Origin of the sequence: Nonomuraea sp. NPDC050394 (assembly GCF_044459065.1) — a bacterium.
GTDB lineage: Bacteria > Actinomycetota > Actinomycetes > Streptosporangiales > Streptosporangiaceae > Nonomuraea.
This window is the reverse complement of record NZ_JBITIO010000018.1, coordinates 1-55364: the sequence shown is the minus strand read 5'-3', so window position 1 is coordinate 55364 and position 55364 is coordinate 1. Positions and strand designations below refer to the sequence as shown.

General features: G+C 72.2%; 52 protein-coding genes (1 of these 52 running past the window's edge). 32 read left to right on the top strand and 20 right to left on the bottom strand.

Annotated features, from left to right (window positions below):
• Together ACIBKY_RS45905 and ACIBKY_RS45900 are read left to right on the top strand one after the other, a co-directional pair.
• Positions 1–701: the 3' portion of a sensor histidine kinase gene (locus ACIBKY_RS45905; protein WP_397107389.1), read on the top strand. The gene continues 493 nt to the left of window position 1, outside the view; the window shows 701 of its 1194 coding nt (coding positions 494–1194); its start codon lies beyond the left edge, outside the window; its stop codon occupies positions 699–701.
• The gene (locus ACIBKY_RS45900) at positions 698–1336 is read left to right on the top strand and encodes a response regulator (protein WP_397107387.1); all 639 of its coding nucleotides are present in this window, start codon (positions 698–700) and stop codon (positions 1334–1336) included. The genes ACIBKY_RS45905 and ACIBKY_RS45900 overlap by 4 nt, the downstream gene beginning before the upstream one ends.
• A gap of 4 nt (positions 1337–1340) precedes the next feature.
• Here ACIBKY_RS45900 and ACIBKY_RS45895 read toward each other — a convergent pair whose 3' ends face one another.
• Together ACIBKY_RS45895 and ACIBKY_RS45890 are read right to left on the bottom strand one after the other, a co-directional pair.
• On the bottom strand, positions 1341–2195 hold the full coding sequence (locus ACIBKY_RS45895; RefSeq protein ID WP_397107385.1) for a DUF2268 domain-containing protein: 855 nt from the start codon (positions 2193–2195) through the stop codon (positions 1341–1343).
• Between the two features lie 45 nt (positions 2196–2240).
• Positions 2241–2990: a hypothetical protein gene (locus ACIBKY_RS45890; RefSeq protein ID WP_397107383.1), complete on the bottom strand. Its 750-nt coding sequence runs from the start codon at positions 2988–2990 to the stop codon at positions 2241–2243.
• Positions 2991–3093: 103 nt separating this feature from the next.
• On the opposite strand from ACIBKY_RS45890, the gene ACIBKY_RS45885 reads away from it, so the two are divergent.
• The 7 genes from ACIBKY_RS45885 to ACIBKY_RS45855 are packed head-to-tail and all read left to right on the top strand — an operon-like array spanning position 3094 to position 9347.
• Positions 3094–4095 carry an AAA family ATPase gene (locus ACIBKY_RS45885; RefSeq protein WP_397107381.1) on the top strand — a complete coding sequence of 334 codons (1002 nt, stop codon included), beginning with the start codon at positions 3094–3096 and terminating at the stop codon, positions 4093–4095.
• Complete coding sequence (locus ACIBKY_RS45880) at positions 4092–5054, top strand: DUF58 domain-containing protein (RefSeq protein ID WP_397107379.1); 963 nt, start codon at positions 4092–4094, stop codon at positions 5052–5054. Before ACIBKY_RS45885 ends, ACIBKY_RS45880 begins: the two co-directional genes overlap by 4 nt.
• A complete protein-coding gene (locus tag ACIBKY_RS45875) occupies positions 5051–5998 on the top strand; it encodes a VWA domain-containing protein (protein WP_397107377.1) in 948 nt (315 codons plus the stop codon). Before ACIBKY_RS45880 ends, ACIBKY_RS45875 begins: the two co-directional genes overlap by 4 nt.
• 11 nt (positions 5999–6009) lie before the next feature.
• Positions 6010–6600 (top strand): class I SAM-dependent methyltransferase, encoded by a 591-nt coding sequence (locus tag ACIBKY_RS45870; RefSeq protein WP_397107375.1) that lies wholly within the window; start codon positions 6010–6012, stop codon positions 6598–6600.
• Entirely contained in the window at positions 6597–7136 is a 540-nt protein-coding gene (locus tag ACIBKY_RS45865; RefSeq protein ID WP_397107373.1) for a TrmH family RNA methyltransferase, read from the top strand. The genes ACIBKY_RS45870 and ACIBKY_RS45865 overlap by 4 nt, the downstream gene beginning before the upstream one ends.
• A gap of 35 nt (positions 7137–7171) precedes the next feature.
• Entirely contained in the window at positions 7172–7972 is an 801-nt protein-coding gene (locus ACIBKY_RS45860; RefSeq protein ID WP_397107371.1) for a glycerophosphodiester phosphodiesterase, read from the top strand.
• Positions 7973–7979: 7 nt separating this feature from the next.
• On the top strand, positions 7980–9347 hold the full coding sequence (locus ACIBKY_RS45855) for an MFS transporter (protein WP_397107369.1): 1368 nt from the start codon (positions 7980–7982) through the stop codon (positions 9345–9347).
• Here the strand turns inward: ACIBKY_RS45855 and ACIBKY_RS45850 are convergent.
• Positions 9344–9823 (bottom strand): winged helix-turn-helix transcriptional regulator, encoded by a 480-nt coding sequence (locus tag ACIBKY_RS45850; protein WP_397107367.1) that lies wholly within the window; start codon positions 9821–9823, stop codon positions 9344–9346. The two genes, ACIBKY_RS45855 and ACIBKY_RS45850, sit on opposite strands and share 4 nt — an antisense overlap.
• Positions 9824–9856: 33 nt before the next feature.
• On the opposite strand from ACIBKY_RS45850, the gene ACIBKY_RS45845 reads away from it, so the two are divergent.
• Positions 9857–10366 (top strand): nuclear transport factor 2 family protein, encoded by a 510-nt coding sequence (locus ACIBKY_RS45845; RefSeq protein WP_397107365.1) that lies wholly within the window; start codon positions 9857–9859, stop codon positions 10364–10366.
• Here ACIBKY_RS45845 and ACIBKY_RS45840 read toward each other — a convergent pair.
• Complete coding sequence (locus ACIBKY_RS45840; RefSeq protein WP_397107363.1) at positions 10353–11699, bottom strand: FAD-binding oxidoreductase; 1347 nt, start codon at positions 11697–11699, stop codon at positions 10353–10355. The genes ACIBKY_RS45845 and ACIBKY_RS45840 overlap by 14 nt on opposite strands.
• Before the next feature lie 105 nt (positions 11700–11804).
• On the opposite strand from ACIBKY_RS45840, the gene ACIBKY_RS45835 reads away from it, so the two are divergent.
• The gene (locus ACIBKY_RS45835; protein ID WP_397107361.1) at positions 11805–14900 is read left to right on the top strand and encodes an AfsR/SARP family transcriptional regulator; all 3096 of its coding nucleotides are present in this window, start codon (positions 11805–11807) and stop codon (positions 14898–14900) included.
• A 91-nt stretch (positions 14901–14991) separates the two neighbouring features.
• Here ACIBKY_RS45835 and ACIBKY_RS45830 read toward each other — a convergent pair whose 3' ends face one another.
• Complete coding sequence (locus ACIBKY_RS45830; protein WP_397107359.1) at positions 14992–16416, bottom strand: OmpA family protein; 1425 nt, start codon at positions 16414–16416, stop codon at positions 14992–14994.
• 193 nt (positions 16417–16609) lie between these two features.
• On the opposite strand from ACIBKY_RS45830, the gene ACIBKY_RS45825 reads away from it, so the two are divergent.
• Positions 16610–17167 carry a hypothetical protein gene (locus ACIBKY_RS45825; RefSeq protein WP_397107357.1) on the top strand — a complete coding sequence of 186 codons (558 nt, stop codon included), beginning with the start codon at positions 16610–16612 and terminating at the stop codon, positions 17165–17167.
• Between the two features lie 141 nt (positions 17168–17308).
• Entirely contained in the window at positions 17309–17653 is a 345-nt protein-coding gene (locus ACIBKY_RS45820; protein ID WP_184968423.1) for an RNA polymerase-binding protein RbpA, read from the top strand.
• A gap of 69 nt (positions 17654–17722) precedes the next feature.
• On the opposite strand, the gene ACIBKY_RS45815 is transcribed toward ACIBKY_RS45820, so the two are convergent.
• From ACIBKY_RS45815 to ACIBKY_RS45800, 4 genes are all read right to left on the bottom strand, one after another.
• On the bottom strand, positions 17723–18223 hold the full coding sequence (locus ACIBKY_RS45815; protein ID WP_397107355.1) for an FxsA family protein: 501 nt from the start codon (positions 18221–18223) through the stop codon (positions 17723–17725).
• A gap of 84 nt (positions 18224–18307) precedes the next feature.
• The gene (locus tag ACIBKY_RS45810; RefSeq protein ID WP_397107353.1) at positions 18308–19048 is read right to left on the bottom strand and encodes a polyprenol monophosphomannose synthase; all 741 of its coding nucleotides are present in this window, start codon (positions 19046–19048) and stop codon (positions 18308–18310) included.
• 9 nt (positions 19049–19057) lie between these two features.
• Entirely contained in the window at positions 19058–20689 is a 1632-nt protein-coding gene (lnt, locus tag ACIBKY_RS45805) for an apolipoprotein N-acyltransferase (protein ID WP_397107351.1), read from the bottom strand.
• A 546-nt stretch (positions 20690–21235) separates the two neighbouring features.
• Positions 21236–23380: a HelD family protein gene (locus ACIBKY_RS45800; protein ID WP_397107661.1), complete on the bottom strand. Its 2145-nt coding sequence runs from the start codon at positions 23378–23380 to the stop codon at positions 21236–21238.
• A 484-nt stretch (positions 23381–23864) separates the two neighbouring features.
• On the opposite strand from ACIBKY_RS45800, the gene ACIBKY_RS45795 reads away from it, so the two are divergent.
• From ACIBKY_RS45795 to ACIBKY_RS45765, 7 genes are all read left to right on the top strand, one after another.
• Entirely contained in the window at positions 23865–25064 is a 1200-nt protein-coding gene (locus tag ACIBKY_RS45795) for an ROK family protein (RefSeq protein WP_397107349.1), read from the top strand.
• Between the two features lie 13 nt (positions 25065–25077).
• Positions 25078–26421, top strand: a complete 1344-nt coding sequence (locus ACIBKY_RS45790) for an extracellular solute-binding protein (RefSeq protein WP_397107347.1) — start codon at positions 25078–25080, stop codon at positions 26419–26421.
• Between the two features lies 1 nt (position 26422).
• Positions 26423–27367 carry a carbohydrate ABC transporter permease gene (locus tag ACIBKY_RS45785; RefSeq protein WP_397107345.1) on the top strand — a complete coding sequence of 315 codons (945 nt, stop codon included), beginning with the start codon at positions 26423–26425 and terminating at the stop codon, positions 27365–27367.
• Positions 27364–28251 (top strand): carbohydrate ABC transporter permease, encoded by an 888-nt coding sequence (locus tag ACIBKY_RS45780; RefSeq protein WP_397107343.1) that lies wholly within the window; start codon positions 27364–27366, stop codon positions 28249–28251. Before ACIBKY_RS45785 ends, ACIBKY_RS45780 begins: the two co-directional genes overlap by 4 nt.
• A complete protein-coding gene (locus ACIBKY_RS45775; RefSeq protein ID WP_397107341.1) occupies positions 28137–29204 on the top strand; it encodes an N-acetylglucosamine kinase in 1068 nt (355 codons plus the stop codon). The genes ACIBKY_RS45780 and ACIBKY_RS45775 overlap by 115 nt, the downstream gene beginning before the upstream one ends.
• A gap of 69 nt (positions 29205–29273) precedes the next feature.
• Positions 29274–29615 carry a hypothetical protein gene (locus ACIBKY_RS45770; RefSeq protein ID WP_397107339.1) on the top strand — a complete coding sequence of 114 codons (342 nt, stop codon included), beginning with the start codon at positions 29274–29276 and terminating at the stop codon, positions 29613–29615.
• A 62-nt stretch (positions 29616–29677) separates the two neighbouring features.
• The gene (locus ACIBKY_RS45765) at positions 29678–29908 is read left to right on the top strand and encodes a hypothetical protein (RefSeq protein WP_379624504.1); all 231 of its coding nucleotides are present in this window, start codon (positions 29678–29680) and stop codon (positions 29906–29908) included.
• A 43-nt stretch (positions 29909–29951) separates the two neighbouring features.
• Here the strand turns inward: ACIBKY_RS45765 and ACIBKY_RS45760 are convergent, their stop codons facing one another.
• From ACIBKY_RS45760 to ACIBKY_RS45740, 5 genes are all read right to left on the bottom strand, one after another.
• Positions 29952–30416, bottom strand: coding sequence for an Lrp/AsnC family transcriptional regulator (locus ACIBKY_RS45760; protein WP_397107337.1), 465 nt, complete (start codon positions 30414–30416; stop codon positions 29952–29954).
• A gap of 23 nt (positions 30417–30439) precedes the next feature.
• Positions 30440–31033: an ATP/GTP-binding protein gene (locus ACIBKY_RS45755; protein WP_379624508.1), complete on the bottom strand. Its 594-nt coding sequence runs from the start codon at positions 31031–31033 to the stop codon at positions 30440–30442.
• 217 nt (positions 31034–31250) lie between these two features.
• The gene (locus ACIBKY_RS45750; protein WP_397107335.1) at positions 31251–32111 is read right to left on the bottom strand and encodes a terpene synthase family protein; all 861 of its coding nucleotides are present in this window, start codon (positions 32109–32111) and stop codon (positions 31251–31253) included.
• A gap of 723 nt (positions 32112–32834) precedes the next feature.
• Positions 32835–33728: a 5'-3' exonuclease H3TH domain-containing protein gene (locus ACIBKY_RS45745; RefSeq protein ID WP_397107660.1), complete on the bottom strand. Its 894-nt coding sequence runs from the start codon at positions 33726–33728 to the stop codon at positions 32835–32837.
• Positions 33729–34233: 505 nt separating this feature from the next.
• The gene (locus ACIBKY_RS45740) at positions 34234–35433 is read right to left on the bottom strand and encodes a PP2C family protein-serine/threonine phosphatase (protein WP_397107333.1); all 1200 of its coding nucleotides are present in this window, start codon (positions 35431–35433) and stop codon (positions 34234–34236) included.
• Positions 35434–35631: 198 nt separating this feature from the next.
• Between ACIBKY_RS45740 and ACIBKY_RS45735 the strand changes: the two genes are divergently transcribed.
• Complete coding sequence (locus ACIBKY_RS45735) at positions 35632–36741, top strand: M24 family metallopeptidase (RefSeq protein WP_397107331.1); 1110 nt, start codon at positions 35632–35634, stop codon at positions 36739–36741.
• 111 nt (positions 36742–36852) lie between these two features.
• Here the strand turns inward: ACIBKY_RS45735 and hpaE are convergent, their stop codons facing one another.
• From hpaE to ACIBKY_RS45720, 3 genes are read right to left on the bottom strand one after another with little or no spacing between them, the layout of a single operon-like run.
• Positions 36853–38319 (bottom strand): 5-carboxymethyl-2-hydroxymuconate semialdehyde dehydrogenase, encoded by a 1467-nt coding sequence (hpaE, locus tag ACIBKY_RS45730; RefSeq protein WP_397107329.1) that lies wholly within the window; start codon positions 38317–38319, stop codon positions 36853–36855.
• On the bottom strand, positions 38316–39230 hold the full coding sequence (gene dapA, locus ACIBKY_RS45725) for a 4-hydroxy-tetrahydrodipicolinate synthase (RefSeq protein ID WP_397107327.1): 915 nt from the start codon (positions 39228–39230) through the stop codon (positions 38316–38318). Before dapA ends, hpaE begins: the two co-directional genes overlap by 4 nt.
• Positions 39227–40645 (bottom strand): fumarylacetoacetate hydrolase family protein, encoded by a 1419-nt coding sequence (locus ACIBKY_RS45720; protein ID WP_397107325.1) that lies wholly within the window; start codon positions 40643–40645, stop codon positions 39227–39229. The genes dapA and ACIBKY_RS45720 overlap by 4 nt, the downstream gene beginning before the upstream one ends.
• Before the next feature lie 170 nt (positions 40646–40815).
• Here ACIBKY_RS45720 and hpaD point away from each other — a divergent pair, with 170 nt between their 5' ends.
• The 3 genes from hpaD to ACIBKY_RS45705 all read left to right on the top strand — a co-directional run bounded on the left by hpaD (position 40816) and on the right by ACIBKY_RS45705 (position 43234).
• Positions 40816–41676: a 3,4-dihydroxyphenylacetate 2,3-dioxygenase gene (gene hpaD, locus ACIBKY_RS45715; protein ID WP_397107323.1), complete on the top strand. Its 861-nt coding sequence runs from the start codon at positions 40816–40818 to the stop codon at positions 41674–41676.
• A 26-nt stretch (positions 41677–41702) separates the two neighbouring features.
• On the top strand, positions 41703–42422 hold the full coding sequence (locus tag ACIBKY_RS45710) for an alpha/beta fold hydrolase (protein WP_397107321.1): 720 nt from the start codon (positions 41703–41705) through the stop codon (positions 42420–42422).
• A 125-nt stretch (positions 42423–42547) separates the two neighbouring features.
• The gene (locus ACIBKY_RS45705) at positions 42548–43234 is read left to right on the top strand and encodes a GntR family transcriptional regulator (RefSeq protein ID WP_397107319.1); all 687 of its coding nucleotides are present in this window, start codon (positions 42548–42550) and stop codon (positions 43232–43234) included.
• 56 nt (positions 43235–43290) lie between these two features.
• Here the strand turns inward: ACIBKY_RS45705 and ACIBKY_RS45700 are convergent, their stop codons facing one another.
• Together ACIBKY_RS45700 and ACIBKY_RS45695 are read right to left on the bottom strand one after the other, a co-directional pair.
• Positions 43291–44115: an SDR family NAD(P)-dependent oxidoreductase gene (locus ACIBKY_RS45700; RefSeq protein ID WP_397107317.1), complete on the bottom strand. Its 825-nt coding sequence runs from the start codon at positions 44113–44115 to the stop codon at positions 43291–43293.
• Complete coding sequence (locus ACIBKY_RS45695; RefSeq protein WP_397107315.1) at positions 44112–45104, bottom strand: methyltransferase dimerization domain-containing protein; 993 nt, start codon at positions 45102–45104, stop codon at positions 44112–44114. Before ACIBKY_RS45695 ends, ACIBKY_RS45700 begins: the two co-directional genes overlap by 4 nt.
• Before the next feature lie 95 nt (positions 45105–45199).
• Here ACIBKY_RS45695 and ACIBKY_RS45690 point away from each other — a divergent pair, with 95 nt between their 5' ends.
• Positions 45200–46177, top strand: coding sequence for an aldo/keto reductase (locus ACIBKY_RS45690; RefSeq protein ID WP_397107313.1), 978 nt, complete (start codon positions 45200–45202; stop codon positions 46175–46177).
• On the opposite strand, the gene ACIBKY_RS45685 is transcribed toward ACIBKY_RS45690, so the two are convergent.
• Entirely contained in the window at positions 46174–47502 is a 1329-nt protein-coding gene (locus ACIBKY_RS45685) for an amidohydrolase (protein ID WP_397107311.1), read from the bottom strand. The two genes, ACIBKY_RS45690 and ACIBKY_RS45685, sit on opposite strands and share 4 nt — an antisense overlap.
• A gap of 113 nt (positions 47503–47615) precedes the next feature.
• Between ACIBKY_RS45685 and ACIBKY_RS45680 the strand changes: the two genes are divergently transcribed.
• The 7 genes from ACIBKY_RS45680 to ACIBKY_RS45650 are packed head-to-tail and all read left to right on the top strand — an operon-like array spanning position 47616 to position 55265.
• Positions 47616–48563, top strand: coding sequence for an alpha/beta hydrolase (locus tag ACIBKY_RS45680; protein WP_397107309.1), 948 nt, complete (start codon positions 47616–47618; stop codon positions 48561–48563).
• Positions 48560–49405, top strand: a complete 846-nt coding sequence (locus ACIBKY_RS45675; protein WP_397107307.1) for an ATP-binding cassette domain-containing protein — start codon at positions 48560–48562, stop codon at positions 49403–49405. The genes ACIBKY_RS45680 and ACIBKY_RS45675 overlap by 4 nt, the downstream gene beginning before the upstream one ends.
• Positions 49402–51120: an ATP-binding cassette domain-containing protein gene (locus ACIBKY_RS45670; RefSeq protein WP_397107305.1), complete on the top strand. Its 1719-nt coding sequence runs from the start codon at positions 49402–49404 to the stop codon at positions 51118–51120. The genes ACIBKY_RS45675 and ACIBKY_RS45670 overlap by 4 nt, the downstream gene beginning before the upstream one ends.
• Positions 51121–51144: 24 nt before the next feature.
• Positions 51145–52296 carry an ABC transporter substrate-binding protein gene (locus ACIBKY_RS45665; protein ID WP_397107303.1) on the top strand — a complete coding sequence of 384 codons (1152 nt, stop codon included), beginning with the start codon at positions 51145–51147 and terminating at the stop codon, positions 52294–52296.
• A 3-nt stretch (positions 52297–52299) separates the two neighbouring features.
• Positions 52300–53172 carry a branched-chain amino acid ABC transporter permease gene (locus tag ACIBKY_RS45660; protein WP_397107301.1) on the top strand — a complete coding sequence of 291 codons (873 nt, stop codon included), beginning with the start codon at positions 52300–52302 and terminating at the stop codon, positions 53170–53172.
• Positions 53173–53187: 15 nt separating this feature from the next.
• The gene (locus ACIBKY_RS45655; RefSeq protein ID WP_397107299.1) at positions 53188–54297 is read left to right on the top strand and encodes a zinc-binding dehydrogenase; all 1110 of its coding nucleotides are present in this window, start codon (positions 53188–53190) and stop codon (positions 54295–54297) included.
• 11 nt (positions 54298–54308) lie between these two features.
• Positions 54309–55265, top strand: coding sequence for an aldo/keto reductase (locus ACIBKY_RS45650; RefSeq protein ID WP_397107297.1), 957 nt, complete (start codon positions 54309–54311; stop codon positions 55263–55265).
• Positions 55266–55364 lie beyond the last annotated feature (99 nt).

Here is a 55364-nt window from a genome sequence, read left to right as displayed (position 1 = left end):
TCGCGGTGGCGGGGACCGGGGCGCTGCTGGCCAGGCTGGCCCCCGTGCTGCTCGGCCCCACCCCGGACGAGCGGCTGGCCGCCGTCGAGGAGCAGGCGCGTGGCCTGGCCGAACGCAACCGCCTCGCCCGCGAGCTGCACGACTCCGTCGGCCACGCGCTCAGCGTCGTCACCCTCCAGGCCGCCGCCGCCGGCCGCGTCCTGGACCGTGACCCCGACACCGCCCGCGCCGCGCTGGCCGCCATCGAGCATTCGGCGCGCTCGGCCCTCGACGACCTCGACCACGTGCTCGGCGTCCTGCGCGAGGACCGCGGCGGCCGCGGCGGCACCGAGCCACAGGCCACGCTGGCCGACCTCGACGCGCTGGTGCGCGCCTCGGGCGCCGAGGTGCGCGCGGAGGTGGGCGATCTGAGCGGGGTGCCCGCCGTGGTGTCGCGCGAGGCGTACCGCATCGTGCAGGAAGCGCTCACCAACGCCATCAAACACGGCCATGGTCCGGTACGGCTGGCGGCGGCCGTCCAGGGAGACGATCTGAAACTCGAGGTCAGCAACCCCGCGGCGGCCCGGGAGGGACGCGGCGGCGGGCGGGGCGTGGCCGGGATGCGCGAGCGCGTCCGGCTGCTGCGCGGCGAGCTGGAGGCCGGGCCCGCCGAGGGCGGCTGGCAGGTCGCGGTACGGCTGCCGCTACGGTCGAGCCCATGACAGTCAGGATCGTGATCGCCGACGACGAGGACCTCATCCGCGCGGGCCTGCGCGTCATCCTCGGCTCCGAGCCCGATCTCAGCGTCGTGGGCGAGGCGGCCGACGGGGCCGCGGTGATCCCGGTCGTGCGGCGGGAGCGGCCCGATGTGGTGCTCATGGACGTGCGGATGCCCGCCGTGGACGGCATCCAGGCCACCCGGCAGCTCGTGGCGATGGAGGAGCCGCCGAAGGTGCTGGTGGTGACCACGTTCGAGAACGACGACTATGTCTACGACGCGCTGCGGGCCGGCGCCGACGGTTTCCTGCTCAAGCGGACCAGGCCGGAGGAACTGGTGAGCGCGATCAGGACGGTGGCCAGGGGCGAGTCGCTGCTGTTCCCAGCGGCGATCAGGGGGCTGGCGGGCGGCCGTCCCCGGGTGCCGGTGCCGGGGATCGAGCGGCTGACCGGGCGCGAGGGCGACGTGCTGCGGCTGATGGCCAAGGGGCTGTCCAACGGCGAGATCGCCGCCGAGCTGGTGGTGAGCGCCGAGACGGTCAAGACGCATGTCGGCAACGTGCTGACCAAGCTCGGCGCCCGCGACCGCACCCAGGCCGTCATCGCCGCCTACGAGTCGGGGTTCGTCAGCCCGGCCTGAGGCGTCACCTGCTCGCGCGCAGGATCTCGGCGGCGGGCAGGCCCGAGCTGCCGGCGGCGCTCATGCCGGTGGCGGCCAGGTGGGCGTCGACCAGGCGCAGCCCGACCGCGTATCCGGCCATGTCGGGGATGCCGCGCGGCTCCCCGCCGAACTTGCGCACCGCGCTGTCGCCCAGCACGTACGCGGGCGTGTGCCGCATCCCCTGCAGATCGATGTCGGCCATGATCGTGCGATAGGCGTCCTCCAGCGGCTCGCCGCTCACCATCGACGACCACGGCCCCATCGCCTGCGGCCCGGACAACTCGCGCACGAACGCCTCCGCCAGCCCCTCGGCCACGATGTGCTCGCCGACGGTGACGGTCTCCGGGTCCCACACGACGTTGTGGTAACGGATCTGGTGGTGCATCTCGTGGACGGCGCAGTGGGCGATGCGCTCCACGTTCTCGTCCGTGGGCCAGGCCAGCAGGTAGAGCCAGCCGGGGGCGCCGCCCATGCCGTAGTAGCCGCGGGCGGTGGTCATGAGGTGCTCGTTGTCGGGGTTGCCGAGGACGAACATGACGCGTACCCGCTCGGGCTGCTTGAGGTGGGCCAGGCCCGCGCCGGCGCGTTCCAGTTCCTTCTCGATGCGGCCCTTGAGGTCGATCGAGATCAGCCGCTCGATGGCGGGCAGGTAGCGCGGATCCTCGAGGTCGGCCCGGAAGCCGCCGCCCTCGTGGTGGATGTCGACGAGGTCGCCGGGGAACGGGATGATCTCGCCGACCGGGGCGAGCATCTCGCGCAGCAGGTCAGGCCGCTCCGGTAGCGGGGCGCGCAGGATCGCGGCCATCGCGTCCAGGTTGTCGTGAACGATGAGTTCCATGCCGGCGACGCTAAACCCTCCCGTTACGGGAGGGTCAAACCGGTTTCAGATGGGGGCGCCCTCGCCGGACTCGTCACCCGGCGTCGGTCCGGGGGTGCCGCTGCCGCTCTGGCTCGGCGACGGTGACGGCGTCGGCTGCTGTGGCTCCGGCGTGAGCGGCGTCGGCGGCGCCGTCGGCACCTGCACCGTCGGCGGCAGCGGGCGCGGCAGCGGCTCGCTCTCCTGCCTGCCCAGCAGCAGGACCAGCGCGATCACCACCCCGACCAGCAGCAGCGCCAGCAGAACGGCCAGCGCGAGCAGCACGCGCCGCGCGGTCTCGGTCAGCGGCCTGGCAGCACCCGGCCGCCCCGGCAGCGCCGGAGCCCGGTCCCCCAGCCAGTACGGCACGAAGTCCGGCCCGTGCGCCTGCCCGATCAGCGTCCCGCCGACCATCACCGGCTCCAGGAAGCGCTCGGCGCCCGGCCGTCCCGGCAGGTACGGCACCGCCACCCAGGGCGCCACCCCCGCGTCCATGGCCAGGACCTGGGGCGTGCCGTCGAGCACCGCCGCCCGGCCCGTGGCCCGGCCCAGCCACCCCCGCACCCCGGCGGGCGCCGACTCGCGCACGGCGGTGACGAACCGGTCGCGCGCCGCCGCGTCCAGCGCCGCGCCCTTCGTCAGCACGGCCAGCGACACCGCCCGCCCGTCCTGGGCCTGACCGAGATAGACGAACCCGGCGGGCAGGACCTGCAGGCGCGCCTGCACCGTGAACGGGCCCAGAGAGGGCGGATCACCGTGCTGCAGCGGACTGGCCACCCACCCATGAAATCACAGCCCGCCTGCCGCGCCGGCGTGAGCAGGCGGCCCGGCCGGGGGTGCCTCCGTGCGAGTTCGCGGCGCGTTTGGTGAAATGGCACCCATGACCGTCGCTGAAGAGCTGCCCAGCGGAACCGACCCGGCCGTGCTGCGCAAAACGCTGGACGAGGTCCGGCGCGTCATCGTGGGCCAGGAGCACATGGTGGAGCGCCTGGTCGTGGCCCTGCTCGCGCGCGGCCACTGCCTGCTCGAAGGCGTACCGGGCGTCGCCAAGACCCTGGCCGCCGCCACGCTGGCGACGGTGGTGGGGGGCACGTTCGCCCGCATCCAGTTCACCCCCGACCTGGTGCCCAGCGACATCGTCGGCACCCGCGTCTTCCACCCGTCGAGCGAGAAGTTCGACGTCGAGCTCGGCCCGGTGTTCGTCAACTTCCTGCTGGCCGACGAGATCAATCGCGCCCCCGCCAAGGTGCAGTCGGCGCTGCTGGAGGTCATGGCCGAGCGGCAGGTCACGCTGGCCGGCGTCACGAACCCGCTGCCCAGGCCGTTCATCGTGCTGGCCACGCAGAACCCGATCGAGTCCGAGGGCGTCTACCCGCTGCCCGAGGTCCAGCGCGACCGCTTCCTGTTCCGCGTCCGCGTGCCGCACCCGAGCGCGCACGAGGAACTGGAGATCCTGCACCGGATGAGCGTGACGCCGCCGGTGCCCGAGCGGATCCTGGAGCCGGACACGCTGATGGCGCTGCAGGAGCAGGCCGAGCAGGTCTCGGTGCACCAGCTCGTCGCCGACTACGTGGTGCGCCTGGTGATGACCACGCGCTCGCCCGCCGAGTACGGCCTGCCCGACCTCGCCGAGATGATCGAGATCGGCGTGAGCCCGCGGGCCACGCTGGGACTGGTCTCCGCCGGGCGGGCGCTGGCACTGCTGCGCGGACGCGACTACCTGCTGCCCGACGACGTGCGCGACGTGGCCGTGGACGTGATGGCGCACCGGCTGATGCTGACGTTCGACGCGCTGGCCGACGGGGTGGATCCCGAACAGGTGGTCAGGCAGATCCTGCACGCCGTACCGCCGCCTCTGGTGGTCTGGAACCAGAACCGATGACGGAGGCGGGAGCCGTACCCCCGAAGAAGCGCGGTGCCGAGCACGCGCTGCGGCGGCTGGAGCTGACCGTCACCCGGCGCCTGGACGGGCTGCTGCACGGCGCGCACCAGGGACTGCTGCCGGGGCCGGGCAGCGAGGCGGGCGACAGCCGCGTCTACGTGCCCGGCGAGGACGACGTGCGGCGCATGGACTGGGCGGTGACGGCGCGCACGACGGTCCCGCACGTGCGGGACCTGATCGCCGACCGCGAGCTGGAGACGTGGGCGCTGGCGGACCTGTCGGCCAGCATGGACTTCGGCACCGCCGACACCGACAAACGCGATCTCGTGGTGGCGGCGATCGGCGCGATCGGCTTCCTGTCCAGCCGGATGGGCGACCGGTTCGGCGCGCTGGTGCTGCACGAGGAGTTCATCCACCGGCTGCCGGCGCGCACGGGCCGCCCGGCCCTGTACGGGCTGCTGCACGCGCTGATGGACGCGCCGCGCGGCGGTCCCCGGCAGGACGCGCCGGACCTGGCCGAGGGCATCGACGTGCTGGCGGCCACGCGCAGGCGGCGCGGCATGCGGTTGGTGGTCTCCGACTTCCTCGACGCCCGGCCGTCCCTGGACCCCGACGCCGAGCGCCCATGGGAGCGCCCGCTCCGGCGGCTGGCGGCCCGGCACGAGGTCCTGGCGGTCGAGGTGATCGACCCCCGCGAGCTCGAACTACCCGATGTCGGGCAAATCGCGTTCACTGATCCGGAGAGCGGGAAGGTACGCGACGTGCACCTTTCACCCAAGGTACGGCAGGCCTACGCCGAGGCCGCGGCGCTGCAGCGCGAGGGCACCCGGGTCGCCCTGCGCCGGGCCGGCGTCGCCCACCTGGTGCTGCGTACCGACCGCGACTGGGTGTTCGACGTCGCGCAGTTCGTGCTCCGCCGCCGCAGGATGGCGCACCTCGCCCACCGGAGGGGCGCGTGACGTTCCTGTCCCCGGCCTGGCTGTGGCTGTTCGCGCTGGTGGTGGCGCTGATCGGCGGCTACGTGGCGGCCATGTTCCTGCGCCGCCGCTACACGGTGCGTTTCACCAACCTGGCCCTGCTCAACCTCGTCGCCCCCGAGGGCCCCGGCTGGCGCCGGCACGTGGCGCCCGCGCTGTTCCTGGTGATGATGTCGCTGCTGGTCATCGGCGCCGCCCGGCCCGCCGACCAGGTACGGGTGCCGCGCGACCGGGCCACGATCATCATCGCGCTGGACGTGTCGCTGTCGATGGAGGCCGACGACGTCCAGCCCAACCGCATCAGCGCCGCCAAGGCCGCCGCCCAGGCCTTCGCCCGCGACCTGCCCGAGCGCTTCAACGTGGGCGTGGTCGCCTTCGCCCGCTCGGCCAACGTCGTCATCTCCCCCACCACCGACCACCAGGCCGTGGTGACCGCCATCGGCAACCTGACCACCCGGCCGGGCACCGCGATCGGCGAGGCCGTCTTCAACGCGCTCGACTCGATCCGCTCCTTCGACCAGCAGGCCGCCACCGACCCGCCGCCCTCGGCGGTCGTGCTGCTGTCCGACGGCGACAACACCTCCGGCCGCTCGGTGCCCGAGGCGATCGAGGCCGCGACGTCCGGGCGCGTGCCCGTCTCCACCATCGCGTACGGCACGCAGGAAGGCACCGTCTCCATCGACGGCCGGGAGGTGAACGTGCCGGTCAACAAGCAGACGCTCCAGTCGTTGTCCGAGGGCACCAATGGCCGCGCCTACGCCGCCGAGTCGGGCACCGAACTGCGCGAGGTCTACGAGCAGATCGGCACCTCGCTCGGCTTCAAGCTCGTCAACCAGGAGATCAGCCAGTGGTTCATCGTGGCCGCGGTGCTGCTGGGCGCGCTGGTGGCCGGTGCCTCGGTCTGGTTCGGTGCCCGGATCCCGTAACGTTTCTGCACGTGGCCCACTACTTCTCCGAGCGGCCTGACACGAGCCACAAGCCGGGCTCGGTCAGTCTCGTGCTACCCGATCTGCACCTGCGGCTGGAGACCGACAGCGGCGTGTTCTCCCCCGAGCGGGTCGATCTGGGCACGAAGATCCTGCTGGAGAGCGTGCCACCGCCGCCGCAGGACGGCGACCTGCTCGACCTGGGCTGCGGCTACGGGCCGATCGCGCTGACGATGGCCACGCGGGCGCCCGGAGCGACCGTCTGGGCGGTCGATGTGAACCGGCGCTCGCTGGAGCTCACGGAGCGCAACGCCCAAGCCGCTGGCCTTTACAAAGTAAGACCGATTCATATCGACGACGTACCAGATGACGTGAAATTTCGGGCTATCTGGTCTAATCCGGCGATCCGGATCGGGAAACCGGCACTTCACGCCATGCTCACCAGGTGGCTGTCGCGGCTGACCCCCGACGGCGCCGCCCACCTGGTCGTCCAGAAACACCTCGGCTCCGACTCCCTGCAGCGCTGGCTCGGCGAGCAGGGCTGGCAGGCCTCCCGTGAGGCTTCCAGGGCCGCGTACCGAATCCTGAAGGTGACACGATGAGAAGGCAGCTTCGCCCCACGGACGTGAAGCGGCTCAACCGCACCTGGCGGCGCGGCACCGAACACCGGATCGCCCTGATCCTCGAATCGGTGACCGGCCCGTTCAACGTCGGCTCGATCTTCCGCAGCGCCGCCGCGTTCGGCGTCGACACCATCTGGCTGGCCGGCAACGCGACCCCGCCCACCCATCCCAAGGCGGGCAAGACTGCGCTCGGCACCGACCGTCTCGTCACCTGGCACGAGCCCATGCCCGCCGTCGACGCGGTCAAGGCGGCCCGCGAGGACGGCTACGCCGTACTGGCGATCGAGCTCACCTCCGACGCGCAGCCGATCTTCCGCGCCGACCTCGCCCGCGACGTCTGCCTGGTCGTGGGCAGCGAGGACCACGGCTGCTCGCCCGCGTTGCTCGACGCCATCGACGGCGCCTGCTACATCCCGCAGGTCGGCCGGGTCGGCTCCTTCAACGTCGCGGTGGCCGCGGCCATGGCACTGGCCGAGACCCGCCGCCAGGAATGGGCAGCCCTGCCTGATTCGTAACCCAAACGTTCACCCACGGAAGGCATACTCGACCCGTGCTCAGCCGTCGATTCCCGTTCCTCGACCATCCGGGCCCCCTGGCCTTCGCCCATCGGGGCGGGGCGCTCGAAGGACGGGAGAACACCGCGGCCGCCTTCGAGCGGGCCGTCGCGCTCGGCTACACCTACCTGGAGACCGACGCCCACGCCACCTCCGACGGCGTGCTGCTGGCCTTCCACGACCACACGCTCGACCGGGTCACCGACCGGCGCGGCCGGATCGCCGACCTGCCCTACAGCGCGGTACGCCGGGCCCGCATCGGCGGCGCGCACGAGATCCCCCTGATGGAGGACCTGCTCGGCAGCTTCCCCGAGGCCCGCTTCAACATCGACGTCAAGGAGGCCGGCGCGATCGCCCCGCTGGCCGAGGCGGTCAGGCGCACCGGCGCCCACGACCGCGTCTGCCTGACCTCCTTCTCCGACGAGCGCCTCGAACGGGCCAGGGCGGCGATGGGCCGCGAGGTCTGCTCCTCCCTCGGGCCGCGCGGCGTGGCCGCCCTGCGCACCGCCGCCAGCACCTCAGGCTACGGCCGGCTGCTCACCCGCCTGGCCCGCTCCGGGGTCCCCTGCGCGCAGGTCCCGGTCGGCTTTCGCGGCCTGCGCGTGACGACCAGGGCCCTGGTGCACACCGCGCACGCCGTCGGCATGCAGGTGCACGTGTGGACCATCAACGACCCGCTCCGCATGGAACGCCTGCTCGACCTGGGCGTCGACGGCATCATGACCGACAACATCTCGGGCCTGCGCGACGTCCTCGACCGGCGCGGCCTCTGGCATCCCGGCTCCCTGGCCGCATAGGAGAAGCATGACCGTCCCCTCACCCCCCGCGGTCTTCGACGACTCCCCCGCCGCGCGCAAGCGCGAGCAGTGGGGCTGGTACTTCTACGACTGGGCCAACTCCGCCTTCCCGACGACGGTCCTGACCGTCTTCCTCGGGCCGTACCTGATCACGATCGCCGAGGCGGCCGCGAACGGCGCGCCGTACGTGGACGTGCTCGGCTTCGACGTACGGCCGGGCGCGTACTTCTCCTTCGTCGTCGGCGTCGCGGCCATCCTGCAGATCATCTTCATGCCGGTGGCGGGCGCGCTGGCCGACCACACCGGGCGCAAGAAGCAGCTGATGGGCTTCTTCGCGATCCTGGGCGCGCTGGCCACGGTCTGCTTCTGGTTCGTCGGCGACGGCCGCTACATCCTCGGCGGCCTGCTGTTCCTGATCGCGAACGTGGGCTTCGCGTGCGCGTTCGTCATCTACAACTCCTTCCTGCCCGACATCGCCACGCCCGACGAACGGGACAAGGTCTCGGGCATGGGCTGGGGCTTCGGCTACCTCGGCGGCGGGCTGCTGCTGGCCGTGCACCTGGTGCTGTTCCTGTTCGGCGAGGACCTGCTCGGCATCGACAAGGGCACCGCGGTGCGCATCGCGCTCGCCTCGGCGGGCCTGTGGTGGGGCGGCTTCACGATCATCCCGCTGCTGCGGCTGCGCAACCGGCGCGGCGCCGCCCCGCGCCGCGAGACGGCGGGCCAGGCGATCGGCGGCTCCTTCCGCCAGCTCGGCCGCACCGCGATGGGCCTGAAGGCCTACCCGCTGACGCTGGCCTTCCTCGTCGGCTACCTGCTCTACAACGACGGCGTCCAGACCGTCATCTCCTTCTCCGCGACCTTCGCCGAGAAGGAACTGGGCCTCGACACGACCGTGCAGATCGGCGCCATTCTGATGGTGCAGTTCGTGGCGTTCTTCGGGGCGCTGCTGCTGAGCTTCGTGGCCTCGCGGATCGGCGCGAAGAAGGTCGTGCTGATGGCCCTGGTGGCCTGGACTGCCGTCGTCGCGATCGCCTACTTCCTGCCCGCGGGCTCGGCCGCGGCCTTCTACGCGCTCGGCTTCGCGATCGCCATCGTCATGGGCGGCACCCAGGCGCTGTCTCGCTCGCTGTTCTCCCACGTGATCCCGAAGGGCAAGGAGGCGGAGTACTACAGCCTCTACGAGATCAGCGACAAGGGCTCGACCTTCCTCGGCTCGGCCACCCTCGGCATGGCCATCCAGCTGTCGGGCAGCTACCGCCTGGGCATCATCTCGCTGGTCGTCTTCTTCATCCTGGGCGGCGCCATCCTGGCGGCGGTCAACCTGCCCAAGGCCATCCGCGCCGCAGGAAACGAGGTCCCGGACAAGCTCTAGTCCGGCTTGGCCAGCACCATCGTCCCCGGCCCCTGCGCGGCGCCGGGGCCGCCGACGATCGTGATCGTGTCCGCGCCGGCGGCGCCGCCGCAGTGCGGGCACGTCACCTCGGGCGTGAACTGCCGCCCGCAGGAGTGGATCAGCAGCGCGGGCGGGCCGCCGGGCGGCGTCGCCCACCGGTCGCCCCACGCCATCAGCGTGATGAGCGCGGGCACGATGTCGCGGCCCGCCTCGGTCAGGTGGTACTCGTGGCGGGCCGGCCGTTCCTGGTAGGCGACCTTCTCCACCACGCCCGCGGCCCGCAGGCGCTCCAGGCGTTGCGTGAGCAGGTTGCGCGAGATCCCGAGGTCCTCGCTCAGCTGGTCGAACCTGCGCAGGCCGAGGAAGAGGTCGCGCAGGATCAGCGGCGTCCACGGCTCCGCCACCACGCCGACGGCCTGGGCGATGGAGCAGTGCATGTCCCCGAACCTGTTCATGACCCCAGCATAGTCAGTTGATAAAGTGAACCCATGACAGTTCATTTTCAGGACTCACTCAACGAGGTCAGCCGCCGCTACCGCGAGGCGGGCGAGGCCAAGGACGTCGACGCCCTGATGGCCACGCTCTCCCCCACGGTCACCTTCCACTCCCCGCTGAGCGCCCGCGCGGGCTTCTCCGGGCACGCGCAGGTACGCGGGCTGTTCACGGTGGCGCTCGGCGGGCTGCGCGACCTGCGCTACCACACCGACGTCGGCGACGAGCGCACCCGCATGCTCGCCGCCACCGCCCGCCTCGGCAAGCACGAACTGGAGGAGGCCGCCCTGATCAGGATCGGCGAGGACGGCCTCATCGAGGACGTCACCATGTGGATCAGGCCCCTGCCCGCGCTCACCGCCATGATGGCGGCGCTCGGCCCCGCCCTCGCCCGCGCCGCCGGCAAGCCCGCCCTGGCGGCGATGGTCGGCGCCTCGGTCAAGCCGCTGGCTTTCATGACCGACTTCGGCGACCGCACGCTGGTGCCCCTCGTCACTCCGAAATGACGCGTACGTGCGCGCAGTGGCGGAAGACGTCGTCCGGATCCCAGGCCGACTTCACCCGCCGCAGCCTGCCGTAGCGCTCCTCGCCCATCGCCCAGCGCACCCGGTCGTCGTCCGGCGCCTCCAGGTTCAGGTAGGTGCCGGTCACCTCGTGACCCCGGATCGCGGCGGTCACCTTGGCCGTCCAGGCCCGGTTGGCCTCGTCGTCGGCCGGGTCCGTCCAGACCGCCATGGGATGGATGAGGTAGCGGCCGCCCTCCCGGCCCGGGTAGGCCGAGCCGGGGCCGTTCCTGACCGCCTCCGGCATCGCCGCGACGACCAGTTGCGTCAGCGGGCTCGGGGCGGTCATCGCGGCGTCCTGCAGGTCGGCGACGAGGTCCGGCGGCAGGTCACGGACGAGCTCGGCGCTCCACCGGTTGCGCCAGCCCGGCTGGGCGCTACCGTCGATCATCGACTGCAGCGCCACGTAGGGCATCGGCTGGACGGCGTCGAACAGCGGCTCGGCCGCCGCGTACAGGGGCCTGATCAGCTCCTTTCCGGCGTCCGGGTCGCCCAGCCACACCGGCGCCACCGCGAGGACCGGCCGGCCGACCACGTGGCCGGGCACGAACGGCTCCGGCGGCGCCGTCATGAAGATCACCGCGCCGTTGTAGTCGGGGAAGTCCTCCAGCCCGGCCAGCGCGTCCAGGACCGCCGGCGCGTCGGCCACGCGGTAGCCGATCAGCCCGCCGAGCATCAGCGGCTCCACCGGATGCAGGCGGAAGGTGAAGGAAGTGACGACGCCGAAGTTGCCACCGCCGCCGCGCAGCGCCCACATGAGCTCCGGCTCGTCCCGATCGGTGACGGAGACCACGCGGCCGTCGGCGGTGACCATCTCCACGCCGATCAGGTTGTCGGAGGTCAGGCCGTGCCGTCCCGACAGCCATCCGTGGCCGCCGCCCAGCGTGAGCCCCGCCACGCCGGTGTGGCTCACCCGGCCGCCGGGAACGGCCAGGCCGTGGGCCTGCGTGGCCTGGTCGACGTCGCGCCAGGTCGCGCCGCCCCCGACCACCGCGGTGCGCTCGCGGGCGTCGACGGTGACGCCGCGCAGCGCGGACAGGTCGATCACCAGGTCGCCGCCGAGCGCGAGCCCGGCCACGCCGTGCCCGCCGCCGCGCACGCTCACCTCCATGCCGCGGGAGCGGGCGTGGGCCAGCGCCACCACCACGTCCTCGGTGCCGCCGGCGCGCACGAGCAGCGCGGGCCGCCGGTCGATCATGCCGTTGTAGAGCCTCCTGGCGTCCTCGTAGCCCGGGTCGTCGGGGGTGAGCGCTTCTCCTCGTACGGCGAGCCGCATCGTTGTCTCCTCAGGCCGTGAAACCGATGTCGCCCAGCCTGGACGGGTGACCTTCCACCTCCGTTTCACCGGCGTCTCACCGGCGAGCCTGGGATAATCCAGCCCATGTCATCGCCCTCCGGCCTGGACGTCCTCGTGCTCGGACCGGTCGTGATCCGTGCCGGGGAGGCCCTGGTCCGCCTGGAGCGCCCGCTCGAACGCGCGCTCCTGGCCCGGCTCGCGCTGGCCGGCGGGCGCCCCGTGCCCGACGAACGGCTCGCCGCCGACCTGTGGGGCGAGGCCGAGCTCACCCGGCCCACCGAGCGGCTGCGCGTCCTGGCCTCGCGCCTGCGCACCGCTCTCACCGCGGCGCCGTCCCCGGACGCGCCGGGAGCGCGGCTGGTCAGGGCGGCCGGCGGCTACTCCCTCGACGCGGGCCCCGCCGATTTGCGCGCCGCCCGCGAGGCGGCAGAGAGCATGCACGCCGCCGTGCGCGCCGGCGACCACCGCTCGGCCAGGGCGGCCGCGGCCGAGGCGCTCGGGTCGTGGCGCGGCTCGTCGCTGGAGGACCTGCGGGCCGTCCCGTTCGCCGCCGCTGAGGGCGAGCGGCTGGACGCGTGGCGCTTCGACCTGCTCGTGGAGCGGCTGCGGGCCGACCTGGCGCTGGGCGCCGCCACCGAGGCACGGCCCGAGCTGGAACGGCTGGCCGCCGAACACCCTCTGCACGAGCGGGTGCACGGGCTGCTGGCCACCGCCCTCTACCAGGGCGGCAGGCAGGCGGAGGCGCTGGAGCGGCTGGCCAGGCTGCGCCGTACGCTCGCGGAGGAGCTCGGCGTGGACCCGGCCCCGGAGACGGCGCGGCTGGAGATGCTCATGCTCCGCCAGGACCCCTCCCTGCTCCATGAACAGCCCGGCCCCACGCGGGACCCGGGCACGGCACGCGACCCCGCCCCCGGCGGGCCGCCGAATAGGGACGAGCTGCCGGCTGAGGACGGGCGTCCGAAAGAGGACGAGTCTCCGGGAGAAGACGGGCCTGCGGGAGAAGACGGGCGGCCGGGAGGAGGGGCGGTGCGGCTGCCCGGGCCCGCGACCAGTTTCGTGGGCCGCGACGGCGACCTGGCCGCCCTGGTGGGCCGGTTGGCGCGGCCGGGGCTGGTGACGCTCACCGGCGGGCCGGGCAGCGGGAAGTCCCGGCTGGCGATCGAGGCGGCCAGGTCGGTGGCCGGGCGGCGGCCCGTGGCGGCGGGACGGCGACCGGTCACGGCGGCAGGACAGCGGGCGGCCGCGGGAACCGGGCAGCGGGCGGTCACGGTGGTCGAGCTGGCTCCGCTCCGCAGGCAGGACGCGATCTGGGCGGCCGTCGGCGCCGACCCCGGCGACCCGGCCGAGGCGGCCGCGCGGCTCGACGGCTCCCTGCTCGTCCTGGACAACGCCGAGCACCTGGTCGAGGCGGTGGCGGAGCTGGTGATGGCGCTGCTGGGCCGTACGACGGGGCTGACCGTGCTCGTCACCTCACAGCGGCCGCTGCTGGCCCCCGGCGAGGAGCTGCACAGGGTCGGGCCGCTCGCGCCCGCGGCGGCGGCGCGGTTGTTCCTGCAGCGGTGCGCGCCCGACCAGAGCGGCGCCGACCCCGCCCACCTGGCGGCGATCTGCGCCGCGGTGGACCGGCTGCCGCTCGGCATCGAGCTGGCCGCGGGACTCACCCGGGCGCTGACCGCGGCGCAACTGGCCACACGCGTGGAGGACCGGCTGCGGCTGCTGGTCGGCGGCGCGCGCGGCGCCGGCGGACGGCACACGAGCCTGCGCTCGGCCCTCGACTGGAGCCACGACCTGCTGGAGGCCCGCGAGCGCGCGGTCCTGCGCCAGGTGTCGGTCTTCAGCGGCGGCTTCACGCTGGAGGCCGCCGAGCACGTGGCCGCCGCGCGCATGCCGGCCGGCGACGTCGCCCCCGCGCTGGCCGAGCTCGCCGACCGCAGCCTGGTGACGGTGGAGACCGGCGGTGGCGGGCGCAGGTTCGGGCTCCTGGAGACCGTCAAGGACTACGCCACGGTACGGCTGGCCGCCGCCGGCGAGACCGAGCCGGCCCGCGCCGCACACCTGGCCTGGTGCCTGGACTTCGTCAGGCAGGCCGGCGACCCGGACGACTTCGCCGGCGCGGAGGCGGTCGGCGCGGTGTTCGCCGAGTGGCCGAACCTGCTGGCCGCGCTGGACGGCGCCCCGGACACCGGACGCGCCGCCGACGGCCTGCGGCTGGCCCTGGAGCTGCACACCCCGTGGCTCATCAGAGGCTGGTACGCCGAGGCCAGACGCCACTTCGCCGCCCTGTCCGACGCCCCGGGCAGCACCCGGGCCGAACGCGCGGCCGCCCTGTGCGACCACGGCTTCGTCACGACCATGGTCGGCCGCTTCGACGAGGCCGCGGCCCTGCTGGCCAAGGCCGCGGAGCTGGCCGACGACGACACGCTGACCATGAACGTCCGCTACTACCGCGGCATCGTGGAGATCGAGCGCGGCCGGCTGAAGGACGCCCTCGCCCCGCTGCTGGAGGGCCAGGAACTGGCCGAGCGGCTGGCCAACAGGCAGCGCAGGTCCGCGTTCGCCGACGCGCTGGGCACCCTGTACCTGTACACGGGCCAGGCCGAGGCGGCGCTCGACCGCTACGTCACCGCCAACGCTCTCGACCGGGAGAGCGGCGACGAGCACGGCCTGGCCAGGGGCCTGAGCAACCAGGCCCAGGCGCTGCTGGCCATGGGCCGTACCGGCGAGGCGATGGCCTGCGCCGACGAGTCCGGCCACTACGCGACCCGGCTCGACGACCGGCAGATCCTGCCGCTGAACGAGCTGATCAGGGGCAACGCGCGGCTCGCCGACGGCGACACGGGCGCGGCGCAGGCGCACCTGCGCGCGGCGCTCGCCTACGCCGCCGAGGACGGGACCGGGGCGAGCATGGCGCACATCGACCTGGCCGACGTGCTGATCCTGCGCGGCGACCTGGACGAGGCGGGTTCGCTGCTGCGGGCGGTCTACGCCGACGCGCCGGAGGGCAGCACGCCGTGGCTGGCCGCCAGGGCGGTCTCGGCGGCGCTGACGCTCGCCTCCGGCGACCGGGCCGGCGCCGGGGATCTGGCCGAGGCGACGGCCTCCGCGTACGCCGCCTCGGGGTTCGGCTGGCCGAGGTACACCGCCCGGCTGGCCGCGGTCCGCCGGCAACTGAGCCTCTAGCCTTCGGCGATCCGGACGTCCAGGGCCTCAGCGATTGGTGATCTGCGCGTCCAGGGGCCTCAGCCTTCGGTGATCTGCGCGTCCGAAGGCCTCAGCCTTCGGTGATCGGGGCGTCCAGGGGCTCGCCGTACCCACCGAGCCGGACCTTCACCGACGCGACGCTCTCGGGGGGCGCGGGCAGCAGCCCCCACAGCGTCACCTCGGCGCCGGCGGGCAGCACGTCGAGCTTGCCCGGCATGAAGCCGGAGCTGAGCGTGCCGACGAAGTCGAAGTAGGTGGGCTCGGCGAACCCGCACAGCTCGTGGCGGCTGCCGGGGCCGCTGACCGACAGCTGTCCCGTGGTCAGCTCCTTGGGCGTGAAGTGGTTCTCGTACGGCAGCGGCGCGGGCTCGGAGCCGGGGTTGGTCACCTTCACCGAGGCCAGCAGAAAGCCCGACAGCCGCCGCACGCTGTCGACCTCGGCCCGCAGACCGGCGTCGGACAGTTCGCCGCCGGAGACCGGCGCCTCGGGCTCGCGACGGCCGTCGACCTCGACTTCGACGCGCCGGTTCTTGGCCCGTCCCCGGGGGTCGTCGCTGCCGTCCGGCTTGGCGTTCGGGGCGACGGGGTCGCTCTCGCCGTGGCCCTTGGCCCGGTAGTCGAAGGAGTCGCCGAGCGAGGGCCCCAGCGCCTGGCGGACCGCCTGCGCCCGGCGCTCGGACAGCGTCTGGTTGTCGGCGTCGCCGCCCACCCCGTCGGTGTGGCCGTCGACGGTGACGGTGCCGGAGGAGGCGCCGACCCGCTCGCCGAGCCCGGTGATCGCCGACCTGGCCGCCGGTGACAGCTTGGCGCTGCCGAACTCGAACAGCACGTCGCTGGGCAGCGTGAACGCCTCCTTGCCGCCCTTGCCGACCTTGCAGACCAGCGCGCCCACCTGCGGGTCGCCCTGGACCGGCGGCACCGCGCCGTCCTCGGGACCGGCGGGGCCGATCGGCACCATCACGGGCCGCAGGCCGTTGAGCGCCACGAGCAGTTCGGAGGTCTCCTCGGGCGGCGCGGTGAACACGGCCGTCACCGGCGTGCTCCCGCCGGGCTCCACGTCCACGTCCTCGCTGATGCGCCCTTGGCCGGAGCCGCCCGCCAGGCCGTAGGCGGTGCCCGTGACCGGGTCGACGAGGGCCACGAGCCGTTCGCGGGCGTCCAGGCCGAGCGTGCCGGGCGACAGTACCTTGTCCGTGCCGTTGAACAGGTCGAACCGCAGCGCCAGTTCCTTCTCCCCGGACCTGGCCAGGCGCAGGTTCCTGCCCTCGACGGGCAGCGCGGTGGAGACGGCGGGGGCGACGATGCCGGGATCGGGCCGCCGCGGCCGGGGCTTGTCCGCGCTCGGCCGCGGCTCGTCCTCCGTGGAGCGGGGCTCCTCCCCCGCGGGGGTGGAGGGCTCGTCCCGGCCGGCGGCGGGGGGCGGGAGCGCGCCGCAGGCGGACAGTCCGATGACGAGGGCCACGCCGCAGGCCACGCGCCGGGTGTGAGGGGTCATGCCGAAAGCGTGCCGGGGGCGCGTTCCACGGACATCTCACCGGCGTCTCACGCGAGACATCTCGCCGAGAGCAGTGCTCTTGACATAGACGCTCTCTTTCGAGAGCATTGCTCTCACTAAAGAGCAATGCACTGCAAGGAGATCCGATGCCCGCCCCCGTCTCACCTCCGCCGCCTTCGCGGCCACCGGCCTGATGTTTCTGCTCTATCCCGTTCTGCGCCCCTCGGGCGACGACGCGGCCGCCATGGCCTCGGCCAACTGGGTCGTCGGGCACCTCGCGGCCATGCTCGGGTTCATCCTGCTCGGCCTCGCCGTACTCGGGCTCCACCAGGTCCTCGGCGACCGGCTCTCGCTGCGCGCCGCGGTCGTGACCTGGATCGGCGCCGGGCTGACCCTGCCCTACTACGGCGCGGAGGACTTCGGGCTCAACGTCATCGCCAGACGCTCCCTGCGCGACGGCGCACCCGCGCTGATGGAACTGGCGCAGGAATTCCGTTACGGGACGGTCGAGGTCACGATGTTCGCCGGCGGCCTGCTGCTGCTCGGCGTCGGCACGGTCATGGCCGCGATCGCCGTCTGGCGCACGGGCGTGCTCGGCAAGTGGAGCGCGGTGCCGCTGGCGGCCGGGTTCGCGCTGTTCATCCCGCAGTTCTTCGCGCCGGTCTACGCCCTGCGCATCGCCCACGGGGTGCTCATCATGCTGGGCGCGCTGTGGCTGGCCGGGGAAATGTGGCGCTCGCGAACCGCGTGAAACAAGAACTTCCTCCCACTCCTGGCGGCCTGAGCGGTTGGATCACGCTCCGGGTGGGAATCCCATCACGGTACCAAGCGTTAGACACCGTGGGAGACAGACCCCCCATCTTAGTGGGGGCCCTGTAGGAGGCATTTAGACATGGGCGAGCGCGCACTTCGTGGCACCCGGCTCGGGGCAACCAGCTACGAGAACGACCGTAACACGGATCTGGCCCCGCGCCAGGAGGTGTCCTACACCTGTCCGAAGGGCCATCGCTTCGAGGTTCCGCTTGCCGCTGAAGCCGAGATCCCCGCCACCTGGGAGTGCCGCATGTGCGGCGTGACCGCGGTGCGCGTGGACGGCGAGCAGCCGGAGTCGAAGAAGGCGAAGCCACCGAGGACGCACTGGGACATGCTCCTGGAGCGGAGGTCCATCGAGGACCTGGAAGAGGTGCTCAACGAGAGGCTGGCCGTCCTACGTGCCCAGCGTCGCAAGAGCGCCTGACACAATCTCACGGTGAAGCCCCCGGGCCCTGACGGGTCCGGGGGCTTTGGCTTGTCCGCGACCGGCCGCTCAACCGCCGTCGCGCTCCTCCCTGATGACCTCGCCGTGCACGACCTTGCCGCCCGACGGGTCGGCCGGGCGGTTCTGGTCCGCCCGCGGGAAGGGCACACCCAGGTTCGCGTACGGCGAAGCCGCCGCCATCGCCTTGACCCGGCGGGCGAAGAACCACGACCCCAGGCGGCGCATCATCGGCCGCGTGAACGGCAGCACGCACAGGAACCCCACGATGTCGGTCAGGAACCCCGGCGTCAGCAGCAGCGCCCCGCCCACGAGGATGAGCCCGCCGTCGGCCAGTTCCTTATCCGGCATACGACCCGACTGCAGCGACTCGTTGATGCTGCGCCAGGCCCGGCGCCCCTCGCGGCGCACGATCCACGCGCCGAACAGGCTGTCGGCGATCAGCAGCGCCACCGTGGTCCAGCCGCCGATCACGGAGCCGACCTGGATGAGCACCCAGATCTCCAGCACGGGCACGACCAGGAAGGCCAGGAAAAGCAGGAGCCGGACCATCGATTTCCTCATTCGGGCAGGCGGACGCCGTTTACTGACGGTACAACGTCCGGGCCGCCCCGGACGTTCCGCGCGAGGACGGTGTCAGCGGCGGCGGCGCAGGCGCGAGGGCAGCCCGGTGACGCCCCAGAGACTCACCCGCCACAGCGCCTCGGTGATGACCTTGCCGCTCATCTTGCTGACCCCGTTGACCCGCTCCACGAACGTGATCGGCACCTCGCGGGCGCGCAGCCCGCTGCGGACGGTACGCAGGGTGAGGTCGACCTGGAAGCAGTAGCCCTGCGACTCCACGCCCGACACGCCGATCTTCTCCAGCGTGGCGGCGCGGTAGGCACGGAAGCCCGCCGTGGCGTCGCGGATCGGCAGCCCCAGGATGAGGCGCACGTAGACGTTGGCGCCCCGGGACAGGAACTCGCGGTGCGCCGGCCAGTTGACGACCTTGCCGCCGGGCACCCAGCGCGAGCCGATCGCCAGGTCCGCGCCCTCGGCCAGCGCCTCCAGCAGCTTGGGCAGTTCCTCGGGCTGGTGGGAGCCGTCGGCGTCCATCTCGACGAGCACGTCGTAGCCCTCGCTCATGCCCCAGCGGAACGCGGCGATGTAGGCGGCGCCGAGCCCCTGCTTGCCCGGCCGGTGCAGGACGTGGACGTGGTCGTCCTTGGCGGCCAGTTCGTCGGCGAGGTCGCCGGTGCCGTCGGGGCTGTTGTCGTCGACGATCATGAGGTGCGCGTCGGGCACGGCGGCCCGGATCCGTTCGGCGATCAGCGGCAGGTTGTCACGCTCGTTGTACGTGGGTACGACGATGAGCACCCGGCCAAGCGTCTCCATGGTCAGTCGTTACCTCATCCGATCGTCTCGGCGCCTGCCGCGCCACGCGGCGACGCCTACGGCCCCCACACCCATCACCATCAATGCCCATTCGGGCGCCGCGCCCACCGTGGTGGCGAGCGTGGCCCGGGTCCTTACGGGCACCTTGACCACGTTCATGTCGGCGACCCCCTCGCGGGTCTGCCAGGAGACCTTACCCTCCGGCGTGACGAAGGCGGAGATCCCCGTGGTCGCGGCGGTCACCACGGCTCGATTGTGCTCCACCGCGCGCAGCTTGGACATGGCAAGTTGTTGCGGGGGAAGATTGGACAGTGCGTAGGTGGCGTTGTTCGTCTGCACGGCCAGCGGCGTGCCACCGGCCCTGACGGTCTCGCGGACGGTCGCGTCGAAGGCCACCTCGTAGCAGTTGACGGCGCCGATGGTGACCGGGCCCATCGGGAGGTTGCCCGGCCTGGTGCCCGCCACCGACTGCCGCCCGACGAGCCTGGCCCGCTCGAACAGCGCCAGGAAGACCTCCTTGAACGGCGTGTACTCGCCGAACGGGACGAGCTGCCGCTTGTCGTAGTAGGCGCCGGGCCCCTTGACCGGGTCCCAGACAAGGCTGCGGGTGGCGCGCTCCGTGTCGCCGATCGAGACGACCGCGCCGACCAGCGTGGGCACCCCGACGTCCTTGACCGACTCGTCGATGACCGAGCGGGCGAAGTCGCTGCGGTAGGGGTCGATGTCGGTGGAGTTCTCGGGGAGGATGACGATGTCCGGCTTGAGGACCTTGCGCTCGCGCGCGGCCTGGGCCAGGCGCTTGGTCTCGTTGGCGTGGTTCTGCAGGACGATGGCGGGTTCCTCGCCGAAGGCGTACATGCCCTTGCCGGGGACGTTGCCCTGGACGATGCCGATGTTGACCGACCTGCCCTCGTCGCCGGGCCGCGGGATCGCGAGCGCCGCCAGCGGTACGGCCAGCGCGAGCGCCAGCGGCGCCACCGCCAGGCGCCTGTCACGCGGCGCTGGGGCGCCGGTGGCCCGGCGCGGGGCCGGAAGGTACCGGACGGCGGCGTAGGCGATCAGCGAGCCGCACAGCGCCACGACGAAGGTCACCAGCGGCACGCCGCCGAGCGCGGCGTAGGGGGTGAACGGCGACTCGCCCTGGCTGAAGGCGACCCTGGCCCAGGGGAAGCCGCCCACCGGGAAGGTCGAGCGGCACCACTCCATGCCCACCCACAGCGCCGCCGGCCACAGCGGCCACCAGGGCAGGCGCAGGGTGAGCCGGGTCAGGAAGGCCCAGGCGGCGTAGAAGAGGCTTTCGACGGCGACCAGCGCGATCCAGGCGTCGACGCCGATCGGGCTGACCCACCACAGGGTCGGCAGCAGGAAGACCACGCCCGCCAGGTAGCCGAGCCAGGCGGCGCGGCGGGGGCGGCAGCCGTACACGGAGATGACCAGGAGCGCCAGGCCGATCGGCGCGCTCCACCACCAGTCGAGCGGCGGGAAGGCGAGGAAGAGCGCGAGCCCTCCGGCGACGGCGGCGGCCACGCGGGCGAGCAGGCGCGCGGGCGGTTCCTTCGGCCACTTCACCGAGGGAGGGGCGGGCGCGGCGGGGCCGGGGAGGGGCGAGGGCGGTGGGGCCGCCGCTTTCTCCTGCACCACGCCGGTCTCCTCGCGATCGCATCAAGCCGTCGCGCAAACGGTACCGCCTGACCGGGGCGATTGGCTCCGCGCCTGGCCAGGAGTGCCGTACCTGGCAGGGTGACCTCGCGGGCCGTCGGCCGCGAGATCACCCGGCGCTTGTGGTGATCCACTGGCACGGGAGCGGGAAGAGGGCCCGGAAACCCTTCGGACCGGACCCGTCTCGTCGGCGGCGAGCGCGGAATTCCGTTGTCTACTGGGCTACCGGGCCCGTCCCGGGTCCAACCCCCCGCCCGGTTGGGGTGCCCCGACTCGACGGACCGACGGCCCTGCACCTGGCTGTGTGGACGGAGTCGCGCACAATATGTCACGCTCCGTCACGGACGCAGGATCCGACGATGTCAGAGACGGCCAACCGGCCAAGTCCCGTGCTGGACTGCGCAGCAAACTACCGACTCCAACTCAGATGTCAACCGTGTCCCGATCAGCGGAAACATCAAGTTTTCGCAGGTAGTCCATGGGAGCGGCAGGGGGACCGCGCGGTGACCCACCCGGGGTGCGGCCGAGCTAAAGCCCATTTGTCGCCCCATTTCCTCGCGGCCGCAAGCGGCTCAACGCGGGCCCCAGCGGGCGATCGTGGGCGACGCCGAGGCGTTGTGTGGCGCGGGTCAGGGCCACGTAAAGATCGCTCGAACCACGCGCCGACTGCTCGACGATCAGTTGCGGTTCCGTCACGATCACGGAGTCGAACTCCAGCCCTTTCGCGTCCGCCACGCCCATCACCGCCACCGGCGCGTCCAGTGCCGCCGCCCCGCCGCCCACGGCCGTGCCGGGCACCGCCGCGGCGACGCTCGCGCCGAGCGTGCCGACCAGGACGTCCGGGGCGACGACCACGACCTTGCCGCCCTCGCCCACCTCGGCCTTCACCAGGTCGGGCAGCTCGGTCAGCGGCGCCGACCAGGGCGTCGCCCCGCTCTCGCGCACCGAGGTCGGCGCCCGCAGCCCGGGGTCGATCGTGGCCAGCACGTCGGCGGCGACCGCCATCAGCTCCACAGGGGTGCGGTAGTTCACCGTCAGCTTCTCCTGGCGCCAGCGCCCGGCCACATAGGGGTCGAGGACGTCGGCCCAGGCGCGCGCCCCGGCCGCCGAGCCGGTCTGGGCGATGTCGCCCACGATCGTCATCGAACGGGTGGGGATGCGGCGCATGAGCGCCCGCCAGGCCATCGGCGACAGTTCCTGCGCCTCGTCCACGATGACGTGACCGTAGGCCCAGGTGCGGTCGGCGGCGGCGCGCTCGGCCGTGGTCAGGTAGGGGCCGCCGCCGCGCTGGCGCTCGGCCAGCCGCTCGGCCTCCATGACGTCGGACAGACCGGTCAGCTCCAGGACCTCGCGCGCGTAGGCGAGCTCCGCCTCGCGCTCGTGCTCCTCGGCCTGGCGGGCCGCGGCGAGGTCCTCCTCGGCCTGGGCGGCGCTGGCGCGCAGCACCTTCTCGTCGATCTCGCCCAGGAGCTCGGCCGCCTCGTCGAGCAGCGGGACGTCGGACTCGGTCCACTCCCCGCCCTCCCTGCGCAGCAGCGCGCGTTCCGCGGGGGTCAGGGCGGCGGCGGCGTAGTCGAGGCGTTCGGGCGAGCCGTACAGGCCGAGGAGAAGACGCTGCGGCGTCAGATACGGCCAGAAGCGGTTGAGCGCGGTGCGCACCACCTGCTCGGTACGCAGTTCCTCACGCAGGTCCGCCAGTTCCTCGTCGTCGATGAGGCCCTTGCCTATCTTCTTCGCCGCCTGGCGGGCCAGGGCGTTGAGGATGGAGCGGACGAACACCGCGCGCGCCTGGTTGTGCGGGCGGCGCGAGCGGACCGCCTTGTTGCGCGCGGCGTCGAGCATGCCGGGCTCGATCGTGAGCGTGTAGCGGCCCAGCGGGAGCTGGACGGGCTTGCGCTGGACGCGCTGGCGGTCGCGCACGGCCCGCGCGATCACCTCGGCCATCCTGATGTCGCCCTTCAGCGCCGCCACCGGCGGCCGGTCGCGGGCGGTGGCGTTCAGGCCCGGGTAGAGCTCGCCGACCGTGGACAGCAGCACGTCGGTCTCGCCGAGCGAGGGCAGCACCTGCTCGATGTAGCGCAGGAAGGTCAGGTTGGGGCCCAGGATGAGCACGCCGCGCCGTTCCAGGCGCTCGCGGTGGGTGTAGAGCAGGTAGGCGGCGCGGTGCAGCGCCACGACCGTCTTGCCGGTGCCGGGGCCGCCCTGGACGACCAGGACGCCGTTGAGGTCGGCGCGGATGACGCGGTCCTGCTCGGCCTGGATGGTCGCCACGATGTCGCGCATGCGGCCGGTGCGCTTCTCGTCCAGCGCCGCCAGCAGGGCGGCCTCGCCGTTCAGGGTGGCGCGGTCGGCCTCGCTGATCCCGTCGAGATCCAGCAGGTCGTCGTCGACCCCCACCACGGTACGGCCGCGCGTCTGCAGATGCCGGCGGCGGGTGAGGCCCATGGGAGCGGCCGGCGTGGCGCGGTAGAACGGCTGGGCGACCGGCGCGCGCCAGTCGATGAGCAGCCGCTCCTGCTCGTCGTCGGTGAGGCCGAGCTTGCCGATGTAGAGCCGGCCTTCCTCCGTGTGGTCCAGCCGGCCGAAGACCAGTCCGCGCTCGACCGCCCACAGGCGGGCCAGGCGGTTGGCGTACATGTCGGCGAAGGTGTCGCGTTCGGAGCGGTTCTGCATGGTGCCGACGGCTCCGGTGGCCAGGACGTCCTTCAGCTGGCTCTGGGTGCGTTCGCGCAGCACGTCAAGCCGGGTGTACAGGCGGGAGACGTACTGCTGCTCCTTGGCCAGCTCGGTTTGACGGGCGGTGGTGGGACCACTAGTGTTTGTGGTGTTAATGGGACACTCCGGGCCATTCTGCTAGTTGTTACGACAAATCACGACCTTAGCATGCCTGTTGAGACACCCAGGATCTTCCTTTCCTTGAGACGGTCACGTCTTGGTTTCACCTCTTGACCGATCCTGCCAGGACTCCGTACGTTCACACCAAGTTAGGAAACTTTCCTAACCCTCAACCCGGTAGTCGGGACCCGGTAGTCGGGACCCGGTAGTCGGGACCCGGTAGTCGGGACCCGGTAGTCGGGACCCGGTAGTCGGGACCCGGTAGTCGGGAGCCCCAGATCCCAGGGTGGGGGTCGGGTGAGGATGTGGCGAGGGAGATGTCGTGAGTGGTCCGGTTCCTGGTACTCCAAGTCTGCTACGCGCGATCAACGACCGCGCGGCCCTGCAGGCGCTCCTGGAGCGAGGGCCCCTGACGCGCCCCGAGATCGGCACCCTGACCGGCCTGTCCAAGCCCACCGCCTCCCAGCTCCTGTCCCGTCTGCAGGATGCCGGCCTGGTGGTCCTCGACGGGATCAGGGAAGGACTGCCGGGCCGTACAGCAGAGGTTTACCGGATCAACCCCGCCGCCGCCTACGTCGGCGCGCTCGACGTCACCCCCGACCGCGTCCAGGCGCGGGTCGCGGACATCACCGGCGCCGTCGTGGGCGAGTTCACGCTACCCACGACGCGCCGTCCCTCGGGCACCCTCGTCGAACGGCTGCGCGCCGCGCTGGACGGCGCCAACCCGCCCGGCCCGCTGCGCCGCGTGGTCATCGGCGTCCAGGGCGCGATGGACCCGACCACCGGCCGCCTCGGCTTCGCCACCGCCAAGGACGTGCCGGGCTGGCTGATCCCCGACCTGGTGCCCACCCTGGCCGAGGGCCTGGACGCGCCGGTCGACGTCGAGAACAACGTCAACCTCGTGGCGCTGGCCGAGCAGGCCCACGGCGTGGCGCGGGGGCACGGCGACTTCGTGCTCCTGTGGGCCGACGAGGGCATCGGCATGGCCATCGTGCTGGGCGGGCGGATGCACCGCGGTGCCACCGGCGGCGCCGGTGAGGTCGGCTACATGCCCACGCCCGGCGCCCCCACCGCGCGGGAGGCCGGGCGCTACGCCAACCACGGGTACCAGGCGCTCAGCGGCGGGCCCGCCGTTCACACACTTCTTCAGTCCTACGGCGTGCGCGGGTCCGACTTCCGCCAGGCCATCGCCAACGCCACGCGCGCCGCCCAGGGAAGCGGGCAGCGCGCCGACGACGCCAGGGCGGGGCTGCGCGATGTCGCGGCCCGGCTCGCGGTGGGGCTGGCCTCGATCACCTCGGTGATCGACCCGGCGCTCATCGTGCTGACCGGCGGCACCGTGCTGACCGGCGGCGAAACCCTGCGTGAACTCGTCGAACACGAGCTTCACGCGCTCACCACCCTTCGACCTCAGGTGCGCTTGTCGACCATGGAAGGCAATCCCGTCCTCGCCGGCGCGCTCGACCTGGCCCTCGACACAGCCCGTGACGAGGTCTTCAGCAGTACGGTTTCCACGCCATGAGGAGGCACCCCCCGTGCGCTTCGTCCCCCTGGCGGTCGCCGGGCTCACAGCCCTGGTCCTGACCGCCTGCACAGCGGGCAAGGAACCGGCGCCGTCACTCGGCGCCCAGCCCAAGCCCTCAGGATCGGCCTCGCAGGCGCTGCCCGCGGCCACCCTCGAACTCTGGCACGGCTTCGCCACCGATGCCGAGGCCAAGGCGTTCGAGGACTCCATCGCGGCCTTCAGCAAGAAGTTCCCGCAGATCACCGTCAAGACCAAGAAGGGCGTCCAGGACGACCAGATCACCGCGGCCATCCGCGGTGGCAAGGCGCCCGACGTGGCCGCGTCCTTCACCACCGACAACGTCGCCCAGTGGTGCAAGTCGGGAGCGTTCCAGGATCTCACCGCGGTCATCAAGCAGGACGGCATCGACCTGTCGGTGCTGCCCGAGGCCTCGCGCGCCTATTCGGAGTTCGAGGGCAAGCGGTGCACGATGCCGCTGCTGGCCGACGCCTACGGCCTGTACTACAACCGCGCCCTGATGAAGGGCAGCGAGCCGCCCAAGACGCTGTCGGAGCTGACCGAGCTGACCAAGAAGCTCACGGTCCGCGACGCCAACGGCGACATCAAGGTGGCCGGCTTCATCCCGAGCGCGCAGTACTACGAGAACAGCCCGTCGCACCTCGGCCCCATGGTCGGCGCCAAGTGGTACAACGACGACGGCACCTCGGCCATCGGCTCCGACCCCGCCTGGAAGCAGTTGCTGACCTGGCAGAAGGAGCTGGTCGACTGGTACGGCTACGACAAGCTTGAGAAGTTCCGCAAGGGCCTGGGCGACGAGTGGGGCGCCGAGCACCCGTTCTTCAAGGGCAAGGTCGCCATGATCCTCGACGGCGAGTGGCGCAACGCCATGATCGCCAATGACCCCAAGGCCAAGAGCCTGGACTACGGCACCGCCCCCCTGCCGGTCGCCGACGACAAGCCCGACCTTTACGGCAGCGGCTTCACCGCCGGAACCGTCATCGGCGTCCCCAAGGGCGCCAAGAACCCGCAGCATGCCTGGGAGCTGATCAAGCACCTGACGACCGACACCGACTCGCTGGTGACGCTCTCGAACGCGCTGCGCAACGTGCCCACGACCAAGGCCGCGATGGAGTCGCCCAACCTGGCCAAGGACGACAACTTCAAGACCTTCCTCGACATCTTCGCCCACCCGAAGACCTCGACGCTGCCCGCCAACGTCAACAGCGTCTTCAACCAGGACGCCTTCTCGACCTTCATGGCCTCCTGGGAGAAGGGCCAGGTCAAGGATCTGGACGCCGGGCTGAAAGAGGTCGACAAGCGGATCGACGACAAGATGAAGCTGTCCGGAGGCTGATGTGGCTTCCCGCGCTCACGCTGCGCCGCCGTCCCGGTGGCGGCGCAGCGAGGGCCTGCGCGCCCTCGTGTGGCTGTCGCCCTGGCTGGTCGGAATCTCGATCTTCTTCGTCTACCCGCTCGTGGCGACCGTCTACTTCTCCTTCCACCGCTACGACCTGTTCACGCTGGAGTTCATCGGCCTGGACAACTGGCGCTACCTGTTCAAGGACGACCGGGTCTGGACCTCGATCCAGAACACGCTGTGGCTGGTCGCGTTCATGGTCCCGGCGCAGCTGATCTTCGCGCTCGGCGTGGCCCAGCTCATCACCCGGCTGAAGTCCGGCCTCGGGCTGATCCGCACCATCGTCTACCTGCCCTCGCTGGTGCCGATGGTGGCGGGCACGGTGGCGTTCGTCTTCCTGATGAACCCCTCGACCGGCCCGTGGAACCAGATTCTGGCCCTCATCGGCATCACCGGCCCCGACTGGTTCGGCAACCCCGCCTGGTCGAAGCCGAGCCTGACGCTGCTGGCGATGTGGAGCTGCGGCAACATGATCGTCATCTTCATGGCGGCGCTGCTCGACGTGCCCAAGCACCTCTATGAAGCGGCCTCCATCGACGGGGCGAACGCCTGGCGGCAGTTCCGCAGCGTCACGCTGCCGATGATCTCGCCGGTGCTGCTGTTCTCGACGATCACCGCGGTCATCTACGCCCTGCAGTACTTCACCCAGGCGATGATCGCCTCCCGGGTCGCGTCGGGCTCCACCGACTCGGCCGGGTCCGTGTTCACGCCCGGCTATCCCGACCAGTCGCTGCTGACCCTTCCGCAGTGGCTCTTCCACGCCGGCTTCCGCGACTTCTCCATGGGCTACGCCTGCGTGATGGCGCTCCTGCTGTTCGCGGCGGCGATGTTGTTCACCACGGTCCTGCTGCGCAGGTTCCGCTACGCGGAGGAGGTCTCATGAGCGCCACCGTGACCGCACCCGCCCGGCGGCCCGCCGTACGCACAAGACCGGCGCCCGGCGCCCGGCGCAAGACGCTCATGTGGATCGCCAAGCACGCGATCACCATCGTGCTCTGCATCATCTTCATCGCGCCGCTGGTCTTCGTGTTCCTGACCGCGCTGATGACCGACGAGCAGGCGCTCACGAGTGAACTGTGGCCGCAGACGTGGAACTGGTCGAACTTCGCCGCCGTGTTCGCCAAGTCGAAACTGGTGCAGTGGACGCTCAACACGTTCATGTACGCCGCGCTGGCGACGACGTTCACGCTGCTGTCGTCGATCCCGGTCGCCTACGCGCTGGCCCGCTTCCGCTTCCGCGGGCGCAAGCTGGCGTTCCTGCTGGTCATCACCACCATGATGCTGCCGCCCCAGGTGGTGGCCGTCCCGGTCTACCTCATCTGGGCCCGCTTCGACCTGACGGACTCACTGTGGCCGCTGATCCTGCCGATGCTGCTGGGCGACGCCTTCTCGATCTTCCTGTTGCGCCAGTTCCTCGTCACGATCCCCCGCGACTACACCGACGCCGCCCGGGTGGACGGCTGCTCGGACGTCAAGACGCTGTTCAAGGTCATCCTTCCGATGGCCCGCCCGGCGATCGCGGCGGTCGCGCTCTTCCAGTTCTTCTACTGCTGGAACGACTACTACGGCCCACTCCTGTATGCGGGAGTCGACCAGGAGGGGTGGACGCTATCGCTGGGTCTGGCCACCTTCAAGGCCTTCCACAGCGTGCAATGGAACCTCACCATGGCGGCCACGCTGCTCGTGACGGCTCCGGTCATCATCATCTTCTTCCTCGCGCAGAAGGTGTTCATCGAGGGGGTGACATTGACGGGGGTGAAGGGCTGATCCTGGCCATCGACGGGGGCAACAGCAAGACCGACGTCGCTCTGGTCGCCGCGGACGGCCGGGTCCTGGCCACCGCTCGCGGCGGCCCGTTCACGCCGCACACCGACGGCGTCCCCGCCGCCGTCGCAACAGTCCTCCACACGGTACGGCGGGCCGGCATCACCACCTCCCCCACCCTGGTCGCGGCCTTCCTGGCCGGCGCCGACCTGCCCGCGGAGGAGGAGATCCTGGCGGCAGAGTTCACCCTCCAGGGCTTCTCCGGCCAGATCGTGGTCCGCAACGACACGTTCGCGCTCCTGCGGGCCGGGGCGTCGGGACCGTGGGGAGTGGCCGTCGTGTGCGGCGCCGGCATCAACGCGGTCGGCGTCTCCCCCACCGGCCGGGTGGCCCGCTTCCCCGCCCTGGGGAAGATGTCGGGCGACTGGGGCGGCGGGCAGGACGTGGCGGAGGAGATGCTCTGGCACGCCGTCCGCGCCGAGGACGGCCGCGGCCCGGCGACCTCGCTGAGCACGCTGGTCAGGCGGCAGTTCGCCGTCGGGTCCGTCGAGGAACTCGTGCTCGACATGCACTTCGGCCGGATCGATCCGGCCCGCGTGCTGGAGCTGGCGCCCGGGTTGTTCACCGCCGCGGGCTCCGGCGACGCGGTGGCCGGGTCGCTGGTGCGGCGGCTGGCCGAGGAGGTGGTGGTGATGGCGGAGGTGTGCCTGCGGCGGCTCGATCTGCTGGAGACGCCCACGGAGGTGGTCCTGGGCGGCGGCATGCTGACCGCGCGGGACCCGCTGATGACGGCGTTGCTCGACGGTGAGTTCGCCGGGCGGGCGCCGCGGGCCAAGCTGCTCGTCGCCGACGTACCGCCGATCGCCGGTGCGGCGCTGAGCGGCCTGGACCTGCTCGGCGCCACCGAGGAGGCCAAGGCCCTCCTGCGCGCCCAGTACGCGCCCCGGCTGCCCTGAACGGCTTCCCCGCTGCCCCGCGGGGAGCCTGTTTAGGCGCTCTGAGCTGCGGATACTAATCACCTCGGCATGAGTTTCGCGACTCTGGGTGATGGTGTGACCACGTTGTGTTCGCAGATCAGATCGGCGCGGTGGCCGGCGGTGCTGGCCGCGTTCTGGCTGTGCGTCGCGCTGTGGTCACCCGGTCACGCCGCCTGGGCGGCCGAGTCGGTCGCGGTGGCCTCCGCCGTACATCTGGGCGAGGAGTGCGGCACCGACGAGGCCGGGCCGCGCGGCAACCGCCGCCCGCCCGTGAAGCGGCCGCGCGCCGCGGCCGCCCGCCCTTTTCCCGAGGTACGGCGGGCCGCGGCGCCCACCCGGGCGACCGGGAACACCGAGCGCCTGGTCCTGCTGAGCGTCTGGCGGCTGTGAGCCGGGGGGACACCACTCCCCCGCCCGTCAGCCATCCGCACATGCCAGGAGGGTGCTTCGCCATGCGCGAAACCGACGTCTTCTCGGAAATCTGGACCTTCTTCTGCCAGCGCTGCTCACACGTCTGGCAGGACGAGTACGAAGCCCGCCACCTCGACGACGGGCACGGCGGCGACACCGTCGCCTGGCGCCACCACGGCGTGCACAGCATGCCGCCATGGGCGCACGCGACCTGCGTGAGCTGCGACGGCGTCATGGTCACGGTGCTGCCGGCCATTCCCGGCCAGCGCTGAGCCTCCCGGTGGCCTCCCGCCAGCCGGGAGGCCGCCACCGGAGTCAGCCGACGGGGTCCGCACCGTCCTCCAGCAGCGGGGGGCGGTGCTCGTACGGGGTGCTCAGGACCACGGTCGTGCGCGTGGAGACGTTGGCGGCGGCGCGGATCTGCTGCAGCAGTTCCTCCAGGCCCACCGGCGAGGCCACGCGGACCTTGAGTATGTAGCTCTCGTCACCGGCCACGCTGTGGCAGGCCTCGATCCCGTGCAGATGGGCCAGCCGGTCGGGCGCGTCGTCGGGCGCGGCGGGGTCGATGGGTTTGATCGACACGAACGCGGTCAGCGGCAGCCCGATGGCGTCATGGTCGATCACGGCGGCGTAGCCGCGGACGATGCCGCGCTTTTCCAGGCGGCGCACCCGCTGGTGCACGGCCGAGACGGACAATCCCGTCTCCCTGGCCAGATCGGTGAAGCTCATCCGGCCGTCCTGGGCCAGCAGCGTGACGATCCGGCGGTCGATCTCCTCCATCGGTCAAAGGTAGCGGCTTCGTGTCACGGCGCGGTTCCGACGGGCTCGGCGCCCGTCCGCAGCGCGTGCTCGACGAGCGTGATGAGCACCTCTTTGCCCGAGTCCTTACGGCGGGCGTCGCATAACACGATCGGGATCTCGGGCTCCAGCTCCAGCGCCCTGCGCACCTGGCCGACGGTGAAGGGGCGGGCGCCGTCGAAGCAGTTGAGGGCGACGACGAAGGGGGTGCGGTGGCGTTCGAAGTAGTCGATGGCCGGGAAGCAGTCGGCCAGCCGCCGGGTGTCGGCCAGCACGACCGCGCCCAGCGCGCCGAGCGCCAGCTCGTCCCAGACGAAGTAGAAGCGCTCCTGGCCGGGCGTGCCGAACAGGTAGAGCATGTAGTCGTCACGGATGGTGATGCGGCCGAAGTCCATGGCGACCGTGGTCGTGGGCTTGGTCTCCACGCCCGACAGATCGTCGACACCCGCGCTGACGTGGGTGATCATCTCCTCGGTGCGCAGCGGGCGCGTCTCGGAGACGGCGCCGACCATCGTGGTCTTGCCCGCGCCGAACCCGCCGGCGATCAAAATCTTGATCGCGGTCGGCAGTCGCCATCGTTCAGAGCGACCGAAGTCCATCGAGCACCGCCCTGTGAAGTGCCCTGGTCAGAGTGACCTGTCAAGGCGCAGAGAAAAGGTCCCATCCACTTACCTGGCAACGAGACACCCTAGCAACGCCACAATTTCCACTCAAGGCACAATCCATCACAGGAAGCCATATGTCCCTCTTTGTCGCCTAGAGCACGGTAATACATGGCGGCCCGTTGCGCTCCCAAACTCCGGAGTCAGTGAGTTGTCAGGCCATGAGGCCCGAAATGCCATGAAAACCGGTATTAAATCCGATCTGACGGCGCAGGTACGCGGCCGTCAGCGGGCTCACCTCGCGCAACGGCCCGATCAGCGCCGCCGCCTCCTGGGCCAGAACGGTCATCCGGTCGGTCACGTCACCGTGACTGACCCCCAGCATGAGCACGTTGAGGTCGCCCCAGCTGACGTCCCGGCGGTAGGAGGCCAGGTCACCCAGCAGGTGCAGATACCGCTGCACATGCCGGCTGGCCGGCTCCAGCTCACCCAGATGACGCCGCGCCCACGGGTCGCCCGCGTAGATCCAGTGTGACAGATCGACGAAGCTCGAACCGCAGCTGTCGGCGTTGTCGAGATAGCGCCCGAGCGAGGGCACCATCCCCGCCTCCCGCCACACCCAGGCCCGCTCCATGGCCGCCAGCATGCGCTCCAGCTGCGTCCGCCAGCGCCCCCGCAGCCCCTCGAACCCCTTGACCGTCGCCATCTCGTCCCGCAGATCCGCCAGGAACCGGGTCGCCGGTACCCTCGGCGCCGCCCCGTCGGCGACGGCCATGCAGTCGCGGCTCAGCTCGTCCACCTCGTCGCGGGTGGCGGCCGCGTGCTCCACCAGCCACCCGACGGCCCGCACCCACAGCGCCGCCCGGTTGGCGACCTTCAGCCGCTCCGCCGCCGACCAGGGCGAACTGAACGCGGTGGACAGGCACAGGGCATGGTAGAGATCGGGGTCGAAGGCGGCCCTGGGAAACAGCCCGCCGTACATTTCCACGCACCGGCGCAGGTCACGGGCGCATTCGGCGGCGAGCGCACAGACGCGACCAAGCTCGGAGGCCTCGCCCAGCTCGTCGCCCGCCACCCTAGGGCCGCTCGCTCAGCGTTCGCACCATGACGCCGACCCCCACACCGCGTGTATCGACCTGTGGGCGCATTGTCACATGATCGCGCACTACCGATCAAGGTATGCCCCCGTTCCTTCCCCACTCATCCCCAACCCCCAGACCCAGCCACCCACCCCTTCCCATCCAGCCCCACCCCAGGACATCCCACCCGGCCCTCCGCGCCGCCTCCCCCGCGCCGCCGAGCTGTGCCTACACCCCACAACCCACGCCCCACCCCGCACGCCCCACGTTTCGTGGCCCCGGCACTGCGCATCCCGCGCTCCGCGTGTCCCGCGCCCCACATCCCGGCGCCCCGCGTTTCGTGTCCGCTTCCCGCGTTTCGCGGACCCCACATCGTGGCGCCGGCACTGCGCGTGCCGCGCCCCGCCCGCGGGTCCCACACCTCGCGAACCCCGCGCAGCTGCCCGCGTCCCGCGCACCACTCATCGCGGGCCCGGTGTCGCGCATCCACGCGTTCGGCGCGCCGCTTCCCACGCACACCGCGTCTCTCACGCTCCGCTTCCCGGGCCTCGCCTCGGCCCGGGCGCCCTGCGTGGCACCCCGCTGCCTCGGGGGTCGCGTGACGGTGGGCCCGGCGTGCGGACATGCCTGGTGACGCCAGGTCTGCTCAGTGGCCGGAAGGTCGTGGGCGAGCTGGCCCGAGGGCTGTGTGGTTTGTCAGGAGCTAGGGGCTGCCCGAGTTACTTCAGGGTGTCGAGGAGGCGGTTGAGTGGGCTGTCGAGGTCGTAGCGGTCGGCTAGCTGGACCAGGGCCTCCGGGTCGCGGGGCTTGGTGGGCAGGGTGAGGTCGGTGGCAGGCAACCGGGCGTCGGAGGCGACCTCCACCACGGCCGGGGCGACCCGGAGGTAGTCGCGGGCGGCGGCCAGCTTGGTGCGGGCACCGGCGGGGAAGCCCTCGGTGGCGCCCTCGTCCAGGGCGGTCAGGAGAGCGTCCAGGGAGCCGAAGCGGGTGATCAGCGCGGCGGCGGTCTTCTCCCCCACGCCCGACACGCCGGGCAGCCCGTCGGACGGGTCGCCACGCAGGGTGGCGAAGTCGGCGTAGGAACGGCCGGGAATGCCGTACTTGGCGGTCACGAACGCCTCGTCCACGACCTGGAGGTTGCGGATGCCGCGCGCCGTGTAGAGGATGCGAACCGGCCGCGAGTCGTCGACCAGCTGGAACAGGTCCCGGTCCCCCGTCACCACGTCCACCGCGCCGCCGCCGGCCGCGTGGGTCAGGGTGCCGATGACGTCGTCGGCCTCGTACCCGGGCGACTCCAGGCGGGCGATGCCGACGGCGTCCAGTACCCGCTCGATCACCGGGATCTGCGGCACCAGCGTGTCGGGCACCTCCTCGGTGTCACCGTGGGCCACCCGGTGCGCCTTGTAGGTGGGAATCGCCGCCACCCTGAAGGCCGGGCGCCAGTCGGCGTCCATGGTCGCCACGAGCTCGGCCGGGCGGTACTTGCGCACCAGCGTGGCGATCATGTCGATCAGCCCGCGGACCGCGTTGACCGGCATGCCGTCGGGGGCGGTCATCGACTCCGGGATGCCGTAGAAGGCACGGAAGTAGAGCGAGGGTGTGTCGAGAAGCATCAGCACCCGCCCATGTTCGCACCCCGCCCCGACATTCCGCTCCCCACCACCCCCTCCACCACCCGTTTTCCGGTACGCCCCCAACTTCCTCCGGCTAGGAGGCAAAGCGGTGGGCCCGAGGCGGGTCGCCCAGAGCTCAGTGCCGGAGACGCACAGTCCGGGGCTGGAGGGCTGGAGGACGGAGGCGGGAAGGCGAAGACAGGAGGCGGAGGAGCAGAGGGCGGTAGGGGCAGAGAGGCAGGTGAGGCGGGAGTGCAGGAGGGCGGAAGGCAGGAAGGCGGAGGGGCAGAGAGCGGTGGGGCAGGTGGGGCGGGAGTGGCGGGAGGGTGGGTGGGTGGGTGGCAGTATCCGGGTTGGGCTTGCCGGGGCGCGGGCCCAGGGTGGAGTCGTTACGGCGAGCAGCCCGTGAGCCCTCACGACCGGCGCTCGACGGGTGGTCACGCACGACGGCGGGGCGGGTGGGGCGGCTTGCCGTAACGGATAGGACAGAAAAGGAGGAAGGAGGCTAGATGCCCACGCCGACGGCGAGGAGGCAGGCGTCGTCCTCCGGGTTGGGGCCGCCGATGTCGGCGAGGAGGCGGTCGAGGCCGGCGTCGAGGTCGGTGGTGAGGAGGTGGGCGGCGGCCGACACCGCCAGGTCGAGGCCTTCGTCGATGTCGCGGGTGCGTCGTTCGACCAGGCCGTCGGTGAACAGCAGGAGGAGGTCGCCGTCGCGGAGTTCGACGCTGGCCAGGCGGTAGGGCTGGTCGCAGGTGGCGCCCAGCAGGACGCCCCTGGGCTGCGTCAGGGTTTCGGCTTTGCCGTCGCGCACCAGGATGGGCGGCAGGTGCCCGGCCTGGCTCCAGGTGAAGATCCGGGTCTCGGTGTCGAGGTGGCCGATGATGGCCGTGGCCGTGGTTTCCTCCAGCCGGTGCAGGACGAGTTCGTTGAGCCAGGCGAGGAGCTGGTCGGCGGGCTGGCCGGTCATGGTGAGGCCGACGAGGGCATGGCGGAGCTGGGCCATGTGGGCGATCGCGGGCAGGCCGTGGCCGGAGACGTCGCCGATGGCGAGCATGACGCGGTCGTCGGGCAGGGCGGCGGCCTCGAACCAGTCGCCACCCAGGTTGGCGGTCTTCTCGGCCGGTACGTAGCGGACGGCGATCCTGGTGCCGGGCAGGTCCAGGCGGCCGGTCGGCTCGGGGAGGATGGCCTCGCGCATCGCGAGCATGACGTGGCGTTCCTCGGCGGCGCGTTCGCGGGCCTCCAGGAGCTGGCGGCGCGATTCGGACATGATGCGTTCGGCGCGGCGGCGGCCGGTGATGTCCTGGACGACGCCGTGGACGCCGATGGGACCGCCCGGGGCGATGAGGGGTTCGAGGACGACGCGCAGGTTGCGTACTTCGCCGCCGCGCCGGATGCGGAACTCCGCCTGGACCGGCTCCACGCCCTGCACCACGCTCCACAGGAGCTGGTCGAGGGCGCCGAGGTCGCAGGGTTCGACGTAGCCGGCGAGCTCGGGCAGGCCGAGCGGGCCGTCGGCGCGGTCGCGGCCGAAGATGACGTAGACGTGGTCGGACCATACGGCGTCGCCCGTGCGCAGGTTCCACTCGGCCCAGCCCATGTTGCCGAGCCGCTCGGCGTGGGACAGGCGGATGGCCAGCATGGCGGCGTCGTGCTCGCCGGCCTGCTGCCGGGTCAGGTATCCGATGAGCTCGGCCGCGCTCATCGGACGGTGGTCCGGTGATGGGAGGGGTGGCTGATGGCCGCCCGTAACGTCGACCATAGTTCACTCGCAAACGACATGGATCGGGACAAGAGGTCCCACAGTATGTGATCGTCCTTGAACGGAGTGTAGCGATGGCTTGCCGTGTTGTGAGAGCTTTTCGCGGATTTTAGGTGAGCGGTGACGAGTAGATTGGGGCCCGTGACGTCCCAAGACTTGTATCCCGTGTCCCGTCTGGCCGCCGCCCAGGAGGCCACCGCCAAGGCCGGGCTCGACGCCCTGCTGCTCACTCCCGGGCCCGATCTGCGCTACGTCAGCGGCTACCAGGCGCTGCCGCTGGAACGGCTCACCTGCCTGGTGGTTCCGGCGGCCGGCGAGCCGTACATGATGGTGCCGCGGCTGGAGCTGCCGGCGGCGCAGGCCTCGCCCGCCTCGCGGCTCGGGCTGGAGTTCGTGGCGTGGGACGAGACCGACGATCCCTATGAGATCGCCGCCAAGCGCCTCGGTTCGGTGGCCAAGGTGGGGCTGGCCGACCGGATGTGGGCGATGGCCTCGCTGGCCTTCCGCGCCGCGATGCCGGGGACCGAGCAGGTGCTGGCCGGGACGGTGCTGCGCGAGCTGCGCATGCGCAAGTCGCCGGCCGAGGTCGAGGCGCTGCGCGAGGCCGGCGAGGCGATCGACGCCGTGCACCGGCAGGTGCCCGGTTTCCTGCGGGCGGGGCGGACCGAGCGTGAGGTGGGCCGCGACATCGCCGACGCCATCCTGGCCGCCGGGCACGAGACGGTCGACTTCGTCATCGTCGCCTCGGGACCCAACGGCGCCAGCCCGCACGCCGAGCTGTCGGACCGGGTCATCCGGGCGGGCGAGCCCGTCGTGGTGGACATCGGCGGGCAGTTGCACAACGGCTACTGCTCCGACTCCACGCGCAACTACTGCGTCGGTGAGCCGCCTGCCGAGTACGCGGAGTACTTCGAGGTGCTGCGCCGCGCCCAGGACGCCGCGTGCGAGGCGGTACGGCCCGGCGTGTCGTGCGAGTCGATCGACGCCGCGGCCCGCGAGGTGATCACCGAGGCCGGGTTCGGGGAGAAGTTCATCCACCGCACCGGGCACGGGATCGGCATCGAGACGCACGAGGAGCCGTACATCGTGGCGGGCAACGGCGAGCTGATGGAGCCGGGCTTCGCGTTCTCGGTGGAGCCGGGCATCTACCTGGCGGGCTCGCACGGGGCGCGGATCGAGGACATCCTGGTCTGCACCGACTCGGGCGGCCTGCGGCTCAACAACACCCCGCGCGACCTGGTGATCGTCTAACTCGGCCACCTCGGTTCGAGCAGGTCGAAGATGGCGTGCATCGCGGCGGCCGTGTGGGCGGCCAGTGCCGGGCTGACCGGCGTCGACCCGGCCCGGAGCCTCCGCTGACCGTCAGCCGGTGCCGAACCGCGGCACCGGCAGGTCCTCGGTCGCCAGGTGCACGATCGGCGAGACCGTGTACACGTCGATGCTGTGCCGCCCGCCCTCGCGGCCCAGGCCGCTGGCCTTCACCCCGCCGAAGGGCGTGCGCAGGTCGCGGACGTTCTGGGAGTTGACCCAGAGCATCCCGGTCTCGATCGCCTGGGCCATGCGGTGGGCGCGGCGCAGGTCGTTGGTCCACAGGTACGCGGCCAGGCCGTACCGGGTGGCGTTGGCCAGCTCGATCGCCTCGGTCTCGGTGCCGAACGGGGTGACGCACACGACGGGGCCGAAGATCTCCTCCTGGAAGATCCGCATGTCCGGGGTGACGTCGGCGAAGACGGTCGCGGCCAGGAAGTTGCCGTGGGGCAGGTGCGGTGGACGGGCGCCGCCGGCGGCGAGGCGGGCGCCCTCCTCGACGCCGAGCCGTACGTAACCGGCCACCCGCGCGTAGTGCTCGGGGTGGATGAGCGCGCCCAGCTCCGTCGCCGGGTCGGAAGGGGCGCCGACGCGTACCTGGGCGGCCCGCGCGGCCAGCCGTGCGGTGAACTCGGCGTAGATCGAGGCGTGCACGAGCACGCGGGAGCTGGCGGTGCACCGCTCGCCGTTGAGGGAGAACACGCCGAAGACGGCGGCGTCCAGCGCGCGCTCCAGGTCCGCGTCGTCGAACACGATCAGCGGGGACTTGCCGCCGAGCTCCATGGACAGGGTCTTCAGCGTGCCGGCGGCGTTGCGCATGATGGCCTGGCCGGTGGCGCTCTCTCCGGTGAAGGAGATCACCGGGACGTCGGGGTGCGCCACGAGCGCCGCGCCGGCCTCCTCGCCGATGCCGTGCACCAGGTTGAACACCCCGGGCGGCAGGCCCGCCTCCTCCATGATGTCGGGCAGCAGCCCGGCCGACAGCGGCGACCACTCGGCGGGCTTGAGCACCACAGGACAGCCGGCCGCGAGCGCGGGCGCCAGTTTCCAGGTCTCCAGCATGAACGGCGTGTTCCACGGGGTGATCAGCCCGGCCACGCCGGCGGGTTTGCGCAGGACGTAGTTCAGCTGGGCCGAGCCGACCCGGTAGACGTCCTCGCTGAGCGTGGTGACGACGTCGGCGAAGAACCGGAAGTTCTGCGCCGCGCGCCTGGCCTGCCCGCGGGCCTGGGTGATCGGCAGGCCGGTGTCGCGGCACTCCAGCGACGCGAGGCGCTCGTCGCGCGCCTCGATCGCGTCGGCGATCCTGCGCAGGATCACGGCCCGTTCCTCGCCGGGCAGCCGCGGCCACGGACCGTCGCTGAAGGCCTTCCTGGCCGCGGTCACGGCCGCGTCGACGTCCTCGGCGCGTCCCGCCGCCACCGTCAGGTACGCCTCGTTCGTCGCCGGTTCCACGGAGGTGAAGGTGGCGCCGGAGATGCTCGGGACGCGGGCCCCGTCGATGTAGTGCTCCAGGGTCATCGGGTCAGTTCCTCACAGTCGGCCAGCAGCGCCTCGATCCGGGTGATTCCGGCCGGGGTCGGCGGGATGAGCGGCGGCCGCACGTGTCCCGAGGCAATCCGGCCCCGCTGCTCCAGCACCCATTTGGCCGGGGCGGGGTTGGTCTCCACGAACAGCAGCTCCACGAGCGGGTGCAGGGCGTAGTGCAGGTCGAGCGCGGTCCGGTGGTCGCCTTCGGTGTACGCGGTGTACATGCGGGCCACGGCCGCCGGAGCCAGGTTGGCCGCCGCGCTGACGAACCCGGTGCCGCCGATGGCCAGCAGCGGCAGGCAGAGCAGCTCGATGCCCGACCACATGAGGAAGTCGCGGCCGCACCGGTGCAGTACCTGCGAGAAGTGCTCGAAGTCGCGGGTCGTCTCCTTGATGCCGGCGATGTTGTCGTGCGCGTGGCGGAGCCTGGCGACCGTCTCCGGCGCGATGTCGACGGCCGTGCGGGAGGGCACGTTGTAGATCACGATCGGCAGGCCGGGGAACTCCGTGGCGATCGTGGAGTACCAGCGGAAGAGCGCCTCCTGCCCCGGCCGGGCGTAGTACGGGGTGATGACGAGGACGGCGTCGGCGCCGAGCCGTTCGGCCTCGGCGGTGAGCAGGAGGGTCTCGTCGAGCTTGGCCGAGCCGGTGCCGGGCAGGAACGGCACCCGGTCGCCGACCTCCTCGGCGACGGCGGCCATGGCGGCGATCCGCTCCTCGGCCGACTGCGCGCCGGGCTCGCCGGTGGAGCCGCCGATGGAGACGCCGTGCGAGCCCTGGCCGAGCTGCCAGCGGACCAGGCCGCGCAGCGAGGCGAGGTCGAGCGCGCCGTCGGCGGTGAACGGCGTCACCACCGGCGCGATGGACCCCCTGATGGCGGCGGGGTCGGAACGGTACTTCACGCGTCTCCTCCTTGCTGCCAGGCCCGGTAGGACGCGCGCCAGGACTGGTTCATCGGGTAGAGGCCGTCGATCGAGGCGCCGGCCGCGACCCGCTGGTAGATGAAGCGCTCCTCGTCCTCCTGCCCGGCGGCGGCTCCCGCCACCTCGGCGGCCAGGGCGGGCGGCAGCACGACCACGCCTTCGGCGTCGCCCACCAGGACATCGCCCGGCATGACGAGTACCCCTCCGCACGCCACGGGCACCTGCGACTCGATGGGCACGTGCCGGCGCCCGAGCACGGCGGCGTGCGGCACCGCGTAGTAGGCGGGCAGGTCCAGCTCGGCGAAGGAGGGGCTGTCGCGCAGCCCTCCGTCGGTGACCACCCCGGCCGCTCCTCTGCGCAGGGCGCGCATGGCGAGGATGTCGCCGAGCGTGCCGGCGCCGTGCTCGCCGCGCGCCTCGATCACCAGCACCTCCCCGGGCCGGATCTCCTCGACGGCGCGCTTCTGGGCGTTCATGCCGCCGCCGAGCTCGGCGAAGACGTCCTCGCGCAGCGGCAGGTAGCGCAGGGTCCGCGCGAGGCCGACCATGCGCAGGTCCGGCCGGGTGGGCCGGACACCTTCGATGAAGTGGTGGTCGATGCCGCGTCTGCGCAGCTGCGCGGAGAGCGTCGCGGTGGAGACCGACCGCAGCGCCGCGATCGTCGGATCGTCCAAGGGGTACGGCGCCGCCCGCCCCCGCCCGACGGCGGCGGCCCGGCTCTCCTCGTCGGCCCTCGGCTGCGCGCCCCACGCGGCGGGGGCGGCCCGGGGCTCGGCGACGACCTCGTTGCGCAGCCGTCCGGCGTCTTCGAGCTCGACCTCGACCACGTCGCCCGGCTCCACGACGGTCGAGCCAGCGGGTGTCCCGGCGAGGATGAGGTCGCCGGGCTCCAGCGTCATGTACCGCGACAGGTCGGCGATGAGCAGGTCGAAGCCGAACAGCAGCTCGCCGGTGTCGGCCTCCTGCGCGAGCTCGCCGTTGACGTAGGTCCGCAGCCGCAGGGCGCCGGGGTCCACGCCGGTGAGGATGGCGGGGCCGACCGGCGTGTAGCCGTCCTGGCCCTTGGCACGAAGGTTGGATCCCCGGTCGGCGTGCCTGAAGTCGTACACCCCGAAGTCGTTGGCGGCGGTGTAGCCCGCGACGTGCTCCAGCGCCCGCTGCGGCGGCACGCACCGGGCGCGCGCGCCGATGACGACGGCGATCTCGCCCTCGAAGGTGAGCAGTTCGCACCCGGCCGGGCGCACGACGGGCCGGCCCGACCAGGACAGCGAGGAGGGTGGCTTGAGGAAGTAGGAGGGCGCGGAGGGGAGGCGTCCCCGTTCGGCGGCCCGGCCGCGGTAGTTGAGGTGAACGGCGATGATCTTCCCCGGCGCCAGGCCGAGCGGGTGATCCATGGCGACTCCAGATCATATACGACATCGTGGATGATAGCGGATCCGAAGGATGGAGTACTATAGACAAAGATATCTGAGTTCGTACATGATTTTGCGATGCCGGGGGGTGGAACAGGCCCCCCGCCCTTCGGCATACTCAGTGAGCCGATGCCGGGCCTGGGAGGATGCGCATGGGAGAGATCGTCCTGGCAGCCAAGATCACACACGTCCCGTCCATCTGGCTGTCCATCCAGCCGGGCAAGCACTACGGCATCCGCCGGCCGGCCGAGATGGCGCTGACGGAGATCGGCAGGCGCGCCCGCGAACTCGGCACCGAGACCTTCCTGGTGGCCGACACCCACTGGATGAACAGCATCGGCTTCCACCTCAACGGCAAGGAGCGCCACCGCGCCTCCTACGCCAGCCACGAACTCCCGCACTTCATCCACGACCTCAAGTACGACTACGACGGCGACCCCGAGCTGGCCGAGCTCATCGGCGAGGAGATCGTCGCCGGCGGCCAGAAGGCGCACGTGCACACCTACAAGGACCTCGGTCTCGAGTACGCCACGCTCGTGCCCATGTACTTCGTCAACGGCGACGCCGCCATCAGGGTGCTGCCGATCGGGTGCAACATCTACTCCTCCATCGAGGAGAACCGCCGGATCGGCGAGGCGCTGCGCCGCGCGATCCTGCGCAGCGGGCGCAAGGTGGCCTTCCTGGCCAGCGGCTCGCTCTCGCACGCCTTCCCGCCCAACGAGATCGCCGAGACCCTGCTCAACGAGGTCAGCAGCGCGTTCAACCGCAAGACCGACATGGCGGTGCTCGACCTGTGGACCGAGGGGCGGATCGCGGAGTTCCTGGAGATGCTGCCCGACTACAACCTGCGGTGCACGGGCGAGGGCGCCATGGCCGACACCGCCATGCTCTTCGGGCTGCTCGGCTGGAAGGAGTACTCGGGCAAGGGCGAGCAGCTCTGCCCGTACTTCGGCAGCAGCGGCACCGGGCAGGTGGTGGTCGACTTCCCGGTGCCCTCGTGGAGTAACATCTGAAATCGTATGTGAAAGGTGCTGGAGTCATGGGAGAGCTGGCCGTACGCGTGTTCGCCGCCGAGGTGACGGCCGGTCCCCCGGTTCTGCTTCTGCACGGGTTCGCCAGTGACGGGCAGCGCGACTGGGTGGCGACCGGGATGGCGGACGCGCTGGCCGCGACCGGCCGCCGGGTCGTGGTCGCCGACCTGCCGGGGCACGGGGACAGCGCGGCGCCGGTCAGCCCGGCGGAGGCGGGGGCCCGCCGGATCGCCGAGGCGCTGGTCGCGGTGATGGACGACGGGGTGTTCGACGTCGCCGGGTACTCGCTGGGGGCCAGGATCGCCTGGGAACTGCCGGGCGTGGCGCCCGGCCGGGTGCGCAGGGCGGTGCTGGGCGGGCTCAGCCCGTTCGATCCGTTCACCGCCGTCGACGTCGAGGAGCTTCGCCGGGCCGTGGCGGGCGGTCCCGCGCCCGCCGGCCCGCTCACGGCCATGATCGCTGATATGGTCCTCGCCCAGGGCCATCGGGCGGCCGGGCTGGTGACCTGCGTGGAAGGGTTGCGCGCCACCCCGTTCGAGCCGGGGGCGTGGACCGGCGCGGAGCCTCCGGTGTTCGTCGCGGGGCAGGAGGACGTGGTCGTGGCCGGAATCGAGCGTATCGTCGGGCAGGTGACGGGTGCCCGGCTGGTCACCGTCGCGGGCGACCACTTCCAGGCGTTGTCCGGTCCCGGCCTGCGCGAGGTCGTGACGACGACGCTGGCGCCTTGACAGCGAGGAGGTCCCGATATGAGAGGGATCTCGACATGAGGGGATCTCCACGTGAGGGGGATCTCGACGTGAGGGGGATCTCGACGTGAGGGGGATCTCGACGTGAGGGGAATGAGGAAAGAGCGGTGAGTACCGCGAAGGGGTCCACGCGGGCCAATGCGTCCAAGGCCGAGATCAGCTACGAGCTGCTGCGCTCGCGCATCCTCGACGGCACCTACGGTCCCGGCTACCGGCTGGTGATGGACCAGCTCGCCCGCGAGACCGGGGTCAGCACCATCCCGCTGCGCGAAGCCGTACGGCGGTTGCAGTCCGACGGGCTGGTCGAGGTGGTGCGCAACATCGGCGCCCGGGTGGCCGTCTTCGACGCCGCCCAGGTCGAGCACGCGCTGCAGGTGCTGGCCCGGCTGGAGGGGTACGCCACGGCCATCTCGGCGCCGCTCATGACCCCGGAGCAGCTCGCGCGCGCCCGCGCGGTCAACGACCGGATGGTCGAGGCGCTGGAGGAGTTCGACCCGGTGTCGTTCACCGCGCTGAACAGGGAGTTCCACTTCGCCATCTACGCGCAGTGCCCCGACGAGCACCTGCTGGCGCTGCTGGAGGCGGAGTGGGCCAGACTGGACCACATGCGGCGCTCGACGTTCAGCCACGTGCCGGGGCGGGCACGCCGTTCCGTGGAGGAGCACGAGCACATGCTCGACCTGATCCAGACGGGAGCGCAGGCCCAGGAGATCGAGCGGGTGGCCTGCGCCCACAAGATCGCCACCGCCGACGCCCTCCACAAGGCCCAGGCCAAACACCTCAAGAACGGCTAGGTGTTCTGTCCTGGAGGTTGGAAGGCCCACGACACGTCGGCGAACAGGCGGCCGGTTCAGGTGAGGAGCTGGCCGCCGTCCACCTGGATGACGGTGCCGGTGATGTGGCGGGCGGCGGGCGAGGCGAGGAAGACGACCAGCGGCGTGATGTCGCCGGTCCCGGCGATCCTGCCGAGCGGGATGCGCGACTCCCAGGCGGCGCGGGCCGCCGGGTCGGACATGAGACCGGCCGTCATCGGGGTCAGCACCGGGCCGGGCGCGACCCCGTTGGCCCTGATCCCGTGGGGGGCGAGTTCCAGGGCGGCGGTCCTGGTCAGGGCGTCCACGGCGGCCTTGGTGGCCTCGTAGTGTCCCAGGCCGGCGGTGGGCTGGCGGGCGCCGATCGAGCTGATGTTGACGACGCAGCCGCCGCGCCCGGCCGCGATCATGCCGGCGGCGACCGCCCGGGTGACGGTGAACGTGCCGCGCAGGTTGACCGCGACGACCCGGTCGAAGACCTCCAGCGGCAGCTCCACCAGCGGACCGCCACCGGCGACGACCCCGGCGTTGTTGACCAGGACGTCGATCGTGTCCCCCACGCGGGCCAGCGCGGCGTCCACCGACGCCGCGTCGGTGACGTCCATGGTCACCGGAACGGCCCCGATCTCGGCGGCGGCTTTCTCGCCCGCCTCCCCGTCCACGTCGGCGATCACCACCCGGTCCCCCGCCCGCGCGAACGCCCGGGCCACCGCCTTCCCGATCCCGCCGGCCCCGCCGGTGACCAGCACCAGCCGTCCCGCGCGATCCTGCCCGCCCGAGGAGCCCGTGGCGCTCGTGGAACCCGAAGCGCTTGGGCCCTGATCCGGCTCGCCGGGCGCTGCGGGCCCGTCGTGCGGGCTCATCGGGCGTACGCCACGATCACGCGAGGGCAGCCGGGCAGGCACAGGGTCTGGCCGGGTTCCCAGCCCGCCTCGGTGAGCCAGCCGCGTACCTCGTCCTCGGGATAGACCGTCGTGCCGTCGATGACCAGGTACTCGGCCGCGTGCAGGGCGTCCACGACCCGCTGCACGGGGTCGGCGTCAAGGAAGAAGTCCAGCAGGAGCAGCGTGGCGCCGGGCGAGGCGAGTTCGCGGGCGCGTTCGGCGTAGCGGATGTTGCGTTCCGGGCCGAAGCGGTGCACGACGTGCTCCAGCAGGACGAGGTCGTAGCCGGTGGTCAGGTCCGCGGCGAACGGGTCGGCGGCGGCCAGTTCCGCGCGGTCGCCGACGCCCGCCTCGTCCAGCGTCCGCTTCGCGAAGGCGGCCAGGTCGCCCTCGGCGCAGAACGTGCCGCGCAGTTCCGGAGCCGCGGTCATGGCCTGGGCCAGGAACGCCCCGGACAACCCGCCGAGGTCCAGGGCGCGGCGGTGCGGGGTGAAGTCGTAGTGCGCGGCGAGCGTCCTGGCGTGCAGGGAGTTGTAGGTCATGACGCCGGTGAGGAACACCTCCATCCGCTCGCCTTCCAGGTCAAGCGGTGCGGGCTCCCCCGTACGGGCGCTGGCGCCGAAGCCCAGCCAGTGCGGGTAGCTGATGGCCTCCAGGAAGGTGAGGAAGGGGCGCAGGTCGAGCTCCCCCGCGGCGCCGGTCAGGTGGCGGTCGGTGGCGGGCGTGTTGGTGTAGACGCCGCCGGTCCGGGTGAGCAGGCCGAGGCCGGACATGGCGTCGGCGAGGATGCGCACGGTCCGCTCCGGCAGGCCGGTACGGCGGGCCAGGTCGGGCGCGCTCGCCGGGCCGGTGGCCAGGGCGGCGAACAGCCCGAGCTCTCCCGCCGCGAAGAGCTGTTTGGCGGCCATGTATCCGGTGGCCACCTCCACGATGCGCGCCGCGCCGCTGCTGTCCTGGTAAAGCGACATGTGACACCCCTTCAGGAGCGAACAGTATCGGGAATGCTATACGATTCTTGCGCGTGGCCGCCAGGCCCGTCGTCGCTCGGCTCAGGAGGTGTGCGGTGCGATACCCCGGTGCGGTGCCCAGGCGCAGGCTCGGCGTACGGGGGCCCTTGGTCCCCATGGCCGGGCTCGGCTCGTGGAACACCTGGGATCGGATGGAGTTCGGCGCGGCGGTCGAGCTGATCGGCGCCGCCGTACGCCATGGGGCGAGTTTGTTCGACGTCGCCCACTACAACGCCGGGCCGCACGCCGAGGACGCGACCACCGACGTCATCTTCGGCAAGGCGGTCAGGGAGGCGGGGATCGCGCGCGAGGAGTACACGCTGTGCGGGAAGCTCTGGTTGTGGGACTACCCCGCCAGCTCCTTCGCCGCGCAGATCGAGACGTCGCTGGAGCGGATCGGCACCGACCGGGCCGACCTCGTGGTCGTCGGCGACTTCCTGGGTGAGCTCGACCTGCGCGCGGTGCTGACCGACGTGTCGGAGCTGGTGCGGGCGGGGCGGTTCGCGGCCTGGGGGGTCAACAACTGGGCGGCGCGCGATCTCGGGCGGGCGTGCGCGCTGGCGGCGGCCGAGGGGTTCACGCCGCCGTCGTTCGCCCAGCTCAAGTACAGTCTGGCCCGGCGCTCGGTGCCCGAGGGCCTGCCGTACGGCCGGCTGCTGTCGCAGGCGGGGCTGGGGCTGCAGGCCTCCGACGTGTTCGAGGGCGGCATCCTGGCGGGCCGGCTGCACCCGCGGCGCAAGATCGGCGCGGACCCGGGCGGCATCCGGGAGCGGATCCGCGCCTCGTTCCCGCTGGTCATGCGGGCCGCCGAGCGCTTCGGCGCCACCCCGGCGCAGCTGGCCGTCGCCTTCTGCTTCACGCACCCGGCGGTCGCGACCGTGTTGTTCGGGGCGAGCGGCCTGCGCCAGCTCGAGGAGAACCTGGGCGCGCTCACCCTTCTCGAACGGCACGGCCCCGAACTGCGCGAAGCCGTGGCCGAACTGTGGCTGGACCGCGGCGTGGTCGACCCCGAGGCCTCCTGGGGAACCGCCTAGGCCTGGTGCACGACGCGGCCGTCCACCATCGTCAGCGCGACGGGCACCCCGGGCAGCGCGGCCGGCTCGACCGCGCGCAGGTCGGCGCCGAGCACGCACAGGTCGGCCACCTTGCCCGTCTCCAGCGTGCCCTTCCAGTCCTGGGCGCCGTCCTGCCGGGCCGGGACGACGGTGTACGCGCGCAGCGCCTCCCCCATGGGCAGCCCCGCCTGGGCCACGCCCACCCGCCAGTCGGGCGTGAGCACGGGCGCGTCCGAACTGAGGCAGAGCCGTACCCCCGCCGCCAGCGCCTCGCGCAGGGGCCAGGCGCCCGCGAGCGCCTCCGGTCCCAGCGCGGCGGCCAGCATGTCCCCGGTGGCCACGGCGATCCCCGGCTGGGTGTTGAGCCCGATCCCCGAGCCGGCCATCGCGGCGAGTGTCCGCGGCGCGACCAGGTCGCCGTGGATGACGTAGTGGCGCCGGTCGCGGCCGTCGCGGGCGGCGGCGGCCCGCATGGCCTCGACCGCGGCGCGCACGGCCCTGCCACCGGTGGCGTGCACGCCGACCTGGTACCCGGCCGCGTGCGCCACGGCGATCATCTCGGTCAGCGCGGCCGCCCGGTCCTCGGGTGAGGAGCCTTCGACCAGGAGCCCGCCGTGGCCGCCGTGCGCGTACGGCTGGTCGGTCCACGCGGTGCCCATGGGCGGGATGCCGTCGGCGAAGATCTTGACCCCGGCCACGCGCAGCCACCCCGGCACCTCGGCGGGGGGCCGGAAGCCGCGCAGCCCCTCCCGCAGGTCCGCCAGGGTGCTGGGCCCGTCGAGCTCCCCGAACAACATCAGCGCGGTGACCCTGGCCGTGAGCCGCCCGTCCGCGGCCAGCCGCGCGTAGTCGCGCAGCGCCGCCGACCCGAAGCAGCCGGTACGGCCGGCGTCCTCCCCCGGCCCCAGCCCCGGCTCGGTGTAGCTGGTGACGCCGAGCGAGGCCAGCAGCCGCCCGGTGCGCAGGATGGCGGCGCGCCGCTGCCGTCCGTTCTCCAGCCGGACCGGCTCGCCGTCGTGCTCGCCGGCGGCCAGCCGGTCCATGAGCAGATCGGGCCACATCGCGCCGAGCCACACGCCGTGCAGGTGCGAGTCGTTGATGCCCGGCAGCACCGACCGCCCCCGCAGGTCGATCACCCGGGTGCCGGGTCCGATGAGCGGCGCGACCTCGCGGGCGGAGCCGGCGCGGGCGATGAGCCGGCCGCGTACCGCGAGCGCCTCGACGACACGATCTTCCTGGTCGAGCGTGTGCACCACCCCGCCCGTGAGCACCGTGCCGGCGGGCCGGGAACCGTTGCGCAACATCTTCCTCCCCACTCTGGACACCACTGCGTGGATGCCCATAACGTACACGGAATCAGATACGATTCGAGTTCTGGCCCCGGGTGCGTCTCTCACCCAGGCGAGCGGAGGTAGGCATGCCTTTGCATCCCGACGCGCAGGCGATCATCGACCGCACTCCCGCCGTAGAAGCAGGCCGGCCCGTCGTGCTGGACCCCCAGACCATGCGCGAGCAGTTCCGCACCACCTGGCGGCTGCCCGACATCCTGCCCGCGGTGCACCGGGTACGCGACACCGCGATCCCCGGCCCGGCCGGTGAGATCCCCGTGCGCGTCTACACCCCGGAGGGCACCGGGCCCTTTCCCGCCTTCGTGTGGTTCCACGGCGGCGGGTGGACGATCGGCAGCCTTGAGGAGAACGAGTACGCCTGCCGTACCGTCTGCGCGCAGGCGGGTGTCGTCGTGGTCTCGGTGGACTACCGGCTCGCGCCCGAGAACCCCTATCCGGCCGCGGCCGACGACTGCTTCGCGGCCGTGCGCTGGGTGCACGGGCACGGGGCGGAGATCTCGGCCGATCCGGAGAGGATCGCGGTCGGCGGGGAGAGCGCGGGCGGCAACCTGGCCGCAGTGGCCGCGCTGAAGGCCCGCGACCTGGGCGGACCGCGGCTGGGGCTGCAGGTGCTGGTCTCGCCGGTGCTCGGGCATCCCGACGACGGGCGCGCCTCCTACCGGGACTTCGCCGAGGGCTATTTCCTGTCCCGGGCGAGTATGGAGTGGTTTTTCACCCTTTATCCGCGTGATCCCACGAACCTGCGCGACCCCTACCTGCTGCCGCTGCGGGCCGAGGACCTGTCGGGTCTGGCCCCGGCGCTGGTGCTGGGAGCGGAGTACGACGTGCTGCGCGACGAGGGCGAGGACTACGCGGCCCGGCTGCGCGAGGCCGGGGTGCCGGTGGAGGTGGTCCGCTACGACGGGCTGATCCACGGCTTCTTCGGCCTGCTGGCCACCGAACTGCCCGCCGCGCGCGTGGCACACGACCGGGTCGTCCAGGCGCTGCGGGCGGCGTTCGGCGGAGGCACGCGGTGAGCGGCAGCGCCCCCGGCCCGGAACCCGGCACGGAAACGGCCCTCGACCCGGACCCGCACCGCGGTCCGGACGCGGCCTCCAACCCGGACCCGCAGCCCGGCCCGGACGCGGTCCTCAACCCGGACCCGCACGGCAGTCCGGACGCGGTCCTCAGGCTGGAGGCGGTCGGCGTCAACCGGGGCGAGGCCGAGATCGTCCACGAGGTCTCGCTGGAGGTCGGGCCCGGGACGGTGACCGTCGTCCTGGGCTCGAACGGGGCCGGGAAGACCACGCTCATGGACGGCATCGCCGGAGTCGCCCGGGTCTCCTCGGGCGCCATCCGGCTCGGCGGCAGCCCGATCGAGAAGCTGCCGGCCTACCGGCGGGCCCGCGCCGGCCTCGGCTACGTCGAGCAGTCACGCACCGTCTTCCGCACGCTCACCGTCGAGCAGAACCTGCTGGTCGCGCGTAGCGGGCAGGGCGAGCTCGGCCGCGTGTTCACGCTCTTCCCGGAGCTGGAGCGCCGCAGGAAACTGCAGGCCGGGCACCTGTCGGGCGGCGAGCAGCAGATGCTCGTGCTCGGCCGGGCGCTGGTCAGCGACCCGCGGGTCATGCTCATCGACGAGATGTCCATGGGCCTGGCGCCCGTGGTGGTGCGCCGGCTGATGGGCGCGGTGGGCGACATGGTCGGCCTCGGCATCTCGGTCCTGCTCATCGAGCAGTTCGCGGCGCTGGCGCTGGAGATCGGCACCCGCGCGTACGTGCTGCGCAAGGGACGGGTGGTCTACGACGGCTCGTGCGCGGAGCTGAGGCGGGACCCGGAGCTCCTGCACGAGTCCTACTTCGGGCCGGCGGCGGCATGAACCCGCGTGCCCTGGCGATCGGGCTCGGCCTGGCCGTGGCGGCCTGCGTCGCCGTACCCGCCCTGTTCTCCGCCCACTGGGTCTTCCTGGCGATCACCGCCATCGTCGTCTCGATCATCATGCAGAGCTACGGCGTGATCGTGGGCAGAGCCGGAATGATGTCGCTGTGCCAGATGTCGTTCGCGGCCATCGGCGCGTGGGTGGTGCTGAAGCTCAACCTGCACGACGCCCCCGGCGGGTTCCTGCTCTGGCTCGTGCTGGGCGGTCTCGCCGCGGTCCCGGTGGGCGTCCTGATCGGCCTGCCCGCGCTGCGCATCCGCGGCGTCAACCTGGCCGTGGTCACGTTCGGGTTCGCGGTCTCGACCGACATCGTGCTCAACGCCAACCAGTTCCCCGGAACCGGTGAGCTGAAGACGGTCGTGCGGCCCGCGCTGTTCTCCGGCGACCGGGCCTACTTCGTGCTCACGGTGATCGTCTTCTGCCTCATCGCGGTCGGGCTGAGCCTGTTCAACCGCACCCGGCTCGGCATGTCCTGGCTGGAGCTGAAGCACTCCGAGCGGGCGGCGGCCGCGCACGGTGTCTCGGTGGCGCGCAGCAAGCTCGCCGCGTTCGCCATCAGCGCGTTCGTCGCGGCCGTCGGCGGCGGGCTGATGGCCGGGCAGCTCGGCCTGGTGGTCGCGCAGAACTTCTCCATGGGACAGTCGCTGGCCTTCTTCGCGGTCGCGATCCTCATCGGGCCGCACCACGTGGACGGCGCGATCATGGGCGGCCTCTTCGGCGCGATCATGGCCACCATCCTGGAACGGCTCCACCTGCCGCAGGACCTGGGCGGCATGCTGTTCGGCGTCTTCGCCGTGCTCGCGCTGCGCTCCGGCGTGAGCCAGACCGACTTCGTCCAGGCGCGCAGGCGCGAGCGGGCGGCCCGGCCCCTGCTCGAAGGGCGCGGCGAGGTCCCCGAGGCGGTGCCGCCGGCGCCCGTGCCGCCGTCCGGTCCGCCGGGTCCCCCGCTGCTGGAGGTCAGCGGGCTCACCGTGCGCTTCGGCGAGGTCACCGCGCTGCACGAGGTGGACCTCACGGTGCCGGAAGGCACGGTGGCGGGTCTCATCGGGCCCAACGGGGCGGGCAAGAGCACGTTCATCGCCGCCGTGACCGGTTTCCTCGGCGGCTACCGGGGCTCGATCGTGCTCGCGGGCCGGCCGCTGGACGGCCTGCGGCCCGACGTCCGGGCCGGGCGCGGGCTGCGCCGTACCTTCCAGACCACGACGATCCCGGCCGAGCTGACCCAGTACGAGTACCTGACGATCGGGGCCGGGCGCCGCCTGGGCCGGGGCGAGGCCGGGGAACTGCTGGAGTTCTTCGGCTGCCCGCCGGCGGACGTGCCGGTGTCGCTGCTGGACGCCGGGACCCGGCGGCTGCTCGACGTGGCCGCCGCCGTCGCCGCCCGGCCCAAGGTGGCGCTGCTGGACGAGCCGGCGGCCGGTCAGTCGGGGGCGGAGTCGCTGCGCTTCGCGGCGCGGCTGGCCGAGGTGCCGGCCCGCTTCGGCGTCGCCGTCCTGCTGGTCGAGCACGACATGGAACTCGTCTCCGCGGCCTGCTCACACCTCACCGTCCTCGACTTCGGGCGGGTCATCGCCTCCGGCCCCACCAGGGACGTCATGGAGGACCCCGCCGTCGTCAACGCCTACCTCGGCATAGCGGCTGCCCCGCTGGCCTGATCTCCCTGAGGAGGAAGCACGCACATGCAGCTTTCACACAGGCTCGCCGCCGCGTTCGGGGCCGCGGCGCTCGCGCTGACCGGATGCGCCGCCGGCGGCGGCACCGACGGGCCCATCAAGGTCGGCTCGATCAACGGCATCACGGGCCAGTTCCAGGCGCCCGAGGTGCCCAAGGCCGTGCAGGCCGTCTTCGACGAGGTCAACGCGGCGGGCGGGATCGGCGGCCGCACGATCGAGTTCATCAGCAAGGACGACGCCATGAACCCGCAGCGCTCCACCGAGGCGGCCGTGGAACTGATCGAGTCGGAAGGCGTGGTGGCGCTCGTCGGCTCCTCCAGCGCCGTCGACTGCGGCCTGAACCGGGCCAAGTACGGCAGCGCCGGCATCGTCTCCATCCCGGCCGTCGGCGTCGACCCCGCCTGCTTCACCAGCCCGAACATCGCCCCCGTCAACCCGGGCCCCTACAAGCTCCTCACCGCCGCCCTGTACTTCCTGTCGCAGACCAAGAAGCACGAGAAGGTCTGCGCCTACCTGACGGTCCTGCCCGGCAGCGGCGACGGCATCGAGAACGCCATCAAGGAGTGGTCCACGGTCACCGGCAAGCAGCTGACCGTCAAGGAGACCTCCGTCGGGACGGGCGACCCGACCCCCTACCTGGTCAAGGCCAAGGAGGCGGGCTGCACGGGCATCGTCTACAACTCCCAGGTCGGCCCCTGGTTCGCCCAGGCCAAGACCCAGGGCATGACCGCCGTCGACTTCGCCATGCTGGCCAACAGCTACACCGACGCCAACGCCCAGGCGATCCCCGACGGGCTCAACGTGTACTCGGCCACCGAGTGGCAGCCCTACACCGACGAGAGCCTGCCGGGCAACGACAGATGGGCCAAGATCGTCGGTGCCAAGGGGATCCCGAAGACCGCCTTCAGCCAGGGGGCGGTCATGGCGGCCGACGTCTTCGTCCAGGTGCTCAAAGGCATCCGGGGGCCGATCACGCGCGAGTCGGTGACCAAGGCCTTCAAGGAGATGAAGCCGGTGGACTATCCCATGGTCGGCACGCCGTACGTGTTCGGGCCCGGCGACGCGCACAACCCGGTCGAGGGCGCCAGGTTCGTGAAGGCGGAGAACCGCGCGTGGCGGGTGCTGCCCGAGGGGTTCGTCGTCCCCGGCAAGGGCTGAGCGATGCTCAACTCCCTGATCGCCGGGCTGACGAGCGGCGGCGTGTACGCGCTGCTCGGGCTGTGCGTGGTGCTGACCTACCGGCTGGTCGCCGTGGTGAACTTCGCCATGGCGGCCACGGGGGCGGTGGGCGCGTACGTGATGGTCTCGCTGATAGGCGTGGGCGTGCACGGGGCGCTCGCGCTGGCCGCGGGGGTTGTGGCCGGCGCCGCGCTGTCGGCGCTCGTCGGCGCGGTGCTCGTGCGGTGGTTCGGCGAGCACAGCGAGCGGACCAAGGCGGCGGTGACCGTCGCGCTCTACGTGGCCGTCATGGCGATCGGGCTGCGCGTGTTCGGCGGCGCCACCACGGGCACCCGGCGCTTCCCCGCGCCGCTGGAGGGGCCCGCGTTCGTGCTGGGTGACGTCGTCGTGCCGGTCTCCACGCTGGTCTCCCTGGCCTTCGCCGCGCTCATCACCGCCGGGGTGGGGCTGTTGTTCAGCCGGACCCTGCTGGGCCTGCGGCTGCAGGCGCTGTCGGAGCGTCCCACGACCGCGCAGGTGGTCGGCATCGCCGTGCCGCGCCTGGCCATGGCGGTGTGGGCGGTGATCGGCGGGCTCAGCACGCTCGTCATCGTCCTGGTCGCGCCCCGGCTGGGCGGCGACTTCGCCACGCTCGGCAACCTCATCACGACCGCGCTGGCGGTGGCCATGGTGGGCGCCTTCCGCAGCCTGCCCATGACGCTGGCCGGCGGGCTGATCCTCGGGCTGCTGGAGGGCGCCGCCGTGTCGCTGAGCGGCCTTCAGGCCTACCGCGGCGTGGTGCCCTTCCTGGTGATCCTGGTGCTGCTGTGGTGGCGTAGCAGGAACGAAGTCTGGGACACCGCCCACACCCGCTGAGAAAGGACCCCGATCGTGCCTGCCCCGACCGCCACCCGCGCCGCCGTGCTCCGCGAGCATGGCGAGCCGCTGGTCATCGAGGAGCTCCCGCTGCCCGAGGAGGTGGAGCCGGGCGCGGCCGTGGTCAGGATCGGCTGCGCCACCCTGTGCGCCACCGACGTGCACATCTGGTCCGGGGCGATGTCCTGGCCCGGGATGCTGCCGATGGTGCTCGGCCACGAGATGTCGGGGACGGTCGCCGCCGCCGGTCCCGGCACCCTGGACGCGCTGGGCCGGCCGGTGCGGGCCGGGGACCGGATCGGCTGGTCGGAGTCGACGTGCGGGCACTGCCACGGCTGCACCGTGCTGCGTACTCCGGTCGCCTGCGCCCAGCGCGGGTACGGGTTCACGCAGCGCGCGGACGCGTGGCCGTACTCCACCTGCGGTCTGGCCGAGTACGCCTACGTCCGGCCGGGCGCGCTGAAGCTCCTGTTGCCCGACGACGTCCCCGACACCTGGGCGGCCGCCGCGGGCTGCGCCGTCAAGACCGTCGTCCACGCGTACGGCAGAGCCGGCGGCATCCGCCCCGGCGCCGCGGTCGTCGTCCAGGGCGCCGGCGCGCTGGGCCTGGTGGCCACGGCCATGGCCGCCGCCTCGGGGGCGGGCACCGTCATCACCGTCGGTGCCCCGGCGGCCCGGCTGGAGCTGGCCCGCGGCTTCGGCGCCGACGTCGTGATCGGCCTGGACGGCACGCCGCCCGAGCGCCTCGGCCAGGTGCTGGAGGCCACCGACGGGCGCGGCGCCGAACTCGTGCTCGACCTGGCCGGCGCGCCCGGAGTGGCCGCGGAGGCGGTGGACATGGCCGCCTGGGGCGGCACGTTCGTGGTCGTCGGCAGCACCGGCCCGCGCCCCGACCCGGTCCCCATGGGCACGGTCATGGGCAAGGAACTGAGTGTCCTCGGCTCGCTCAACGGCGACATCGGCGACTACCACCGCGCCCTGGAGTTTCTGCGCGCCTTCCGCGCGCGCTTCGACTGGAACGCCATGTTCGGCGCCCCCGCCGGGCTGGGCGCGGCCACCGGCGCGCTCCGGTCGATGTCGAGGCTCGACGAGGTCAAGGCCGTCATCCACCCGTGGCTACCGTGACGAGGAGTCCCATGCACACCGTTCCCCGCCGCACGATCGGCACGCACGGGCCCGAGGCCTCGGTCCTGTCCCTGGGCTCCTGGCACATCTACGACCGCATGGACTTCGCCGAGGCCGTCGCCATGGTGCGCCACGCCGTCGATCTGGGCGTCAACCTGTTCGACGTCGGCGTCTACGGCATGCCGGGGCACCCGCCGGTCTTCACCGACGTGCTGTTCTCGGCCATCGTGCGTGCCGCGGGCGTGGCCAGGGACGACTACCTGCTGTCGGAGAAGCTCTGGCTGGAGCGCTACCCCGAGCAGCCTTTGCGTGAGCAGCTTGAGCACGCGCTGTTCCGGGCCGGCGCCGACCGGGCCGACCTGGTGGTTCTCGGCGACGTCAGGCGCGCCGACCTCGACCTCGAACGGCTGGCCGGCGACCTGGCGGAGCTGGAGCGCGACGGGATCATCGGCTGCTGGGGCGTGAACAACTGGTCGGCCGGCACGATACGGACCATCCGCGGGCACGCCCTGGCCGCCGGCTCCCCCGGTCCGCAGCTCGCGCAGCTCAAGTACAGCCCGTGCCGCCGCTCGATTCCGGACGGCGGGCCGTTCGCGCCGCTGTTCGCCGAGGGCCTGTCGCTGCAGGCCTCCGACGTGATGGAGGGCGGCATCCTGGCGGGCAGGACCAGCCCCTCCCGGCAGGTCGGCCGCGACCCCGGCGGCGTCCGCGAGCAGATCGTCCGGGCCGCCCCCGCGCTCGCCGAGGCCGCCGCGGGCGTGGGGGCGACCGCGGCCCAGCTCTGCATCGCCTTCGCGCTGTCGCATCCCGCGACTTGCACGGTGCTGTTCGGCGCCAGCAGTACCCGGCAGCTCGTGTGCAACGTCGGCGCGCTGGCCGTGCTGGAACGCGTCGGCGCGCCAGGGATCAGGGAGCTCGTGGAGCCGTTCTGGGCCGACCGCGACGCGGTCGACCCAGAGGGTCCCTAGCCGTCTAGATGGTTGATTCCAAGGGCTGAGGTTCGTTAATCGGCTGCGGGCGTACAGCGAGGGTGTCCAAGCTCCGTTTGTGACGACAGAACTGAACAC

What these genes read in the sequence shown, in the direction of transcription:
- ACIBKY_RS45900 (WP_397107387.1), top strand. Translation starts at nt 698, where the DNA reads ATGACAGTCAGGATCGTGATCGCCGACGACGAGGACCTCATCCGCGCG.
- ACIBKY_RS45895 (WP_397107385.1), bottom strand. Translation starts at nt 2,195, where the DNA reads ATGGAACTCATCGTTCACGACAACCTGGACGCGATGGCCGCGATCCTG.
- ACIBKY_RS45885 (WP_397107381.1), top strand. Translation starts at nt 3,094, where the DNA reads ATGACCGTCGCTGAAGAGCTGCCCAGCGGAACCGACCCGGCCGTGCTG.
- ACIBKY_RS45880 (WP_397107379.1), top strand. Translation starts at nt 4,092, where the DNA reads ATGACGGAGGCGGGAGCCGTACCCCCGAAGAAGCGCGGTGCCGAGCAC.
- ACIBKY_RS45865 (WP_397107373.1), top strand. Translation starts at nt 6,597, where the DNA reads ATGAGAAGGCAGCTTCGCCCCACGGACGTGAAGCGGCTCAACCGCACC.
- ACIBKY_RS45855 (WP_397107369.1), top strand. Translation starts at nt 7,980, where the DNA reads ATGACCGTCCCCTCACCCCCCGCGGTCTTCGACGACTCCCCCGCCGCG.
- ACIBKY_RS45850 (WP_397107367.1), bottom strand. Translation starts at nt 9,823, where the DNA reads ATGAACAGGTTCGGGGACATGCACTGCTCCATCGCCCAGGCCGTCGGC.
- ACIBKY_RS45845 (WP_397107365.1), top strand. Translation starts at nt 9,857, where the DNA reads ATGACAGTTCATTTTCAGGACTCACTCAACGAGGTCAGCCGCCGCTAC.
- ACIBKY_RS45840 (WP_397107363.1), bottom strand. Translation starts at nt 11,699, where the DNA reads ATGCGGCTCGCCGTACGAGGAGAAGCGCTCACCCCCGACGACCCGGGC.
- ACIBKY_RS45835 (WP_397107361.1), top strand. Translation starts at nt 11,805, where the DNA reads ATGTCATCGCCCTCCGGCCTGGACGTCCTCGTGCTCGGACCGGTCGTG.
- ACIBKY_RS45830 (WP_397107359.1), bottom strand. Translation starts at nt 16,416, where the DNA reads ATGACCCCTCACACCCGGCGCGTGGCCTGCGGCGTGGCCCTCGTCATC.
- ACIBKY_RS45825 (WP_397107357.1), top strand. Translation starts at nt 16,610, where the DNA reads ATGTTTCTGCTCTATCCCGTTCTGCGCCCCTCGGGCGACGACGCGGCC.
- ACIBKY_RS45820 (WP_184968423.1), top strand. Translation starts at nt 17,309, where the DNA reads ATGGGCGAGCGCGCACTTCGTGGCACCCGGCTCGGGGCAACCAGCTAC.
- ACIBKY_RS45815 (WP_397107355.1), bottom strand. Translation starts at nt 18,223, where the DNA reads ATGGTCCGGCTCCTGCTTTTCCTGGCCTTCCTGGTCGTGCCCGTGCTG.
- ACIBKY_RS45810 (WP_397107353.1), bottom strand. Translation starts at nt 19,048, where the DNA reads ATGGAGACGCTTGGCCGGGTGCTCATCGTCGTACCCACGTACAACGAG.
- ACIBKY_RS45800 (WP_397107661.1), bottom strand. Translation starts at nt 23,380, where the DNA reads ATGCAGAACCGCTCCGAACGCGACACCTTCGCCGACATGTACGCCAAC.
- ACIBKY_RS45780 (WP_397107343.1), top strand. Translation starts at nt 27,364, where the DNA reads ATGAGCGCCACCGTGACCGCACCCGCCCGGCGGCCCGCCGTACGCACA.
- ACIBKY_RS45775 (WP_397107341.1), top strand. Translation starts at nt 28,137, where the DNA reads ATGGAACCTCACCATGGCGGCCACGCTGCTCGTGACGGCTCCGGTCAT.
- ACIBKY_RS45770 (WP_397107339.1), top strand. Translation starts at nt 29,274, where the DNA reads ATGAGTTTCGCGACTCTGGGTGATGGTGTGACCACGTTGTGTTCGCAG.
- ACIBKY_RS45765 (WP_379624504.1), top strand. Translation starts at nt 29,678, where the DNA reads ATGCGCGAAACCGACGTCTTCTCGGAAATCTGGACCTTCTTCTGCCAG.
- ACIBKY_RS45760 (WP_397107337.1), bottom strand. Translation starts at nt 30,416, where the DNA reads ATGGAGGAGATCGACCGCCGGATCGTCACGCTGCTGGCCCAGGACGGC.
- ACIBKY_RS45755 (WP_379624508.1), bottom strand. Translation starts at nt 31,033, where the DNA reads ATGGACTTCGGTCGCTCTGAACGATGGCGACTGCCGACCGCGATCAAG.
- ACIBKY_RS45745 (WP_397107660.1), bottom strand. Translation starts at nt 33,728, where the DNA reads ATGCTTCTCGACACACCCTCGCTCTACTTCCGTGCCTTCTACGGCATC.
- ACIBKY_RS45740 (WP_397107333.1), bottom strand. Translation starts at nt 35,433, where the DNA reads ATGAGCGCGGCCGAGCTCATCGGATACCTGACCCGGCAGCAGGCCGGC.
- hpaE (WP_397107329.1), bottom strand. Translation starts at nt 38,319, where the DNA reads ATGACCCTGGAGCACTACATCGACGGGGCCCGCGTCCCGAGCATCTCC.
- ACIBKY_RS45720 (WP_397107325.1), bottom strand. Translation starts at nt 40,645, where the DNA reads ATGGATCACCCGCTCGGCCTGGCGCCGGGGAAGATCATCGCCGTTCAC.
- hpaD (WP_397107323.1), top strand. Translation starts at nt 40,816, where the DNA reads ATGGGAGAGATCGTCCTGGCAGCCAAGATCACACACGTCCCGTCCATC.
- ACIBKY_RS45710 (WP_397107321.1), top strand. Translation starts at nt 41,703, where the DNA reads ATGGGAGAGCTGGCCGTACGCGTGTTCGCCGCCGAGGTGACGGCCGGT.
- ACIBKY_RS45700 (WP_397107317.1), bottom strand. Translation starts at nt 44,115, where the DNA reads ATGAGCCCGCACGACGGGCCCGCAGCGCCCGGCGAGCCGGATCAGGGC.
- ACIBKY_RS45695 (WP_397107315.1), bottom strand. Translation starts at nt 45,104, where the DNA reads ATGTCGCTTTACCAGGACAGCAGCGGCGCGGCGCGCATCGTGGAGGTG.
- ACIBKY_RS45685 (WP_397107311.1), bottom strand. Translation starts at nt 47,502, where the DNA reads ATGTTGCGCAACGGTTCCCGGCCCGCCGGCACGGTGCTCACGGGCGGG.
- ACIBKY_RS45680 (WP_397107309.1), top strand. Translation starts at nt 47,616, where the DNA reads ATGCCTTTGCATCCCGACGCGCAGGCGATCATCGACCGCACTCCCGCC.
- ACIBKY_RS45670 (WP_397107305.1), top strand. Translation starts at nt 49,402, where the DNA reads ATGAACCCGCGTGCCCTGGCGATCGGGCTCGGCCTGGCCGTGGCGGCC.
- ACIBKY_RS45665 (WP_397107303.1), top strand. Translation starts at nt 51,145, where the DNA reads ATGCAGCTTTCACACAGGCTCGCCGCCGCGTTCGGGGCCGCGGCGCTC.
- ACIBKY_RS45660 (WP_397107301.1), top strand. Translation starts at nt 52,300, where the DNA reads ATGCTCAACTCCCTGATCGCCGGGCTGACGAGCGGCGGCGTGTACGCG.
- ACIBKY_RS45650 (WP_397107297.1), top strand. Translation starts at nt 54,309, where the DNA reads ATGCACACCGTTCCCCGCCGCACGATCGGCACGCACGGGCCCGAGGCC.